Origin of the sequence: Nonomuraea sp. NPDC048881 (assembly GCF_040649795.1) — a bacterium.
Classification (GTDB): domain Bacteria; phylum Actinomycetota; class Actinomycetes; order Streptosporangiales; family Streptosporangiaceae; genus Nonomuraea.
The window spans coordinates 57,672-115,342 of the sequence record NZ_JBEZGC010000004.1; the positions used below are offsets into that span (position 1 = coordinate 57,672).

The 57,671-nt window shown below is 64.9% G+C and carries 43 protein-coding genes and 3 pseudogenes (2 of these 46 cut by a window edge); 28 read left to right on the forward strand and 18 right to left on the reverse strand.

The window, feature by feature from the left end; translation table 11 throughout:
- Both AB0C33_RS15370 and sbcD read right to left on the reverse strand, forming a co-directional pair.
- Nucleotides 1-2,850: the 5' portion of an SMC family ATPase gene (locus AB0C33_RS15370; RefSeq protein WP_358287707.1), read on the reverse strand. It extends 390 nt beyond the left edge of the window; the window shows 2,850 of its 3,240 coding nt (coding positions 1-2,850); its start codon is at nucleotides 2,848-2,850; its stop codon lies off the left edge, out of view.
- A gap of 11 nt (nucleotides 2,851-2,861) precedes the next feature.
- Complete coding sequence (gene sbcD, locus AB0C33_RS15375; RefSeq protein ID WP_358287710.1) at nucleotides 2,862-4,169, reverse strand: exonuclease subunit SbcD; 1,308 nt, start codon at nucleotides 4,167-4,169, stop codon at nucleotides 2,862-2,864.
- A gap of 101 nt (nucleotides 4,170-4,270) precedes the next feature.
- Between sbcD and AB0C33_RS15380 the strand changes: the two genes are divergently transcribed.
- The 5 genes from AB0C33_RS15380 to AB0C33_RS15400 all read left to right on the forward strand — a co-directional run bounded on the left by AB0C33_RS15380 (nucleotide 4,271) and on the right by AB0C33_RS15400 (nucleotide 10,275).
- Complete coding sequence (locus AB0C33_RS15380) at nucleotides 4,271-5,152, forward strand: hypothetical protein (RefSeq protein WP_358287713.1); 882 nt, start codon at nucleotides 4,271-4,273, stop codon at nucleotides 5,150-5,152.
- Between the two features lie 143 nt (nucleotides 5,153-5,295).
- Nucleotides 5,296-6,345 (forward strand): hypothetical protein, encoded by a 1,050-nt coding sequence (locus AB0C33_RS15385; RefSeq protein WP_358287715.1) that lies wholly within the window; start codon nucleotides 5,296-5,298, stop codon nucleotides 6,343-6,345.
- Nucleotides 6,342-7,862, forward strand: coding sequence for a hypothetical protein (locus tag AB0C33_RS15390; protein ID WP_358287718.1), 1,521 nt, complete (start codon nucleotides 6,342-6,344; stop codon nucleotides 7,860-7,862). The genes AB0C33_RS15385 and AB0C33_RS15390 overlap by 4 nt, the downstream gene beginning before the upstream one ends.
- Nucleotides 7,859-9,238 carry an AAA domain-containing protein gene (locus AB0C33_RS15395; protein WP_358287720.1) on the forward strand — a complete coding sequence of 460 codons (1,380 nt, stop codon included), beginning with the start codon at nucleotides 7,859-7,861 and terminating at the stop codon, nucleotides 9,236-9,238. The genes AB0C33_RS15390 and AB0C33_RS15395 overlap by 4 nt, the downstream gene beginning before the upstream one ends.
- 263 nt (nucleotides 9,239-9,501) lie before the next feature.
- Entirely contained in the window at nucleotides 9,502-10,275 is a 774-nt protein-coding gene (locus tag AB0C33_RS15400) for a transposase family protein (protein ID WP_358287723.1), read from the forward strand.
- Between the two features lie 207 nt (nucleotides 10,276-10,482).
- Here AB0C33_RS15400 and AB0C33_RS15405 read toward each other — a convergent pair whose 3' ends face one another.
- The 4 genes and pseudogenes from AB0C33_RS15405 to AB0C33_RS15420 form a co-directional block, all read right to left on the reverse strand.
- Complete coding sequence (locus AB0C33_RS15405; protein ID WP_358287726.1) at nucleotides 10,483-11,142, reverse strand: DUF2290 domain-containing protein; 660 nt, start codon at nucleotides 11,140-11,142, stop codon at nucleotides 10,483-10,485.
- Nucleotides 11,143-11,158: 16 nt separating this feature from the next.
- Nucleotides 11,159-13,303, reverse strand: coding sequence for an ATP-binding domain-containing protein (locus tag AB0C33_RS15410; RefSeq protein WP_358287729.1), 2,145 nt, complete (start codon nucleotides 13,301-13,303; stop codon nucleotides 11,159-11,161).
- A 187-nt stretch (nucleotides 13,304-13,490) separates the two neighbouring features.
- A pseudogene (locus AB0C33_RS15415) lies at nucleotides 13,491-13,685 on the reverse strand (ISL3 family transposase); the annotation flags it as partial.
- Nucleotides 13,686-14,763: 1,078 nt separating this feature from the next.
- The gene (locus AB0C33_RS15420) at nucleotides 14,764-16,140 is read right to left on the reverse strand and encodes a hypothetical protein (protein WP_358287732.1); all 1,377 of its coding nucleotides are present in this window, start codon (nucleotides 16,138-16,140) and stop codon (nucleotides 14,764-14,766) included.
- Between the two features lie 1,035 nt (nucleotides 16,141-17,175).
- On the opposite strand from AB0C33_RS15420, the gene AB0C33_RS15425 reads away from it, so the two are divergent.
- The 4 genes from AB0C33_RS15425 to AB0C33_RS15440 are packed head-to-tail and all read left to right on the forward strand — an operon-like array spanning nucleotide 17,176 to nucleotide 22,073.
- Entirely contained in the window at nucleotides 17,176-17,925 is a 750-nt protein-coding gene (locus tag AB0C33_RS15425; RefSeq protein ID WP_358287734.1) for a class I SAM-dependent methyltransferase, read from the forward strand.
- 7 nt (nucleotides 17,926-17,932) lie between these two features.
- Entirely contained in the window at nucleotides 17,933-20,575 is a 2,643-nt protein-coding gene (locus AB0C33_RS15430; protein ID WP_358287737.1) for an SUMF1/EgtB/PvdO family nonheme iron enzyme, read from the forward strand.
- Nucleotides 20,575-20,856 carry a hypothetical protein gene (locus AB0C33_RS15435; RefSeq protein ID WP_358287740.1) on the forward strand — a complete coding sequence of 94 codons (282 nt, stop codon included), beginning with the start codon at nucleotides 20,575-20,577 and terminating at the stop codon, nucleotides 20,854-20,856. Before AB0C33_RS15430 ends, AB0C33_RS15435 begins: the two co-directional genes overlap by 1 nt.
- On the forward strand, nucleotides 20,856-22,073 hold the full coding sequence (locus tag AB0C33_RS15440; protein ID WP_358287742.1) for a hypothetical protein: 1,218 nt from the start codon (nucleotides 20,856-20,858) through the stop codon (nucleotides 22,071-22,073). Before AB0C33_RS15435 ends, AB0C33_RS15440 begins: the two co-directional genes overlap by 1 nt.
- Before the next feature lie 925 nt (nucleotides 22,074-22,998).
- Here AB0C33_RS15440 and AB0C33_RS15445 read toward each other — a convergent pair.
- The 3 genes from AB0C33_RS15445 to AB0C33_RS15455 form a co-directional block, all read right to left on the reverse strand.
- A protein-coding gene (locus AB0C33_RS15445) for an IS3 family transposase (protein ID WP_358289052.1) occupies nucleotides 22,999-24,167 on the reverse strand; the annotation gives its coding sequence in 2 pieces (ribosomal slippage) (nucleotides 22,999-23,903 and nucleotides 23,903-24,167; 1,170 coding nt in all).
- A 53-nt stretch (nucleotides 24,168-24,220) separates the two neighbouring features.
- Entirely contained in the window at nucleotides 24,221-24,418 is a 198-nt protein-coding gene (locus AB0C33_RS15450; protein ID WP_358287744.1) for a hypothetical protein, read from the reverse strand.
- Between the two features lie 242 nt (nucleotides 24,419-24,660).
- Nucleotides 24,661-25,542, reverse strand: a complete 882-nt coding sequence (locus AB0C33_RS15455) for a phosphorothioated DNA-binding restriction endonuclease (RefSeq protein ID WP_358287747.1) — start codon at nucleotides 25,540-25,542, stop codon at nucleotides 24,661-24,663.
- 500 nt (nucleotides 25,543-26,042) lie between these two features.
- On the opposite strand from AB0C33_RS15455, the gene AB0C33_RS15460 reads away from it, so the two are divergent.
- The gene (locus AB0C33_RS15460; protein ID WP_358287750.1) at nucleotides 26,043-27,590 is read left to right on the forward strand and encodes a CBS domain-containing protein; all 1,548 of its coding nucleotides are present in this window, start codon (nucleotides 26,043-26,045) and stop codon (nucleotides 27,588-27,590) included.
- A gap of 115 nt (nucleotides 27,591-27,705) precedes the next feature.
- On the opposite strand, the gene AB0C33_RS15465 is transcribed toward AB0C33_RS15460, so the two are convergent.
- Entirely contained in the window at nucleotides 27,706-29,211 is a 1,506-nt protein-coding gene (locus AB0C33_RS15465) for an ISL3 family transposase (RefSeq protein WP_358289055.1), read from the reverse strand.
- 329 nt (nucleotides 29,212-29,540) lie between these two features.
- Here AB0C33_RS15465 and AB0C33_RS15470 point away from each other — a divergent pair, with 329 nt between their 5' ends.
- The 3 genes from AB0C33_RS15470 to AB0C33_RS15480 all read left to right on the forward strand — a co-directional run bounded on the left by AB0C33_RS15470 (nucleotide 29,541) and on the right by AB0C33_RS15480 (nucleotide 33,564).
- A complete protein-coding gene (locus AB0C33_RS15470; protein WP_358287753.1) occupies nucleotides 29,541-29,918 on the forward strand; it encodes a hypothetical protein in 378 nt (125 codons plus the stop codon).
- Between the two features lie 13 nt (nucleotides 29,919-29,931).
- The gene (fxsT, locus tag AB0C33_RS15475; protein WP_358287756.1) at nucleotides 29,932-32,163 is read left to right on the forward strand and encodes an FxSxx-COOH system tetratricopeptide repeat protein; all 2,232 of its coding nucleotides are present in this window, start codon (nucleotides 29,932-29,934) and stop codon (nucleotides 32,161-32,163) included.
- 141 nt (nucleotides 32,164-32,304) lie between these two features.
- Nucleotides 32,305-33,564 (forward strand): hypothetical protein, encoded by a 1,260-nt coding sequence (locus tag AB0C33_RS15480; protein ID WP_358287759.1) that lies wholly within the window; start codon nucleotides 32,305-32,307, stop codon nucleotides 33,562-33,564.
- Between the two features lie 139 nt (nucleotides 33,565-33,703).
- On the opposite strand, the pseudogene AB0C33_RS15485 reads toward AB0C33_RS15480, so the two are convergent.
- A pseudogene (locus AB0C33_RS15485) lies at nucleotides 33,704-33,909 on the reverse strand (IS5/IS1182 family transposase); the annotation flags it as partial.
- A gap of 152 nt (nucleotides 33,910-34,061) precedes the next feature.
- Between AB0C33_RS15485 and AB0C33_RS15490 the strand changes: the two are divergent.
- From AB0C33_RS15490 to AB0C33_RS15515, 6 genes and pseudogenes are all read left to right on the forward strand, one after another.
- The gene (locus tag AB0C33_RS15490; RefSeq protein ID WP_358287762.1) at nucleotides 34,062-34,667 is read left to right on the forward strand and encodes a hypothetical protein; all 606 of its coding nucleotides are present in this window, start codon (nucleotides 34,062-34,064) and stop codon (nucleotides 34,665-34,667) included.
- A 236-nt stretch (nucleotides 34,668-34,903) separates the two neighbouring features.
- A pseudogene (locus tag AB0C33_RS15495) lies at nucleotides 34,904-35,321 on the forward strand (transposase); the annotation flags it as partial.
- A 381-nt stretch (nucleotides 35,322-35,702) separates the two neighbouring features.
- The gene (locus tag AB0C33_RS15500; protein ID WP_358287764.1) at nucleotides 35,703-36,818 is read left to right on the forward strand and encodes a hypothetical protein; all 1,116 of its coding nucleotides are present in this window, start codon (nucleotides 35,703-35,705) and stop codon (nucleotides 36,816-36,818) included.
- A 218-nt stretch (nucleotides 36,819-37,036) separates the two neighbouring features.
- Nucleotides 37,037-37,270, forward strand: a complete 234-nt coding sequence (locus tag AB0C33_RS15505) for a hypothetical protein (protein WP_358287767.1) — start codon at nucleotides 37,037-37,039, stop codon at nucleotides 37,268-37,270.
- Nucleotides 37,267-39,291, forward strand: coding sequence for a DUF6571 family protein (locus tag AB0C33_RS15510; protein ID WP_358287770.1), 2,025 nt, complete (start codon nucleotides 37,267-37,269; stop codon nucleotides 39,289-39,291). Before AB0C33_RS15505 ends, AB0C33_RS15510 begins: the two co-directional genes overlap by 4 nt.
- A gap of 15 nt (nucleotides 39,292-39,306) precedes the next feature.
- On the forward strand, nucleotides 39,307-39,924 hold the full coding sequence (locus AB0C33_RS15515) for a hypothetical protein (RefSeq protein WP_358287773.1): 618 nt from the start codon (nucleotides 39,307-39,309) through the stop codon (nucleotides 39,922-39,924).
- A 295-nt stretch (nucleotides 39,925-40,219) separates the two neighbouring features.
- Here AB0C33_RS15515 and AB0C33_RS15520 read toward each other — a convergent pair whose 3' ends face one another.
- The 4 genes from AB0C33_RS15520 to AB0C33_RS15535 all read right to left on the reverse strand — a co-directional run bounded on the left by AB0C33_RS15520 (nucleotide 40,220) and on the right by AB0C33_RS15535 (nucleotide 43,561).
- A complete protein-coding gene (locus tag AB0C33_RS15520) occupies nucleotides 40,220-41,584 on the reverse strand; it encodes a tyrosine-type recombinase/integrase (RefSeq protein ID WP_358287776.1) in 1,365 nt (454 codons plus the stop codon).
- Complete coding sequence (locus tag AB0C33_RS15525) at nucleotides 41,581-41,772, reverse strand: helix-turn-helix domain-containing protein (RefSeq protein ID WP_358287778.1); 192 nt, start codon at nucleotides 41,770-41,772, stop codon at nucleotides 41,581-41,583. Before AB0C33_RS15525 ends, AB0C33_RS15520 begins: the two co-directional genes overlap by 4 nt.
- 758 nt (nucleotides 41,773-42,530) lie before the next feature.
- Nucleotides 42,531-42,743 (reverse strand): DUF397 domain-containing protein, encoded by a 213-nt coding sequence (locus tag AB0C33_RS15530; protein WP_358287781.1) that lies wholly within the window; start codon nucleotides 42,741-42,743, stop codon nucleotides 42,531-42,533.
- A complete protein-coding gene (locus tag AB0C33_RS15535; protein ID WP_358287784.1) occupies nucleotides 42,734-43,561 on the reverse strand; it encodes a helix-turn-helix transcriptional regulator in 828 nt (275 codons plus the stop codon). The genes AB0C33_RS15530 and AB0C33_RS15535 overlap by 10 nt, the downstream gene beginning before the upstream one ends.
- Before the next feature lie 249 nt (nucleotides 43,562-43,810).
- On the opposite strand from AB0C33_RS15535, the gene AB0C33_RS15540 reads away from it, so the two are divergent.
- Nucleotides 43,811-44,332 (forward strand): ATP-binding protein, encoded by a 522-nt coding sequence (locus AB0C33_RS15540; protein WP_358287787.1) that lies wholly within the window; start codon nucleotides 43,811-43,813, stop codon nucleotides 44,330-44,332.
- A gap of 74 nt (nucleotides 44,333-44,406) precedes the next feature.
- On the forward strand, nucleotides 44,407-44,739 hold the full coding sequence (locus tag AB0C33_RS15545; RefSeq protein WP_358287790.1) for a hypothetical protein: 333 nt from the start codon (nucleotides 44,407-44,409) through the stop codon (nucleotides 44,737-44,739).
- Between the two features lie 676 nt (nucleotides 44,740-45,415).
- Here AB0C33_RS15545 and AB0C33_RS15550 read toward each other — a convergent pair.
- The 3 genes from AB0C33_RS15550 to AB0C33_RS15560 all read right to left on the reverse strand — a co-directional run bounded on the left by AB0C33_RS15550 (nucleotide 45,416) and on the right by AB0C33_RS15560 (nucleotide 47,810).
- Nucleotides 45,416-45,673, reverse strand: a complete 258-nt coding sequence (locus AB0C33_RS15550) for a helix-turn-helix domain-containing protein (RefSeq protein WP_358287793.1) — start codon at nucleotides 45,671-45,673, stop codon at nucleotides 45,416-45,418.
- Between the two features lie 293 nt (nucleotides 45,674-45,966).
- On the reverse strand, nucleotides 45,967-46,908 hold the full coding sequence (locus AB0C33_RS15555; RefSeq protein ID WP_358287796.1) for a DNA methyltransferase: 942 nt from the start codon (nucleotides 46,906-46,908) through the stop codon (nucleotides 45,967-45,969).
- Nucleotides 46,908-47,810: a hypothetical protein gene (locus tag AB0C33_RS15560; protein WP_358287799.1), complete on the reverse strand. Its 903-nt coding sequence runs from the start codon at nucleotides 47,808-47,810 to the stop codon at nucleotides 46,908-46,910. The genes AB0C33_RS15555 and AB0C33_RS15560 overlap by 1 nt, the downstream gene beginning before the upstream one ends.
- A gap of 632 nt (nucleotides 47,811-48,442) precedes the next feature.
- On the opposite strand from AB0C33_RS15560, the gene AB0C33_RS15565 reads away from it, so the two are divergent.
- The 7 genes from AB0C33_RS15565 to AB0C33_RS15595 form a co-directional block, all read left to right on the forward strand.
- Nucleotides 48,443-48,856: a hypothetical protein gene (locus tag AB0C33_RS15565; protein WP_358287801.1), complete on the forward strand. Its 414-nt coding sequence runs from the start codon at nucleotides 48,443-48,445 to the stop codon at nucleotides 48,854-48,856.
- Nucleotides 48,857-49,208: 352 nt separating this feature from the next.
- Nucleotides 49,209-50,105, forward strand: coding sequence for a hypothetical protein (locus AB0C33_RS15570; protein ID WP_358287804.1), 897 nt, complete (start codon nucleotides 49,209-49,211; stop codon nucleotides 50,103-50,105).
- A 305-nt stretch (nucleotides 50,106-50,410) separates the two neighbouring features.
- Nucleotides 50,411-50,812, forward strand: coding sequence for a pilin (locus AB0C33_RS15575; protein ID WP_358287807.1), 402 nt, complete (start codon nucleotides 50,411-50,413; stop codon nucleotides 50,810-50,812).
- Between the two features lie 248 nt (nucleotides 50,813-51,060).
- Nucleotides 51,061-52,512, forward strand: a complete 1,452-nt coding sequence (locus AB0C33_RS15580; protein ID WP_358287810.1) for a hypothetical protein — start codon at nucleotides 51,061-51,063, stop codon at nucleotides 52,510-52,512.
- Nucleotides 52,512-53,483 (forward strand): PrgI family mobile element protein, encoded by a 972-nt coding sequence (locus AB0C33_RS15585; protein WP_358287813.1) that lies wholly within the window; start codon nucleotides 52,512-52,514, stop codon nucleotides 53,481-53,483. The genes AB0C33_RS15580 and AB0C33_RS15585 overlap by 1 nt, the downstream gene beginning before the upstream one ends.
- A gap of 67 nt (nucleotides 53,484-53,550) precedes the next feature.
- Nucleotides 53,551-55,335, forward strand: coding sequence for an ATP-binding protein (locus AB0C33_RS15590; protein WP_358287816.1), 1,785 nt, complete (start codon nucleotides 53,551-53,553; stop codon nucleotides 55,333-55,335).
- Nucleotides 55,332-57,671: the 5' portion of a hypothetical protein gene (locus tag AB0C33_RS15595; protein ID WP_358287819.1), read on the forward strand. It continues 225 nt past the right edge of the window; only the first 2,340 of its 2,565 coding nucleotides appear in the window; the start codon lies at nucleotides 55,332-55,334; its stop codon lies beyond the right edge, outside the window. The genes AB0C33_RS15590 and AB0C33_RS15595 overlap by 4 nt, the downstream gene beginning before the upstream one ends.

Here is a 57,671-nt window from a genome sequence, read left to right on the forward strand (position 1 = left end):
GGCTCCGGTGAGGCGGTTCACTATGCGGAAGTCGTCGGTGAACCCGAGTTCACCGCAGGTGAGCTGGTGGAACAGGTGGTTACCGACGCGCAGGAGGGCATGGGTTCGGCGATCGATGAGGTAGCGAACGAACTTGCCGTCGCTGAGCAGGCCGTACACACCGTTGAGGGCGGCCTGCCTTCGAGTTCCGGCGGCGATGGCGTTGTCGAGCTGGCGGGCGGTGTCGATCTGGGCTGTGGCGGCCTGCGCCATACTCTCGTGGTGGAGGGCCTGCTGGCGGAGCATCCCCTCGCAAGCCGCGACGTCAGCGAGGCCGGCGGGATCGAGAGGGCAAACGGTCTCCGGGAACTGGTGTTCGTGGCTGCCAACCGCATCGCGGGCCTGGGCGAGGAGACCGTCGAGTGCGGCCCCATATCGGGCGAGGTCATCCTTGGCCTGAGCGCGTCGCTGTTGAAGGGCGGCAGCGATGCGGTCGCCGGACGCGGTAACGGTTACGGCATATGCGGACACCGTGGTGCTGGACAGTTGGTCCGGTGAGGCGGGTTCCGGCAGGCCGGGGCCGTCGAGGAGCGCCTCGCACGTTCGGAGCGTTGCGGCACAGCCGACCAGTGTTTCGAGTATATGCCGCAGAGGGCCGATGACCTGGGCGTCGCGTCGTCGTGTGAGCTCGGTCCGCTGCCGCACGGCGCCGGTGAGCGCAGTGTTCGCCTCGGCGAGCGCGGCGACGTCCTGCTGGTGCTCGATAGACAGCTCTTTGACCACCTCGGCGGCGACGTAGATGTGGCCGTCGGTGATCTGCGTGACGTCGCTCGGTAGCTGGATGCGGACGTCGGGAGGCAGATCAGAGAGGAGCCGGGCGAGTTGCTTTTCGGTCATGTCGCAGGCGCGGACTTTTTCTGTGAGGGCACGTTCGTCGCGTGCCAGGGAGTCGGCTCGGTCCTGCAGGCGCGCGGCGGTTGCCTTGGCGTCGATTTCGGCCCGGTACTGCTCGTCGCGCGCCTGGTCGGCTTGGGCGGCTCGCTGCTCGGCAAGCGCGCTGAACGGGCGACAGAGTTCGTCAGTGAGCGCTGCATCGCGGTGGCGGTCAGCGGCGGACCGACGCAAGGGGGGCGCCTGCAGGCAGATCTGAGCGGTCGCCTGGGTCAGTGCGCCATGCAACGCATCGAGATCGACGGGCGAAGACTCGCCGTCGACGATGTGCTGGGCCGTGTAGTCTGCCAGGACGGCGGCGAGCGCGTCGACCAGCAACTGCTTCTCGGTGGCGGCCTTGTGCTGAGTGGTGGCGGCTTCCTGGTCAGCGCCGGCGAGGTTAGCCCGGGCGGTGGCCAAGGCCGTGTTGGCGGTGCCGAACTCCTCGTATGTAAGTCGTGCGGCGTCCTGGGCGGTGGCGATGTCTTCGGGCGCGGTGGATCGGGGGCGCTGGTAGTCCTCGGAGAGGGGCTGAGCACAGACCGTGCAGAGGTCTCCCACCGACAGGCCGTCAGCGGCAGTGTGTGCGGCATCGGCTCGTTGAAGCGCGCCAAGCGCTTCGGCTGCTTGTTCGAATGCGCGCTGCCGTTCAGCAGCCTGGTGTTCTAGGCCGGGAAGGCTGTCGCGGAGCTGGTCTGCTTCTTCTTGGGCCTTCGCGAGCGTGGCGTTGGCGGCGGATACTCGGTGGGCCGTGGAGATCGCTTCTCGGACGTCCCCCTTGACCCGATCCGTGACAGTGGCCGTCGTTTCAGCAAGTTCTTTGGCCGAGGCCGCCCGCGCGACAAGCCGGGCGATGTGTTCGGCTCGCGTATCGTGCTGGATTCTGGCGGTTTCGAGATCGGAAGACTCGATGTCGAGGCGCTCCCGTTCGGCGGTGTTGCGTTCTCGATCGTCTTTTAGCGTCTGAAGGTGGAGGGGGAGATCAGCGAGATAGGCATCGGCGACGGACAGGGATTCGGCGGTGACACCTCGTCGCGCGGCGGTGGCGAGGCGGCCCTCGGCGTTCTTGGCGCGGGACTCGGCGGCAGCTTCGTCGCGTCTGCACTGGGCCTCGGCCTCGGCCAAGTCCGTTTCGGCTTGTGAGATGGACGCCAGTCCGCTGAGATCGACGCTCGCTTGAGCTGTGATGAGGGAGTCGAGAGCTTGGTCGAACCGGACGTCCGCCGCATGGACGGTCTGTGCCCGCTGCTGGACCTCGGCCATCTGTTCATAGAAGGTGTGAACCTGGGCGGCGCGGGACGTGGCGGCCTGCGCGAGCTCGTTCTGTTCATGGCTGGCCGCGGCGGGGTCGGGAAGGAGTCCGGCGCGGCGGACCTCGGCCTGCCTCAGAAGATCCGTAATCGTCTGGCGGTGATGATCGGCACGAGCGCGGACAGTGTCGAGTTCTCTTGTACCGAAGATGCCTTCGAGGAGTTCGGTGCGTTGGGTGCCGGTAGCGTGCAGAAGCTGGTCGAACCTGCCCTGCGGTAGCAGGACCGTGGCCTGGAATTCCTTGAAGGTCAGTCGGAGCAGTTCCACGATCCTCTTGTCGACAGGCCTGCGATCGTCGATCTTCTCACCGGTGTCGAGGTTCTCCAACAGATGAGTGCTTGCGGTCTGGCCGCGGTGATACCGGCGCCTGACCCGCCAGGTCTGATCGTGGCACCGGAACGTCAGGGCCACGGTCATCACGTCGACGCCGTCGGCGATGAGGCCCTTGATCTCCTTCTGGTCCCAGGAGGCCGTCCCATAGAGGGCCAACGTGATCGCTTCGAGGAGAGTGCTTTTCCCTGCGCCGGTGTCACCGACGATGCCGACGCGAAACTTACCGGTGAAGTCAAGGGCGGGCATCGCACCGGGGTAGCTTCGCAGGCCGGAGAAGGAGAGGGAGACGGGGCGCATGGCAAGTTCCCTTACAGTGCGGTGGGAGCGGGATCGGGGGACGCGATGGCGGTGCGCAGGAGCGTCTCGACCGGGTCGGTGACGAGGTCTGCGTCGGGGCGGCTATGAGTAAGGAGCTCAGTAAAGGTCTCGCCGAGCAGTACGGCTTGCTCGGGGATGGTCTTTGTGTTCGCCAGATACTCGGCGAACAGATCGGGGAGGTCTGGTTCCGGCGCGGCAGCATGATCGAGTTCGGGCAGCTCGCGCTCCTCGTCCCAACCGGGCAGGCGCGGCTCGACTTCGACGAGCGTCGCGTCCGGGATGAGCTCGGCGACAGTCGCGGCCAGGCCCGGGCTAGATTCGGGGACGTCGATGTAGGCCTTGACGAACGCGTCACCGATCAACGGAGCCTGGCGGGCGAGGGTGTCGAGGTCGCCGCTAAAGGTCATGAGTTTGCGGCCCTCGCGGAGTGGCCGGACGTTTATCTTCGAGGGCCGGTCGGGGTTGGCGTCGATGATGACGACGCCCTTCTGCTCGGGCTGGCCGTCGGTGATTTCTCCAAAGTCCATCTGCAGGAGACTGCCGGCGTAGCGGGCTGTCAGGCCGGGCCTGTTGATCGCCTGAGGTTTATGGATGTGGCCGAGGGCGGCATAGGCGACGGCGGGCAGTGCCGCGGTGGCGCTGGCGTAGTCCGAGGTGATGTCCAGGCGTCGTTCGCTGTAGTCGGGGAGTGCGCTTTCGACGTACATGTGGGCTGCGAAGATCAAGACGTCCGCGGCCGGGTCGTAGCCGTCGCGGAGACCTGCGGCCAGATCGGCCTGGATACCGCGCAGGTAGTCGGCGAAGGCAAGGGGCGCGGACTCTGGCCGGTCGAAGCCTTCGACGGCGCGGTTGCGGTGGACGAACGGCAGAGCGGCCAGTCGGATCCGCTGGCCGCCACGCGCCGGGTAGTCGAGGATGCCGCCGTCGGCTGAGGGACGGGCCTGGGCGACGAACCGCAGAGCGGGGACACCATCCCTGGTGTTGAACGCCGCCATGTCGTCAAGGATCTGGAATAGCAGTGGCGAGTCGTGGTTACCGCGGATCACCACGGTGGGGGCGATCGCGGAGAGCTCGACCATGGATCTCACACCTAGTGCGAAGTCTTCAGGTGAGGGGACCTGGCGGTCGAACAGATCGCCGGTGTGGAGGATCAGGTCGGGCTGCACCTCCTGGGCGATGCCGACGACCTCGGCGAGGACGGCTACAAAATCTTGGTATCGGTTGTGGCCGCGACCCCGGCCTGTACCCGCGGTCACCGTGCCGCCGATGTGCGAGTCGGACATGTGCAATAGCTTCATGAACACCCTCCGATGTCGGCCGTGCGCAGCTTGCCGAGAACAAAGCTACACCCAACCTTGGGAAACATTGGAAGTGTTTGGAATTCTGGTAGCGTGAAGGCATGCATGGTATCGAGGAGACCCTGGACGAGCTAGAACGCCGGCTCACGCAGCTGCGTCGAGCGCTGCGCACGGCGATGCTTCAGCGTGATGCCGCGAAGATCGCTGAGATTCGCTCGGAACTGAAGATCGTCGAGTCTGCCTGGGAGGAAGCCGCTGCAGCGGAAGATGGTGAGGTTGGTGGTGTCCCACTGGCGATCGCTGTGCGGCCGTCGGGAGCGGAGAAGACGGCGCCCGCCGGGCTGTTGCCGGTTCGTGAGCAGGTGCATCAGGTGCTGACGCTGCTCGGGGTTCCGGCTGCTCCGAAGCTGATCAGCGCCGTGCAGGCGGCTTTCTTCGCCGACGAGTTGCAGCCGTCACGGCTGGCAAGCTTGCGGCGGGATGAGGAGCGGTCCTACCGGACGGCGCCCAACGCCCGCCCCTATTACCTGTGCCCGGCGCTCACCGCCGACCTGTTGGCCCCCGCTCGTGCGCTGTTGACGATCAGTACCTGGCCGATGGAACAACGCATTATCGGCGGCCACAGCCCGCGCGTCGATTTCCTCACCGCGGCCCGCAAGGTCGCTGAGGCCGTCGTCACGCGTCGACAGCTCGGCCACGCTTGGAGTCCCGAGGCGATGTTTCAGGCCGAGCAGCTGCTGCGTAACTTCGCCGCGAACATCCCAGGCGCCCTGCCACCGCCCTCACTGGGCCGCGGCGGCGGCGTGATCGATCCGGACCAGGTCGCCGCCGCGGCCGCGACTGAACTCGTCTTGCACGCCGATGTCGACGCCCAGGAGCGGGCGATAGCAGCCGAACGAGCTCGCCGCCAGCTGTCTGAGGCAGGACGTCTTTTCGGAACTCGCCTCTCGATCGTGGGCCGACCAGCGACCATGGAACGCTGAACCAGCTCACCACGCGCCGCTAACTTCCCGTCCGCCTGCGCACACCTTCAAGGTCAACAACTGTGCACTCAACAACCTCCCGTCTCAACGCGCTTCGCGGTCCCGGCAAGCCGGTGAACCACAACGCCCGCACCCTGGTCGGCATGGCCGCCAATCCCGGCTGCGCCCGCCGCACCCTGCTGGACGCGTGCGGTGCAAATAAGGACGCCATCGCCACCCAGGCAGGTTTCGCCTGGCCGTTCGGCCAGTCCCCGTTCGCTCTCGCCCGGGGGAAGAGCTTCGAATCCGGCATGACCGACCAGGGCGGCGCGCGGCTGCTGACCCTGCTGCGTGATTTGCTCGACCTTCCGCTCCCTGAGGTTGCCTATAAGCCGGTAGAGGACGTCGGCGGGAACACCCAGCGGGAGGTGCGCTACCAGCACACCTGCAAGATCCTGCTCGAAGCGGCACGCGGCGGCGACTGGCCGGGCACGTTGTTCGACCACCCGATGCTGCGACTAACGGTCGGTGGTGTCCCGGTATACCTGGAGCCCGACGTCATCGCCTTCAAGATCAATGACCTGTTCTACGTCGTGGAGATCAAGTCGTTCCCGGTCATCGACCGGCAAGCCGACCCTGACCAGGTCGCTTCCGCGATCCGCCAGGCATCGGTGTACGTGATTGCGCTCCGGGAGATGCTGGCGGCGCACGGCCTGGATCCCGCCATGGTGGCGTCCTCGGTGATCCTTGTGACACCGAAGGGTTTCTCCAATACCCCGGTCGCGACGTTGACCGACGCCCGCAAGCAAATCGCCATGCTCGTCCGGCAACTGCGCCGCGCCGACAACGTCGGCGACCTTCTAGAGTTCCTGCCCGAGGACACCACGTTCGACCTTCGCTACGACGGCCTCGGGGTCGCCACTCGGAACGCGGCCGACCTGGTCGATCACCTGCTCCGAGTCGAGGCCCGATACCGGCCCGCGTGCACTCAGTACTGCGAGATGGCGGCCCTGTGCCGCGATGAAGCCGTCCGTGCCGACTCCCTGGACCTGTACGGAACCGGAGTGTCGGACGTCTTCAACGGTGTCGACTCGGCCAGCACCGCGCGCGCTCTGGCCGCGGGCAACAGGCTGCCGTCGCTCGATCAGCGGGACGTCGCTTGGACGCTCCGGCATGCTCAGCGGCTGCTGGACGAGCTGGGCGGAGTGGCGTGAGCGCGCTGGCCGCCCTGGCTCGCCTGCACGCAGCCGCCAAGGGGACCGCTCAGCCACTACGGCGAGTCCGTCACCACACGCTGATCACCGAGCCCTTGCTCTTGGCGATCTACAACATGTCGGGTGAGGCGGCCGCGCCTGTCGGATGCGTCATCGGCACACCGCACGCCGAGCCAGTGACGCTGATCGTGCCATCGCCCCTCAACCGCGACCTGCGTCAGGAGTTCTTCCTGCGTCTCGCCGATGTGGTCCTTCCCTACATCGATCAGCACGCCCGGACGCTACAAGAAGTGCCCAACCGGGGTAACAAGCCCAACCGGCAACGCTGTGCGCGCGCTCCGCAAATTGTGGTGCCCAACACCTCGACCATCGACTTCCTGCGCCGTGTAGCACGATCGACGCGCTTCCAGCAGGCTCCAACGCTGGAGTTTCCACAGGGAGACCCGCAGGTCGGGTTGCTTGGCCGTTGGCTGACATTCTTCACCGACCGCGCCGGCTACCCGGGATCGTCGATGCTGCTGCCCATGACCGATCTGCTGGCAGCGCATTGGGCCACTGGGCAGAGCAGCCTGGAGGATGCGAGCCTGGCGCTCCTCCTTAGCTGGATCGACCCGCCCGCCGGTATGACCGGAGCACAGGCCGCCAAGATGGCGGCGAACCCGGTCGACTTTCCGTCGGCTGGTCCGGCGACCGACCCGACGTTCGACCAGGTCGTGCTCGGCCCGAAGATCAGCGCGTACCTGGATGCCGTGGGCAACGACGACGCCAAAGCCATAGCCCGAGTCACCGTCGCACTTGAGAAGGACATCGCCGATCAGCTGCGCCCTACATGGGAACAAATGCGCAGTGGCCTCGCTCTGCTAGCCGGCATTCCCGAAGCTGACCGGTGCACCGGACGGTGGGACGCTGATCGCGACGCCTTTACCGGCCAAGTTCAGCACATCGCCGCTGGCGGGTTCCCCCAGCCAGTCTTCGACAAGCCAGTCGACGCAGCCGCGCGACTCGCGCGTATGGAACGCGCTCAGCTGAGATTCGAGGACGAGCAGGCGCTGGACGACCCATTCGTGCTGGCCGAACGCCGCTCTTCCGGAGCTGCCTTCGCGGGCGTCATCGTCGAACGCGACCCCCGCCGCACCCAGCTTTCGGCCAAAGGCCGGCAGCTGCTCAGGCCTCGTTTCACGGTCCGGACCGAAGACCCGCCACCTCTCGCCCAAGGCAGGATGGCTTGTCCTACGGATCCTAAACGGCTGGTCGAGATCCGAGAGGTCATCCCAGGTGGCCCCGACCAGCACCTGGTCGTCCTTGAACTAGTCGTCGGCATGGGATCGGTGAACAAGCCCCAACAGGGCGCTGTCCCCGAACTGGGAGAGGTCAGAGCCTACACCGCCACGCCCGAGCAGTGGCAGCCGCCAGACTTCCCTTCCCGTGACCAGACGCCGTGGACTCACGGCGGCCCCCCAGAACCCGACCAGCCCGGCCCACAGGCAGACGACCTCACCGACGGCGGAAACCCATGACGACCTTCCCTCATCCAGTTTCCCCGCAAGGCGGCGATCCGGCAGCGGCGGCCGCCACCGCCGTCAACCTCATCCTTCACGAGCTGGACACGCTGACCGGAGACCGGTCGCGGCGGGGAGTCGTGGTGGACTCACCCCCCGGAGCTGGCAAATCCACCCTGGTCCGGCAAGCCGCCGGCGCCCTCGCCCAGGTGGGGGAGCCTGTGAGCATCATCGCGCAGACCAACAACCAGATCGATGACCTCATCCGCGGGCTCGCCGCCACGCAGCCCTCGCTGACCATCGGCCGTATCAGCAGCACCGACTACCTCGCCACCTCCTCACCGGTCGCAGTCCTGCCGAACGTGCGGCTCAGCAACGAAATCGGCGACTTGGCGGACTGCGCGATCGTGATCGGAACCGCCGCGAAGTGGGCGCGCGTCACCGGTCACCACCGGCCTTGGGCGATCGTGGACGAGGCCTATCAGATGCGGTCCGACGCCCTCCTCCTGGTCGCGTCGCAGTTTGACCAGGCACTCTTCGTCGGAGACCCCGGGCAACTCGACCCCTTCACTATCGTCGACACGGACCGGTGGACCGGCCTGTCCTACGACCCCCGCCAGAACGCCGTCGACACGCTCCTCAACCACAACCGTGACACCGTGATCGAATGTCGTCTCCCAGTCAGCTGGAGGCTCCCCGCGACCGCCGCCCCGCTGGTGTCAGCAGCGTTCTACCCCTACAACGGCTTCGCCGCGGGCACCACGCGACAGTCCCGTACGCTGGAGTTCAGGACGACCGGCTTCCGATCTTCCCTGGACGATACCCTCGACATGGCCCGCCGCACCGGCTGGGCCATCCACCAACTCCCTGCTCGCCACACCCAACGCACCGATGCCGAAACCGCCGACGCTACTGCGGCCCTCGTCGCGCGCCTCCTCACCCGCGGCACCATCGGCTACTGTGAAAACCACCCAGACGGACGCATCCTCACTTCCGCCGACTTGGCCATTGGCGTCGTCCACCGCGATCAAGCCGACCAAATCCGACGCGCCGTCGCCGCCACGAACGTGCCCGGTTGCCGCGGCGTCACGGTGGACACCGCCAACCGGCTCCAGGGCCGTGAGTTCGAGATCGTCATCGTCGTTCACCCGCTATCGGGCCGCCGCGACGCCACTGCCTTCCACCTGGAGGCCGGACGGCTCTGTGTCCTAATGTCCCGCCACCGGCAGGCCTGCATCATTGTCACTCGTGCCGGGATCACCGGCCTCCTCGATGCCCATCCCACCACCGACCCCGTCCACCTCAACGTCCCCGTCAAATTCCCCGACGGTTGGGAAGCCCACCACACCGTCCTGGAACACCTCACGCCCCACACCATCAATGCCAAGCCCTGAGCAAAGCCAACGAGAAGCCCGGGTTGGTCCAGCGCGCGCAGACAGCGGTCGAAGACCTGGCCAAGCCAATCAACGAGGGTCTGAACGAGTCCTAGTACCCGATCGTCCGTACTCTGGCTGAACAGTGAATCTTTTCCAACCTCCATGGCCCATCCCCTGATCACAGCGTGATCCCGAAGCCGCCGTTCGGCCGGTGACGTGAGAAAGCTCCTGGTAGACGGGTTGATCACCACAACCCACACCGTCGCAACCAGGAGCTTCCGGTGCTGTTCTACCGTGCCGCCGTCGATTTGTCGCATCGGACCCTGAACTACGTCGCCGGGATGATCCGGCGTCACCGGAAGGGGATCGGGTCGCTCTGGCGGAGGCTGAACCCCGGGCAGCAGGCCCTGCTGGTCCTGGTCTACCTGCGCAAGGGCGAGACCTTCGCCGAACTCGGGGCCGGCTTCGGCGTCTCCACGGCGACCGCGTGGAGGTATGTGGAGGAGACCGTGGCGCTGTTGTCGGCACGATCGCCCAAGCTCGACAGGGCGCTGCGGAAAGCCAAGCGGGACGGGCTGCACTATCTGGTGCTGGACGGCACGTTGATCCGTACCGACCGGATCAAGGCCGACCGGCCGTATTTCTCCGGCAAGCACCGGGTGCACGGCATGAACGTGCAGGTCATCGCATCACCGGACGGGACGATCCTGTGGACCTCGGGAGCGCTGCCAGGTAAGACACATGACCTGAGCGCCGCCCGGATCTGGGGCATCCTGCGAGAACTGGAGAAGGCCGGGATCATCGCCCTCGCCGACAAGGCGTACCAAGGCGCCGAAGGCCCAGTTGTCACCCCGTACAAGGGCAAGGACAAGCCCGAGTCCCAGAAGCAGGCCAACCGCGCCCACGCCAAGCTCCGCGGACCCGGCGAACGCGCGAACGCCCAGCTGAAGAGCTGGAAGATCCTCCGCAAGCTACGCTGCAGCCCTTCCAGTGCGGGCCACTTGTGCAAGGCCATCGCCGTCCTTCAGAACCACCGCGTCGCGCAGGCCGCGTGAGGTTGAAATTGGTTCAGTGGAAGGTCGTTCGGCCCCCTTGAACGTGTGCTGCAGGCCGCCCTCCTCATCGGAGAAGGACGGCGCCAGGCACTACCCTGTTTTCACCCTCCATCGCGACTTCATCGACGAGTGAACCCGGCTAATCGACGGCCGGCTTGTGCACTCGCCAGAAGACACAAACTTCCAATGTCCGATCATTTACTGCTTTCAGAATGACGCGAAATGGCTGGCTACAGCTCGGGTATTCCACGTGACGTGGGGAAGGTGACGATCCTCCTCGTCGATAATAGAATCTCCCAAGTGACGCCAAGCGGCCGCGGCAAAGAACGGCTGATGAGCCTTCCAGAGCGACTGATAGAAATGACGAAAGACAAAGTCTACAAATCTCTGAACATGTAGAGGTGCCACGCAGGCGATACGGCAGTCGGGCGAGTTTATAGTGAGATGCGCCGCCGGGTGGCCAGCCCGAGCCGTGGCGGGATCGTAATCAAAACGAACAGGAGAGCGCAGGGCTACGTCTGCCGCTCGGTCGTATAGTCCAATGATGTCATCTACGGGCTCACCCGACCGAAGTAAATCTTGATCGATATCGAACGGGCACGGCACATACGCAAGGCGGTGGCCAATCACCTTGCCGTCAGACACGGTGTAGGTGATTTGCAGAATACTTGCATCATACAGCAGCGCTGAGTACATACCGTTTCTCAGCCAATGGCGATACTGCTTGATTGTTGCATGCTGCCGCGAAGTCATGAACTCAGCAGCCGGATTGTAGGCGTGCCATGAAACACGGTCAGGCGTCAGGGCAACGGGGTTGACGTAGAGTGCTAAGTCAGCGCTGTCAAGGTAGTCGAGGACATTTTGCACCTCGTCACGTAGAGATCTAGTCGATATCACCAGGTTCGTCCGTTTGAATCCACGCCACAAGTCGAGTTCGCAACTCCGGTGGCAGATCGCGGAGATCCACCTCTCCATTCTCGATCGACTTGAGGAATTCTGCTAGTCCAGCAGTCGCTTTACGTACCGAGGCTTCCCCTTGCGGAGAACGCTCACGATGAAGATGGCGCAGAGTGCGCAACTCATCCTGAGTAGGGATACGGAATCGTAGAGTGAAGTCAGCATCGATGACCGCCCGCACCTCGCGAGCAATAACGTTCATTCCCTCCCCCCATCCAGCCACCCGCACCCAGGCACGACTGCGAGTAATAGCGGTGAATAGGGTATTGCGCCGTGTGACAAGATTAACGGTGCTATCGGCATATTGGGAATCTACAACGTAGACCATCGGGGCTTCATTACCTTTGGCGCGGAAAATGTGCGCGATGGTCACCGAGTCTGACCGATAAAACTCATCCGTGCTGGTATTTACACCTACGAGATGAGAAGAGATACCTCGCCTACTGAGCTCACGCATCAACCTAGGAGCTCTGGACCTTGCACGATACGTGTCCGGCAAGACGATGACGATGTCGTCCGGCTCCAGTTCGTCGACGGTGAGGTTGATTGCAACCTGATCTGCCACCCAAGCGTCCTGCTCCAACTCGGTGTTGAAAGAGTGGATGCTTAGCGCGTCACTAGGGTTGAGAAGTGTGTTGAAGTAGAAAGGAACACTGTCTGCACGGCGTTTCAAGGTGACAGACTCACCTGGCAGCAACTGTCCGTGGACCACTTCGTATCCGATGTCCTGCCACAGAGTGGGAGCGTCCGGGTGCTGCAACAACCCACCGTTACGATACACACCGAGACCTAGCGCATGCGCAGTCGCCAAGGACCAGGGCGTGTTTCGGTAGCAGATTGGCAAAACGATATCTCTCTGCGGACCGTCCGGAGGTGACTCCAGGCTCACGAGACTGTCACCGTCTGGACCTCTACCAAACAGTTCGTCAGTGTCAGGCATCGCGGACTCTGAAAGCTTCTGGAGCTCATCGTAGCCCCAGACGATACGCTTGGGGTTCTTTACGAATAGATAGACAAGCTGAAAGAATTCAGGGGGGAGGTCTTGAGCCTCATCGATTAAAACTGCATCAAAGATGGGTGTCACGGGTCGTGAACGAGCAATCTCAAGAAGCTCACGACAGATTCCCTGGAACGCGTCATCCCTGCCGAAGCGCCCCTGAGCGTATGCCCAGTCCCTTGGCGTCTCACCGAGGGCTCCCGCGATAACGCTGTAGATGCCGGGACGGCCGAATCCACCCCACGAATGCATGACCTGCAAGTACTCAGGATCAGGCTGGTCATTGCTGTGTTCGAAGGTGAAGCGGGTTATAAGGTCTGCGAACTGCTGGTAGAGCGCACGACTGTGAAAGGTCACACCGATACGCCAGTCGGGGTGCTGGGCATGCCAATACGCCGCCTTGAGTGCCAGCACAACGGTCTTACCCGATCCGGCGAGGCCACGGATGCGCTGAGGGCCTTCTGGACTCTCGATGGCTGCCATCTTCTGCCAATGATCGAGGTTCGCGATGTTGCGCTCTAGCTCCTTCATGGTGGCGCCACGCGAGGATGCCTTCTCGACCTTTGCCCGCCGTTTGGGCGGCTTGATCGTCGTAACGCGCTGCAAGGCGGCCTGCAGCGCACGCTCCCGAGCCGGCTCGAGGGGCGTCAGAGTCGCCAGAAACGTGGGCAGATCATCCATCTGTCCATAGAAACCGTCGACACTTGGCGGTAGACCGCGAACAGGACGAGGAAAGATCGTGGCGGTGCTCGGGATTACCGCCAGACGCCGACCGGCACGCAATCCTTCATGGCGCCCGAGGTGTGTCTCAAGCGCTGCGTAGAGCCGGTCTTGCTGCGCTATGACCTCAGGCCAGGTCTCCGCGGTCGGTACCTCGTCGGCTAGGAGGAAGGCCACAAGGCCGTACTCTTGGCTGACTAGGAGCGCGTCAACGTCAACACGTTCGTCGGCAGTCGCGAGAACGGGATAGGCTAGATAAACGGTGCCGTCTTGCACCACCGAGCGAAGCTTGTTGGCAAGCCCCTGCGCGGCTGTCCGGTTGCGGCTCTGCCCGTAGACAACCTCCAATGACATGTCCGCGCCACTCCGTCCTAGCCCGTGCTCCAACACAATGCCGGTCCCCCGCAATCAGGACGACCGTACCGTAGATGAAGACAGTAGTAGGCGTGGCCGACAGTAAGCCACGGCGACCGCCGGGAGTGTAGGAACAAAGCTCTGTCTCAGGTTCGGCTCTGGCTCTCTCGGTGGTGACGGAGTGGTAGGCCAGGAGGATGCGATGGCGGAGCAGCGTACAGCCGGCCCGGCCATGTATCTGCCGCATGACGCGTTTGGTCTTGGTGTTCACGCCTTCGGTCCCGCCATTGTGAAGAGGCAGGGTGACGGCCGCATTGACAGCATCGCGGTCCTGGTCGAGGCCGCAGATGAGGGTGTGCAGATGAGGCAGATCGGCGGCGCGGGCGGTGGTGATCCACGCGTCGAGGCGGTCGGCGTGGCCGGAGCAGGGCTGCCCCAACGCCAGCGATGCGAATTGCGTGGCGTGCTTGCGCAACCGCGCCTCGCGAGCTGGTGCTGCCTTGGTACTCGCCCGAGCCTTACCGGCCGAGGGCAACGATTGCCATAGCGAGCACCGACACGGCCCCGAAGGTGGGTCCAGCCCAGGCGGCAGCAGCCAGGAATTGTGCCCGGCTGTCGATTGTCTTCACAAGCGCCGCCATGAGTCCAATGATCGCCGCGATGCATAACGCGAGGGTAACCTGACCGGCTGTGCTCATCTTTCCTCGATCTCGATCGAGCCTGGATCGAGATCGGAGGAGGCGCAGCCGCAACCGACCCCAACCCAGTCTGGTCAATCTGGGTGGGTCCCGCTCGTGACAGCGGGGTCTGGTAGCCGTGCGCCCTTGGGCTACCTGGTCTTATGCGTACTTTGCCGAAAGAATTTGTGTCGTTGTAACCATATACATCGGTTTGGGCACACACCCATCAAGAGGCTTCGCAGCGCCTCTTCCTAGCGGGTCGGGCCAATCATAGCCCAGACTGGCGTTGCCGTTGTATTGCAAAACTGTGCAAATCCGTCATCAACGCTCAGGTGCGCCGAAAAGGATCTGCGAATCTCTACTTCTACGGCATTTGCTGCGGTGTGTTGGGTACGGATTTTCGATCGCCGAAGTGGTTGACCTGTAGCGACGCGGCTCAAACACAGCACGCTGTAAGGCATCCTGTGGTGGCGTGGCGGCGTTCGCTCCCCGTGAGCTTCGGACGCGTCCTGCAACTGCTGGTCCGGCTCGGCCGCGCCGACCGCAGCAAGGACATTGAGTTCGTGGTGCTGCGGCATCAGGTCGCCGCGCTGTCACGGACTCCCGAAAGCATCGTGGCCGGCCTCCGCCGTCGACGGTGCTGCGCTGGCGTCACCGACTGCTGTCGCGCCGCTAGACCCATCCGCCGAAGCGTCCTGGCCGCCCCCGGACACGAGCAGTAGTTCAGGAAACTGCGCCCTGGAAGACCCCGTGCGCAACCAATCTGATGGCTGAGTACATCTAGGCGCGCGCCGGAGGCAGGCTATAGCGGCTAACAGCCAGGTACGTCTCCGGCGTCGCCGCTTCGAGGAGTCCCTCGTTGCTTTCCAGATCGAGTTCCGGCTCCTGAGGACGGCGCAGCAGATCACTCCACTCGCTTGTCGCTCCCCGCTCGTAGGCACCTCGAAGCAGGGGGCGCAGCCGAGGGCGCGCTTCTTCCTGCCGCTCGCGAAAGATCCGTCGCTGGCTGAGCCGCTGCTCTTCCTGATCGTCGTCGCTGAGTTCCTGGTCATCGGCCGGCTGGTCCTCGGCACGGAGCCCCGGGGTCCGCTGGGCGATGGCGAGGTCTTCCTCGTGGAGGCGCTCGCAGGCGGCGAACAGCTTCCGGGACATACCAAGATGCACCTCAGTTCCGGGAATCCGGCAAGTGAGGAAGTCGTCGTGGCCCATGGAACGAAGCCTGGCGCGCAGGGCGTGCCCATCGGTGTAGTAGGTCGCTGCTCTGCGGACGTCAGCCCGCATGGCGTGGGTGAGGTCATCACCTTCCAGGGGCATGGTCAACCCGGAGCGCCGACGACGGGACGCGCGCTCGGCAGGAAGGGGGACGGTGCGCAGTTGCGAGACGGGAGCGGAGCGCAGTGCCAGATAGGTAAGCATTTGGGCGCGGGCCGCACCAATGAGCGCATCGTCGCTGTCGTCGAGACGGTCTTCAAGATTACCTACTTCGATCGCCGACTCACCGTTGAGGCCGGATCCGGCTGGCGTGAGCGGCGGCCGTCCGAGGTGCAGGTCGTGGTCGATGGTGAGGAAGAGGTCGTCTCCGGGCCGCACGGACGCTCCGACCAGGACGATGCGGTGGGTGTACGAGCTGAAGATCTTGCTGCCGGCGGCCAGTTGCTCCCACCCCTTGCGGAGCATACTGAGGCCCACATCGCCTCCCTTGGCCTCGATCAGCCAGTACAGGCCCTCTGCATCGTGCTGCCCCCACAGGTCGGGCAGCTTGTTCTTCGGGTTCTTGAACGTGTTGCTCAGGGCGGGGATCGGGCCACCAAGTTCGAGATGCCCGGTCTGACCGAGGCCCAGCAGCGAGCGGCAGGCCCACTCGGTCATCGTCATCCCCAGCCGGTAGGCGGCTGCGTTCTTCGCGCTGCGCTCGGTGCCGTACGCGTACACCGGGTTAAGGGTCAGACGCCGGTTCATGGTGCCTCGCACGGGGTGCTGTGGCTTGACGGAATGCGTACCGAGATAGGCGTACAGAGGGGCAACCCGTGCAACGAGTTCCCCGTGCGCATATCGCGGCTGATTCTGCAGGTGTGGGGCGACGTCGCGACCGACCTCAACAGCGGCCTTGATGATCTCCCGCCAAGTGGTGGTCGAGACGTACCATCCGTCGGCCACTGGGAACCCGCCCGACCCCACCCACAGCTCATGCTTGGCCGTCCGCAACTGCCTCGTGGGCTTCCTCGCAGGTCCCTTACGGAATAGGACCGGTATGTCGAAGCTGTCGGCGTAGGTGAGCGGTGGTTCGTCAGGGACGCGTGCGGGAATCATGCGCATCACTCTGGCACGATTAGATCGCTTCCGGCACCGGATATGGAACTGCCGACCGTCCCCAAGAGGAGCCATGTAAGTGGCCCGGGAGGAGGTGGGGCATTGCAAGCATAGAGCCCTACATCCGGCGAGAAGGGGCTTTGGGGCAGCGAATGGCTGACCTGAGTGCACTGACCACGGATCACGTTTTGTGATCTCGTTTACGGTGTACCCCTCATCCAACGCATGTTGTCCGAGATGCGTGTCTCCAGCTCATGTTGGACGTTGGTAGCGCCGCACTCGCCGGCATCAAACCGGTCTTTCCAAGGCCATCCGAAGCGTGTCCGCCGTTGGTCGCCACGTCAAACCTCGATGTGGGGATGGCCGCCCTTTCCATCCGGCTGACCGTCCACCGCCTCCCACCACTCAAGACCTGACGCGATGAGCCGTACCCCATCTTGCCTATGCGACCCGCCTGCACGCGGCGACCTCGTGTGGCGAGCTGACCCGACTCAACTTGTATCTCCCGGACTCCGAACACTTGCCCTGAGATCATCCTGATCGACTGTGGGCTCTAGCTGGCGCGTTTGTCGTGGCGCAGCGTCTGTCGTCGCGCAGTGTGAAGGGTGGAGGTGGGACAAGTGGCAAGGACTCGTGCGCAGCTGAATAGGCCATGCGATTGCATAGATGCGCAGACAGGGCGCCAGCGAGGGTGAAGTGTCCGCTTCTGCTGGTAGATGACACTTACGGCGATCTTGAACTGAGGAGATAGCTGGAATGACAGGGAAGATTTCCGACATCAATGGCTGAACCTCGTTTGGGAATCAGCCGTTCCTTGACTGACGCTGCCGGCCGTCGGATGCTGAGTCTTGCCCTGGTGCCTCGGCTTGGAGGGAACGTCTCGTGCGGCAAGATGTCACGCGGGCTCATTACGATCGCCTGGCGGACAGGTACGACGAGAATTGGGCCTACAGTCCGGAGTTCATCCGGTGGATGACTGATGGCATTCTCGGCCGATTGAGTCTCAGCTCTAGGGATCTGATGTTGGATCTTGGGTGTGGGACTGGCCTCTACTCTCGCGGTCTGGGCGAGCACACCGGCACGGTGGTTTGCGCCGATCCCTCCCCAGCGATGCTGGAGCAACTCCCCGCCGACGAGGGTTTGATCCCGCTGTGCGCGGGAGCCGAGGACCTCGCCGAAGGCCGGATCACGCCGCCTCATGACGGCTACGACGCGATCCTTCTCAAGGAGGTCCTTCACCACGTTGCAGATCCGCCGCATGTTCTCGCTGGCCTGGCTCGCCTTCTGAGGCCGGGCGGGCGGATCCTCGTCGTCATGCTTCCGACGACCATCGACTACCCGTTGTTCGAGGCAGCGCTGACGCTCTTCCAAGAACGGCAACCCGACCCGGAAGACGTGGCCGCCGCGATGGACCGCAGCGGTCTTCAGGCCGAGCTGACCTACGATGCGTTCCCACTCACGTTCACCGTCGAGCGTTACACGCGGATGGTCCGCGACCGGTACATGTCACTGCTGTCCAGCTTCAGCGACGCCGAGATCGAGGCCGGGATCTCCGAGATCCTCCGCGAGCATCCCGGTTCCGAGGTGCATTTCCTGGATCGGTTCGCCTTCGTTCTCGGGACGAAGAGGTGACGGCAGCGTGAGCGTTGAGTTCGACACTCGCTTGTTCCAGTTGAAGAACGAGCTGGATGATCATTCCAGGGTCGCCCGGCATCTCGGTCTGGACTTCGAGCGCCCAATCAAGTCCCTCGGCGACGGATATCCCGAGAACGCCATCGCCCTGGTCGGAAAGATCACCGAACGGATCCTCAAGCAGCTCTGGCGGCACCACAACGTACCCGGTGACCCCGGCGGAAAGGCGCTGAGCGAGCTGATCAAGGGGGCACAGCCGTACATCCGTAGCAGTACGGTCCTGGATTCCCTCCGCGACATCCAGCGGCTGCGGAACAGGTCCGCCCATGACGGGTATGAGATAGCCGAGGAGGACGGGCTCACTGCTGTCCGTCGGCTGCTGAGCGTGCTGGCGTGGTTCAGCAGCACCGGCAGCGGCGTCCTGAGTGGGGACGTGCCCAAGCTTGCCCCCGAGGTGGCCGCCAAGGCTGAGTTTCTCGCGGGGCTGTATCTCACGCTGGGTTTCCAGCCGGTCAAGCGGTTCGAGCTCTCCCGCAACACGGTTTATCAGCTGTTTTTTCGTGAGCGAGGACTGCGCAGCGAGTATGTCGAGTTGCTGCTGAGCAGGAACGTCGATGATGTGGTCCAGGTCCTGGAGACCACCGATGGCGAACTGTTGCAGACTCGGCTGCCCAAGCTCACTCGCTTCCTGATCCTGGAGGAGAACGGCATTAGCCAGGTGCCGAGCCCGCTGGGTGGTGACTACCGGATGCTCGCCTATGACCGGTTCATGGATGCGTTCGTCGACCTGGACCGGCATCTGGCAGATATCGTCGGCGCCTACCCGCAACTGCTGGATGCGGGGCGACTGAGTCTCTCCGGTGATCTGCTTACCACCGACGAGCGAACGGGCGAGCAGCGGATCTCCCGGGTAGGTGCGGCCGACCAGTTGCTGGACGAGGTGGCGGCTTCGGGCGGGAACCTGCTCATCGTCGGCCGATCGGGCAGCGGCAAGACGACGCTGCTCAAGCAGTTGGTTGCCCGCTCGGTCGCGGCGAGCCGACGGCGGTACCGCTTCTACTTCGACATGAGCCTCAAGCGGCCGGACGAGGCCTTCCGCGAGTTCGTCACGCGCGTCCTCACGCCGTACATGGCCGTGGAGAGTGCGTACGTTTTCGAGGTGTTCCACTACTTCGCCCGTTCCGGCTCGGTGCTCTGCGCGCTGGACGGCATTGATGAGGCGGTGCCGTCGACGACCCAGGCAGGATTCCTGGAGCTGTTCAGCGAGATCGCCCAGGTCCTGTCGGCGGAGTCGGCGGTCATCACCACCTCCCGGGTCTCCTTCCTGGAGGACTCTCCCCAGGTGCGGCGGCTGCTGGACGGCACTTCACTGGTGTCGGAGAAACTGGTTCAGCAGCTTCACGCGCAAGGTGTGAATCCGTTGCTCGTGCCGCGCTTTTCGGCGTTGCGCCTGCATGACGCCACCGATGCCGCCTCGCCCCTGGAAGTACGGCTGGCTGAGGATCTGGATCTCGACCGTGACCGGCGTCTCCCGCACCTGGCCGAGCTGGCCTGGCGGCACATCACCCGGGTCGGTGACTCGGCGGGGCTGAGGTCCGCTCTGCCGTCGATCACAGCGTACTTCGGGCTGGCCTTCCTACACGGCCGTACGGTCTTCACCTTCGTCGACCTCGTCAATGATCTGGGTATCGAGTTGTTCGACGGCGGGCGGCTCACCTACGACGCCTTCCGGCTGCGGGCCTTGTTCCGGCTCGCGGGTCCCTCTGCGGTCTCCTTCGCCCACAGTGCTTACCAGGAGCTGCTGGCTGCAGAGTTCCTCCGCGATGCGGCCAATCGAGAAGCGTCCCTCGGGGTGGCCTCGCGTCTGACTGAGCAGGTTCGCGAGTTTCTCCATCGCAGGGGCCACCAGGAAGCCCCGGCGGAGGACTGTGTCCTGCCGGCCGGGGTCTACCTGGTCGGACCGAGCCATCACTTGATGCTCAAGCGCGTCAGGCAAAGCGTCCGCTTCGATCGTTTTCCCGTTACGGTCGGCCGCTACAACCGCTTCCTGGAGGCGGTCCGCCGGTACGGTTCACGGCAGTGGGACCACCCGGACAAACCCGAAGAGTTCTCCCACGAGCCTTGGCAGGAACGCCTCAAGGTTCAGGAGTACTTCACCGACCCGGCGTACGAGGATCATCCGGCGGTCTGCATCAACTACTGGAGCGCCTATGCCTTTGCCCGCTTCGAAGGCAAGCGCCTGCCCACCTCCCTGGAGTGGGAAGCTGCCGCCCGCGGGACCGACGGCCGGCTGTTCCCCTGGGGGGACGAGATCGATCTTGGCATTGTTAGCAGCGCGGACTCCTGGAGCGGGCGTGCACTGATCACCTACGAGGCGTGGCGGGAGGAACTCGATCTCGGGAGGCTGAGCCAGGCCATGCCCAGTCCGGTCGACGCACATCCTGGCAATGTCTCCCCGTTCGGCATCCGGGAGATGGCCGGAAACGTCTGGGAGATCACCGGCACCGTACTGGAAGATTTGAACGAGGTGGTCATCTGCGGCGGCTCCTATGACAACCCCTATCGGGCGCTGCAAACTTCCTCCAAGGGCCTGGCGCGGCGGCGGGGATGTAGCAATGCGGTCGGTTTTCGTTGCGTCGAGGAGCTGTGATGAGCGGGGAAGGGCTCGCCGAGAGCGGTGGGCAGCGGTTCGGCTACATCGTTGATCGCATGCCGCACGGCAGCGGGCAGGGCGGGCGCCAGGGCACCTACATCGTCCGTGACGCCGACACGGGCACACACCACTCCTTCATGTACGCCGACATCGTGACTGAGGGGTTTCGGACCATTCGGACCGGCGAACGGGTGCGGTTCCTGGAGGCCCCGGAGGACTCAGAGCATGCCTGCTACGTCATCCGCTTGGACCTCCCGGACATCGAGGACTACTACTAGTGACCCGGCTGGTACGCCAGACTCTGATCGTCGTCTATGAGGCCCGCTTCCCTGCCGCACCTGCGTGGGAGCCGGGGCCGCTGGTCCTCCAGCATGGCCAGGTCCGCTCCACCGCCGAAGCCCGCAGTGAGTACTACAGTGCCAAGGCGGCCCGCGTGCTGTACGGTGACGCGGCACACGCCAGACGCTGGCACGACGCCTCTCGCCGCCTCACCGCCCACGGCGAGATCGCCGGCATTGAAGCACTTCGCGTGACCGACAAGCCGGACGCCTGCGGGCTGGTGGCGATCCACCTGCGGCTCAGGCAGGGAACTCCCATTGCTCTGTTGCGCGCACTGGCACGGCGCAGAGACGCCCTACCCGCCGATTTCGACCCGCAGGAGCTCGTCGGCGGACAAATCACGATCGAGCCAGGTATCCGCCCCTTCACCATCGCCTTCGTCACCTCAGCACGGAACGGCCTGCCGCGCCTGTACCGGCAACCTCGCTACTGGCGCTGGCCACCTGCCTGCCAGTGGCTGTGGGCTCTCGCCTCTCGGACTAACCTGGCCGACTACCCTCCTGACCCGAAGAACCTCGAACCTGCAGACAACGAGATCATCCGGCTCTCCAGCGACTGGCAGGCCATCGTCCTGCGAGATGGGATGGGCGTAGTCGGCGTCCGTTCCGACCGCGGGCAGGACGACCCGTTCTACTGCTACGCGGAGCTTTACCTGCGCTCGATCTACCTGGACGCTGTCCTGCTCGGCATGCTTCAGAAGCAGGGGCTCACCCATCTGGAGAAGCGCATGGCCGCCGCACTCGACTCCGCGCTGTCTGCGACGATGGCCGGGCTCGAACGCGAAGTCAGCCTCTTCCGCCACCAGCTGTGGGCGCAACACCTCACCCCACATGGTGCACCTAACCGCCTGCTAACCGCCTATCAGCGCCAGCACGCGCTTCGGGATCGGTTCGAGCAGATGCTCACCGAGATCAGCGACTTCAACCGGCTCACCCGCGACGACGAGAACCGGCACGTCAACAGCGCCGTAGTCGTATTCACCCTCGTTACTGTCCCCGCTGGCATCGCCCTTGCGCTCCTGCAGGTCCTGGGGACCGATCAACCATGGCTCCTAGCCACCGTAGTAGGAGTCTGTCTAGTGCTCATCGCGCTTCTCCTACGCACACGGTCCGCGCGGATGGCCTTCAGAGCTCTCCGCCGCCGCTTCACGGCATGACATAGCACTGCGCCTGCTGATAGGCACGTCCGTCCAGGTCATGACTCTGCGACGGCTTCGCGTGGCGTGCGCGAGCCCCGGTCGCCCGTAAGACGGAAGCGGGTACGGCAGGATGATCCGCTGCGCTCTATCACGTGGTCTACCTGACCAGCTGTCCTTGTACGCCACCTCGGCGCCGACACCATAGTGAGATTCGCACCCTAGGGCCGGGCCCTTCTCGCCGCGCTTCCGGCCATGTTCCGCCCGGAAGTACGGTTTCGTATTGTGATCTGTTAGGTCCTCTGCGCGATCAGGGCGATGACTGTGACCATCGCCAGGTGCTGTTGTCGCTTGTCTATCGGTTGGTGAGAGGCTCGTTCGGCTTGTTGGCGGTGCTGCTCTCCTCTGATCTGCCCAAGATTGTTGAGCTGCTGGTGCTCCGTCACGAGAATCGGGCATCCCGCCCCCCTGATGAGGCAAGATCAGTCGGTGGGCGTTGTCCCCTGAACAAATGCCGTTGGAAGCAAGATCAGGCGATGGAACGGTCAATCATCCTCGTCGGATTGCCGTCTCATAGCATGCTGCGCGCCGAATAGCCGCATACGAGGCGTCATGCCAGGGCCCACGGGATCTCATCCCCCGGCGGGTCCCTCAGAGGTGAGAGCTGAGACGCTTGGCGATCTGGTCGGTCTCTTCGAGGTCGAGACAAGGGACATCGCCCGCCTGCGTGCCGCCTTCGGGCAGAGTGCCGGCGACATGAAAGTGAACATGAGGAACGGTCTGGTGCGCGCGGGCACTCCGTTGTTCTGCCAGACGGCGATGCCTTTGGCATCATAGGCGGTTGTGATGGCCCGGGCCGCCCGCCGCACAGCGTTCATCAATGGCTGCTCCTCTGCTGGGGCCAGGTGAGCTTGTTCCGCTTTGACGGACACCATCGTTGTGGTGTTCAGGCTGCTGCGGCAGCCTCGTAGTCGGCGGGGCTACGGTAGCCCAGGCTGCTGTGCAAGCGGTGCAGGTTGTACCAGCCCTCGATGAACTCGAAGATCGCGCTGCGGGCGGCCGCGCGGGTGGGCCAGGGCTGGGCGTCGAGAAGCTCGCCCTTGATGGTGGCGAAGAACGACTCGGCAAGCGCGTTGTCCCAGCATTGGCCCGTGCGTCCGACCGACAGCCGCACCCCAAGCCGTTCAGCCAGGGCGGCGTAGGCGGCGCTGGTGTACTGACAGCCCCTGTCCGAATGAAAGATCACCGGCTTGGTGGGGCGGCGGCGTGCACAAGCCTGGCGCAGGGCCTCGGCGACCAGGTCGGTGCGCAGGTGATCGGCCGTCGCCCAGCCCACCACCCGGCGCGAGGCGATGTCGATGACGGTGGCCAGATACAACCAGCCCTCCTCCGTCGGGATATACGTGATGTCGCCGCACCAGCGGGTATCGATGGCTGCCGCATCGGGTGTGAAGTCTCGGACGATCAGGTCCGGCCGGGTGTCGGCGCTCGGGTCGGGGATGGTGGTCTGCCGCCGGCGGCGCCGATACCGTCCCGCCAGGCCGAGCGCACGCATCAGCCGGGCCACTCGCCGCCTCCCGCACCGCCGCCCGTCCTGCTGCAGTTGCGCATGGACGCGCGGCGCGCCGTAGCTGCCTCGTGAGCGCGCGTGCACCTCGGCGATGCGCTCGGCCAGCTCCGCATCGCGCATCGCGCGGGGCCCTGGCACGCCACAGCGGCGGGCGTAGAAGGCGGCACGGGAGACTCCCAGCAGCTCACACGCCCGCTTGACGCTGTGACCGCCCTGCTTCTCCGCCTCGATGAACGGGTGCACGTTCACCGGGTCTCCTTGGCGAAGAAAGCTGTCGCTCGCTTGAGGACGTCGACGTCCTCGCGCAGCCGCCGGTTCTCCCGGCGCAACGCCTCCAGTTCCTGGCGTTCGCTACTGGTCAGCCCGTCCCGCTGACCGGCGTCGACCTCGGCCTGGCGGATCCATTGGCGCACTGCGGTCTCGGTCAGGTCGAAGTCCTTGGCCACCTGCCCGACCGAGCGGTCACCGCGCCGGCACAGCTCGACGATCTCGGCTTTGAACTCCGGCGTGAACGAGCGGCGAGGACGCGGCTTCTTCTTCCCCATGCTCTCCATCATGGACATCCTTCCGGGGACGAGCCCCTGATCTCAGATGTCCGTCAAACCGGATCAAGCCCAAGGTCCATGACTGTCGGACGGTGAGCGATCGGGATCACCAGCACATGCCCTTGTCCACGCTGCCAACGGGTGACCAGAATGGCAACCTGCTCCCCCTGTTCCAAGATGGTGACGGGGTGCAGCCCGGCGAGGTAGTCGCAGAAGGGGCACCGGTCCATGGACGGCATGAATATCGGCATGTTCCCGATCTTCCTCTATCGCGTCAGGTGCCGTGCCCCTGCACGGGCTCCCACGAGGTGATCCCCATCTGGTGATGCACCATGCCTATCGCAATAAGATTCTGACCTCTGGCCTGGCGGACATCTGAGCTCACGCCAAGGAGCCTGGCTTGGCGGAATCCTCCACAAATACTCGTATGCCGCTTGACCTGCACGCTAAGGGTTTCGGCAGGCACAAGTTACGGACCGCACTGGCGACGGCCTCAGAGGCGGGCGGGCGAGCGGAAAACCTGACTATTGTGCCAGCCAATGTGTCCCTGTTCGACTGCGTCCAGGCCAGGCTGAGGATTCCTAGCAGGGCGGCCGGCCAGGGAGAGCACCATGGCGCGGGATGCGTCCGACCGGCCCACGTACTTGGCCGAAACGGCAATGGTACGCTCCTTGGTCAATCCAAGGACGCCCTTGTCAAACAGCTTGTGGTGGATGGCGCACAGGCAAAGCCCATTCGACATGTCGTCGGGCCCGTCGAAAGCCCACCAGCGCACGTGCGCCGCATCCAAACCCACCACCGTGCCATCCAGCCAGCCATCGTAAGAGCAGAACGCGCAGCAGTATTCGTACGCCATGAGGACCCGGTCGCGGAAGCCCGGATCACGGCGCACAGCCTTTCGGATCTCTCTGACGGTGTCGAGCGCCTCCAGGTCCAGGCCGGCCAGCAGGCACAGGTCGGCGTGCAGAGACGGGGCGAAGTTGGCGTCCAGGAGAAAGCGGGCGATTCGCCCCAGCAGGCTGGGCTCCTCCGACAGGGCGCGTGCCAGATCGGGGTGCAGGCGGCCGGTGGCCTGGCTGTCTCGAAGGCGGCCCAGTTCTGGACCGGGGCTGCCCGCGCCATGGCGGGTGTTGACAAGCCAGAGGCCGTCGTTCGTCAGATGGTGAAATGGGTAACCGGGACTGGTGTCGCGGGGTGGACCGTACTCCTTGAGCAGCTTCTTCAGCTCGGCCTCAGCGGCGCTGAAGTGGATGGGTTGGTTGCCGTGCTGCTGAAAACGCCCCAGCGCGTACAAGAGAAGGAGCGGCTTATGCGGGGCGCGCTCGCCGCCTCTGGTCCAGCGCCGCATCTCGGCGACCCGTTCGATCCAGTCCACGATCGGCAAGTGTAGAGCGATCTAGCATCCCCAGTCAGGGGAAAGTCGACCGACCGCTAGACACCATCGCGCGCCTTGATCCAGGCATCTGAGCTTCGTCATGCGGACGGCGCAGTGTCCGTGCATCAACTTCCCCGACTCCTGGTCGACGAGGTGATCCATATGACCTACGACCTCAAATCCAGGCGATGCAGAATTGTTAGGCGGGAAAGCCTACGCTGGAACACCGAAGGCCGTTATGGACTCCAATCCGCTCGTTCCAGCTCTACCTGATAATGACGGAGTTTGTCGCCGTCTTCGCCTCATGGGATCGTCAACATCGCAAGACGTTTAGCATCAACCTCGGCTGGCTCGCGAACTGAGCCTAGTTCTATCGGCGCCGATGCCGCCCGTCCATACAGTGACTAAAGCCCACAATTCAGGACAATCCGATTTCCCTCTTGTTTCATCGTCATACATCTGGCAGGTTCTGGATACTCAGTCCAGAGAGGGGCCGATGGATGCACGAAGACGTCCGGCCGGTTGCCGAGCCACGAGCATGGATGATCCGCGGTGGCCGGGAAGGGCAACGCGAGACGCGGGCGCTGCAAGAGGGGCTGGTCATCGTTGGATGGCATGAGGCCGGAGACCTCAGCCGCTATCCGAATAGAGAACAGCTGTCCCAGGCACTACGCCTGGCATTCCCAGCAGCGGCCCCGAACGTCATCCCCAACTGGACCGGGCAACTCTGGCGATTCACCACCGAGATCCGCATCGGCGACCTAGTAACCATGCCCCTGAAGTCGCCCGCCGGCCACCTCGCCATCGGCAGAGTCACCGGCCCCTACGAGTATCGTCCACACGAGTCTGAAGACTTCCAACAGGTGCGGAAGGTCGACTGGCTCCGCAGCGACGTGCCCTTAACAGCCATCCGACCCGACCTGCGCGCCAGCCTGAGTTCGCTGCTAACCGTCTGCGGACTGACGCGCAACAACGCCGCAGGCCGCATCGCCGCCATCGCCGACACCGGCGTTGATCCCGGCTTGGCGGGCGAGGAAGAAGTTACCAGCGCGGATGAACTCCTCGAAGACGCGGCTTCTCGAGACCCCGCCAGTCCACGCCGGCTGACCATCCGCAGTCTGCTGGAGCACTGGGGCCAACGGCGGCGTACTGGCCCCGTCATCGCCACTATCAGAGCCGACCTGGCCAACAAAGGACTGACGACCCGTCCGCCCTTCACTGAAGGCTCAGTAGGCGACGAGATCGCCCTCATTCCCCTCGGCACCGAACCCGGCTCCGGCGCCACCACTATCGACGACACCGCCAACACCGAGGACGTCTCAGAACCCGAGCACATGAGCCTGCGCCTAGGCAGCCTGCCCACGCCGCTCGTCTCCGTGCCCAGCACAGTCACCCTGACCTACGCCAAGACCTTAATGCTGCAACGCCGGTTCTCTCAGATCGCTGTAATCGACACCGACGGCACCTACCGCGGAGCTCTCAGCTGGGAGTCCATCGGCCGCGCTCACATCGCCACGAGTCAGCCCTCCCTTCAAAGCGCCATTACGTCGGCCCGGGTCGTGGACCATGACGCGCTTCTCCTCGATCAAATCGAGGCCATCTACGCCGACGGCTTCATCTTCGTGCGCGACGCCGATCGTGTGCACGTCACTGGCATCCTCACCGCCGCCGACCTCACCGGCCAGTTCGGAAGCCTCGCACGCCCCTTCGTCCTTATCGAAGAAGCCGAAAACAGACTCCGACGCGTCACCGACGAAGTATTCACCGTGGACGACCTCAGAGACGCCGTACAACCACACCGCAAATCGAAGGTGCACCGAGCTGCGGATCTTACCTTCGGTGACTATCTCTTCCTTCTGAAAGATCCACAACGTTGGTCACTTCTAGGGTGGCAGCTCGATCACCAGCTTGTCCTCAACCATCTAAACGAGGTTCGCGAGATTCGCAACGACCTGATGCACTTCACCCCGGACCCGCTCTCTCGAGATCAGTACCGGGCCATCGACGGGCTACTCAATCTGCTACGCACGGTTGATCCCAGACCGTGAACGAACAAGCAGAAGAGATCAATGGCCCAGCAGGCGGCCCAGCTCCGACATCCGGCGCTGGAACTCGGGACTGTCTAGATAACGGCTCTGTCTCTCTTTCGGTGGTGACGGAGCGTTAGGCCAACAGGATGCGGTGGCGGAGCAGCGTGAAGCCGGCGCGGCCGTGCATCTGGCGCATGATGCGCTTGGTCATGGTGTTCACGCCTTCGGTGCCGCCGTTGTGGAACGGCAGAGCGACGGCCGCGTGGACGGCGTCGCGGTCCTGGTCGAGGCCGCGGATAAAGGCGTGCACGTGAGGGAGGTCGGCGGTGCGGGCAGTGGTGATCCACGTGCTGAGGCGGTCGGCGTTGCCCTTGCTCGGCCGGAGCAGGTCGGCAAAGTCGCGGACGAGCCCGGCCAGGTCGATCATCTCGGGGCAGGCCGTGGTGAGCTCGTTGAGCAGCCGGCGACGCTCGTCTTTGAGGTTGTCGGGCCGCGTGAGCAGGAGCCGGGCGAGGCGGCGTGGGGAGATGGGTAGGCGGTCGGCTTCAACCCGGCCCTGGGTGATGTAGCGGTAGAGGAGATTGAAGCTGCCCGGGTAGCCGAGGGCTTTGATCTCGTTGAACAGGTGCAGGACGGGGACGGCGGGGTCGTCGGTTCGGCGGCGTTTGAGGTGGTCGCGGTAGGGGTCGACGAGGGTCGGCCGGTACTGCGGGGCGCGTTGCAGGCGTTCGGGTTCAGACACGCGCGCGTAGCGTTTGACGGTGTTGAGGCCCAGATTGAGGCGGCGGGCGCACTCCAGCAGGCCGACTCCCTTGCCCAGCAGGTCGTGGACCTGCTGCCAGCGCTCGCGGGTGGTCTGGGCGCGTTTGCCGTCTTTGATCGGGGGCCCAGCCTTGGCCCAGCAGGCACTATGTGTGGCGACTTCCTTGGTGACGGCCTCACCGAGGTTGTGCCATAGATGCCAGCGATCAGTCACCTGGACGGCGTCAGGCAGGGCGCGGCGGATCGCTTCGGCGTAGGCGCCCGAGCCGTCTCGGCACACGATCTGCACTCCGGGATGGGTGCGCAGCCACGCCTCCAGCACATCGGCGGTGCGGCCGGGTAGAACGTCGATGCGCTCTCGGGTCTCGGCGTCGATCAGCACGGTGGCGTAGCGGTGGCGCCGACGCAGGGCGAAGTCGTCCACTCCCAGCACCCGGGGTACGCGCGGCGGTGGCAGGGGCAGGCGTAACAGGATCCGCAGGGCGGTATGCCGGGATAGGTGCACGGCCATCGCGGACAAGAGGCGCACGCCGGCACGGCCGGCCAGTTCGCGGACCACCGCTCCGATCTGTGAGGCCAGGCGGGGCGTGCGGCGTTGGTAGCGCTCCAGCACGCCGGGCAGCTGCTCCCGGAAGGTCTGGCGGCAGCCGCGGGTCGGGCAGACCATGCGGCGGATCCGCACCATCACCAGCACGCGACGTGTGTCCACCGCGACATCGGCCAGAGTGCGCTCGTGATAGCCATGCACGCGAGTTGTCCCGGCTCCACAGGTCGGGCAGGCGGCAGAAGAGCCGTTCGGGGTTCGCGCCCGTACCCGAATCTGCTCACCCTGGTCCGCTATGTCCTCCACCACCAGCGGCGATAGCCCTGAGAACACCGTCTGCACCAACTCGTCGACGTCTATCACAACTCAGCGTGACCTGATATCATTGTCCGTCACCACCGAATCTGCGACAGAACCGATATCTAGACAGTCCCTTCACAACGGAAGAGCGACATCGATGAGATGTTTGCCGCATGGCGTGACGTGATCTTCCATTCGCGCGATGATGAGGTGGTGTCAGGACGTGTGCTGAACCGGACCAAGGGCGCCTGTTCACCACCATGAGGGGGGCCGACCGCCGGTCGAGTTGGTAAGGGCATCGGCGTGGCGGTGGGCTCTCAGAAACAGGCCATCAGTCGTGTCGCGGCAGAAGGAGCACAGCGGTGACAGGCGTTGAGCTGATCGCAGCGGCACTGGCAGCCGGCGCCGGCGCCGGAGTGAGCGGTGCAGCCAGCGCCGCAGTGGAGGACGCCTACGCCGGTCTCCGCGACATGCTGCGTCGCCGCCTCTTTGGCCGACAACAAGCCGAGCACGCCCTCGACGCGGAGGAGACCGAGCCAGGGGTCTGGGAGGCGCGTCTCGGTCGCGACCTCACCGAGACCGGTGCGGATCAGGATGAGGAGCTTCTCGCCACCGCCTTCGCCTTGCTGAGCCTGGTTGACCGGGCCGGGGGGGCGTCGGGCAGATACCACGTCGACGCCCGGCAGGCCCAGGGCGTCCAGATCGGGGACCAGAACACCCAGCACAACACCTTCTCCTGACCAGTCGGCATCCATGGACAACGCCAGGCACGAGACAGGCGCCCGCCTGGTCCAGGGATGGCAGGTGGGTGATCACAATACCCAGCACAACCACTTCCACAGCCGGGTTGCGATCTCGTGGCCACACCGCGTCGGCGGACTGCCACCTCTGGCAGACCGCCGCCTGGACCGTCGAGCAGACCACGATCTCTCTGTTGCAGCGGCGGGGACCGCCTTGGTATGCCAGGTGTTGTCTGGTCTCGGCGGGGTCGGCAAGACACAACTCGCTGCCAGGCTGGCCCACCGGCTGTGGAATCAGAAGGGCGTGGACCTGCTGATATGGGCGACGGCAACGTCCCGCAGCGGTGTCGTGGCCCGCTACGCCCAGGCAGCCGCCGACGTCACCGGCGTCGAAGATCCTGACCCGGCCCAAGCGGCGGAACGGCTCCTCGCATGGCTGGCCAGCACCGACCGCCGATGGCTGGTCGTGCTCGATGATCTCACCGACCCGGCCGATCTGACGGGACTATGGCCACCCACTACTCCGACGGGCCGGACAGTGGTCACCACGCGCCGTCGTGACGCTGCCCTGCTTGCCGGGCGACACCTACTCGACGTCGACGTGTTCACACCAGCCGAGGCCGTACGATATCTGCGCGACAAGCTCGGTGATCAACCGCAACGATTGGCCGACGCCGATGCCCTCGCAGCCGATCTCGGCCATCTGCCGCTCGCACTGGCTCAAGCCGCCACATACATCGTCGACCGCGGCCTCGACTGCGCAGACTACCGCCGCCGCTTGGCTGATCAAAGACGACAGTTGCCTGATCTAGCACCGGAGGTGCTACCGGACGAGCACCGGTCCTCGCTTGCGGCGACCTGGGCGATATCGATCAACATGGCCGACCGACTCCCGCCGAAAGGAGCAGCCAAGCCCCTGCTGCAACTGGCCGCGATGCTGGACCCGAACTCGGTACCCATCAACTTGTTCAGCACCGGAGCGGCCATCGAGTATTGCACCCGCCGTACCAGAGCGTCCCTGGACGCCGACGACATCCTTGATGCGGTGCGCCTGCTGCACCGGTTCAACCTGGCTACCATCCATGAGACCACCAGTACCGTGCGGGTGCACGCACTGATACAACGTGCGGTCCGAGAAGACATCGATGCATCCCAGCAGCGCGTGGTGGCAACTGCCGCCGCAGATGCTCTGCTCCAAGTGCGCGCCGCGGACGAGCGTGAGAGCACCCGTGCCCAAATGCTCTGGTCCAATACCGCGGCGCTGCGCGCGGCCGCTGGCAACGTGCTCATAGACCCATACACAGGTGTTCACCCCGTCCTTGTCCACGCCGGCCATACCCTCGGGAACACCGGTCAAGACAGCGCCGCGCTCCATTACCTGCGTGAACTCCACGCCGCTGCCACACCGGCGCTCGGCAAGGACCACCTCGACGTTCTCGTCCTTCGCAAGTGGATCGCGTACTGGACGGGACACTCGGGGCACTGGGCCGAGGCTAGAGACGCCTACAAGGAGCTACTCTCGGACATGATCACAGTTCTGGGAACCTGGCACCCGGAGACCCTCGCAGTCCGCGGCGATGCGGCATGGTCGCAAGGCATGGCCGGCGACGCCCACGGCGCGGTGGAAGCTTTGACCGCACTCCTCGCCGATCGAGTACGAATCCTGGGTCCCGAACACATCGACACTCTTCGGGCCAGGACTGACCTCGCTCGATGTCGTGGGCAGGCCGGCGACCCGACCGGCGCCATCGCTGAACTCACTGAACTCCTCGCCATCCAGACCAGGACCCTGGGCTCTGACAATGTCCACACACTGGTGACCAGGAACAACATCGCCCGATACCACGGTGAGGCCGGCCAGATCGCACATGCTCTCTCCGAAACCGAGGAGATCGTCGAAGCTCGATCGAAGACACTTGGTCCCGACCATCCACACACCCTGGCCAGCCGCGAAGGTGCCGCAATCTGGCAATGGAAGTCCGGCGCTCGGGACAGTGCCCTTGCAGCACTCCAATCGCTCCTGACCGACCGGGTCCGGATCCTAGGCCCCCATCACCATCACACCCTGGCCACTCGCCACCAGCTCGCCCGCTGGCGAGGCGAGACCGGACACTATCGCGGCGCCGTCATCGCCTTCCAAGAGCTACTCGCCGACCAGGTGAGGACACTTGGCACCGACCACCCCGCTACCTTGGCTACTCAAGCCGAAATCGTCTTCTGGCAGGGACAGACCACGGAACCATGAGAAGGCGCGGCACGCGAATCAGCTGGTGGACCCGGTCGGGGTTCTCAGCTTAGGTGATCGGCTCGGCCGAGAAGGTAACGATGTTCGATCCGGCTGACGCAGAGGTTCAAACTGTCGGCGGTTCTCCCTATGCTCATCCCTATGACGTTGGCTGAGGTCACTCGCGAGCATGTTCTCAAGGCGATCGAGCTCGCTAAGGACATGGGACGACAGAAATTTCTCGACGCGCACAAGTCCGGGCAAGCACGATACTTCTTCCTAATTCACGATGGTGCGTTCTATGACTCAAAAGCAATCTTGAAGGCTGCGCACCTGAGCGCTACAGGCAAGACGCATGGTTTCTCAGGCGGCGAAGCCGCCGCTGCACCACGACTTCGCAGGTTAGGTTTCCGGGTAGTGGATGTCCGTGAAGTGGCAGACAGTGAAGTCGTACAGTCTTCGCTCGACATGGAACTCCTACCGGGCGAGATCAAGACCAGAGCAGAGCTAGCAGCAATCTTCGGCGGCGGGTCACAGGGCGGCGTCCTTCCCTCCGGAACCACCCCCACGGTGCTGATCTACTCCGACCCAAAGGTTGGCGAAGAGCTTGGGTACATCGACGGGTGGGCCCCAGAGGATGAGAACGGACCGTTGTTCGAGTACACAGGACACGGACTGAACGACCAGACGTTCGACGGTGTTGGCAACAGGTCAATCCGGGACCATGCCCTCCAGGGACGGGCACTACGCCTATTCAAAGCCGCTGGGACAGTGCCGGGTTCAGATACTGTCTTACATCGCTATGTGGGTCGATTCAACCTTGACGAGCAACAGCCGTTCGACGCGCGCTGGAGAGCCAATAAGGCCGGCGTCATGCGCAAGGTGATCGTATTCCGACTGCGTCCTACAGGTCCGTTCGAGCAGCTAGTTTCAGACAACATTCCTCCAGCTAGCGAGACCACGGCCGTACTTGTTCCTGTCGACGTCACGACGAGCTCCCTCATCGACCCGGAGAAGAACTCCAAGAGGCGGGGATCCCGCTCTGCTATTCCTGAACTCGAGTTTCAGCGTCGTGAAGCAGAACTCGATGCAGAGTTCCGCAAATTCATGCAGGCTCACGGCCGGGAACTCAAGCGATTCGAGCTCAAAATAAAGGGCCTCGCAGCGCCGATGCTAACGGACTTGTACGATACGACAGCTCATGTCTTGTACGAGCTCAAGGGCAACATGGGGCGCAACGCGGTGCGCATGGCAATTGGTCAACTCTTCGACTACAGCCGTCACGTAGTTCCGGCCAAACCTGCTCTCGCTGTGCTGCTACCAGAGGAGCCACACGATGACATCAAGGACCTGCTAGATCACGCAAAGATTGCCCTCGTTTATAGGGTTGGTGATACTTTCGTGGGCGTCCCAGGCCTTTGAATCTCCGGCAGTGCCGACAGCTCTGCGCATATCGATGACCTCATCCACCCAGTCATGGGCTTGCGGAGATTTTCCCAGGCTGTGCGAGCCCCGCCATCAGGGAAGAACGCGTTCTGCAATGATAATTAGTGAGAACCTTTCATCCTGCGTGGCGGCCTTCATCTGTGAATTGCGGGATGAAGACGGCCTGCACGATCGTGGTGGCGCGCTGCGGGCAGCAGCGCAGCCGGCCCATGACCTTTGAGCCTTCAAGGTGGCAACGGAGCGTTACCCGCAACGTGCAGACGCACGGCTGACTGAGCGCTGATGGCGCAACAGCGGCGGCCGCAGCAGATGGCCTTTGAACGACATGCGGAAGCGCCGCCGTACGGCTCCGCTGCACCTCGGAGATGACCCCCTGCTTAACCCGGAAGTGAGCCTGACCGAGAGGTTGGTCTTATCTGACTACGCCTCGAAGGAACCACGCGGTAGCCCGGGTCCGGCGTACCGTCGCGCTCATGACGGCCCCCCACGCTTACGACACTCCTTCGCCGGTTAACCCCGTAGACATCGCCGCCGACGCCTGTGTCCTGCTGGCCAACCATCTGGAATTGCTGGCCCATCAGATGCGTGAGCTCGTTCTGGACGAGCACGACAGGGCTCGCCTGGCCGCCGCCGTAACCCAGGTGGAGAAGGCTCTGTCCACCGTCACAATCGCAGCGGCGTCCCCCTCCCGCGCCACTACGCCGCCGCCATATGGAGAGGAGCCGGCCAGTCCCGTGACGATGACGATCGTTACCTGGACCCGCCCCGCCTACCACCAGGAGGATGGCCGCTGGGTCGCAACTGGCACCCAGAGTCAGCGCCGAATCCACGTTAGCCTGGATGGCGAGCACACGGTGTGCGGCAGCCAGATCCCCGACCACGCCACCACGGTGGCTACCACCACTGACTGGCATCTGCACACCGACTGCTACAACTGCGCATACCGACTCTGGCCCAAGCATGCCCCCGCCGGTTACGAGCGGCCCACCAGTAGCCGCGACTTCCCCCTACGCCGTACGGGCACAAGCTGGGAACAAATGGACGCAGCATCACAAGGCAGGGATCCGGGGATTCTCTGACTGCGACATGGCGGCCGCACATCGTCCGAACGTGGGGCGACTCAAGCCAATTGACGTGACAACTTCTTTGAAGAGCTCCGTAATTTGGTGTCGCGGGCGCGGAGGAGGAACCTGGCTCCTTCGGCCCGCTTCCCAGGTCCCATGACGCGGTCGCCACTTAGAGCGCCTAACAGAATGATCTCTGTTGTGCATTGATCTCTTGCTGGAGCCGAGCGAGAGGGGCGCGGGTGGCCAAGCTGAAGCCGTGGGAGGTCAGCGACGAGCCGTGGGCGGTGATCGAACCGCTTCTGCCGCAGGGTCAGCGGCGATTCCGGCATCCAGGGCGTAAGCGGCTGGATGACAGGCTGGCACCGCAGGGCGTCTTGTTCGTGTTGCACACCGGGATCGCCTGGGAGCACTGCCCCAAGAGCTTGGCTTTGGCTCGGGCATGACGTGCTGGCGACGCCTGGCAAGCATCACCTGATCACCGAGGCCACCGGCATCCCCCTCGCGATCATTGTGACCGGCGCCAGCCGGCATGATGCCCCCCAGTTGCGCCCGCTGCTGGACGCCATCCCGAAGGTCCGCGGCAAGCGTGGCCGGCCGCGTCAGCGTCCCGACGCGGTGCTCGCCGACCGCGGCTACGACCACGACAAGTACCGCCGCCTGGTCCGCGAGCTGCAGATCCGCCCGCGGCGGACGATGAACCCGAATCCGTAGGCGGCAGCGTGCTCGCGGGCCAGGTCCTCCACGCTGAGTCCACCGGACTGGCTCGTCGGAGCGGGCGCGGCCCAGATTGTTGTGCAGGACGACGATGCGGCCGCTGAACGCTGCTCGCGGATCAGCCGAGCCACCTATGTCAGGAGCGCGATGCTGTCCTTGCCTGCGGGGCTGTAGATGACGTTATGGCCGGCCTTCCAGTTTGTTTATTGACCAACTACAGAGTGTGGCGGTGGGCTATGTTTGCGGTTCTTAGCGACGGTCGGCACTCATCTGGGTGAGGATCTTGTGGATTGCCAGAACCCGCGTCACCAAGACTGGCCCGCCGTTCTGATCGTGCTCGAGGACGACGGCGGCGAGGATCTGTCGCGGGATCTGCTTCCCTGGCTGGAGAATGCCCCCGCGTGGCGGAGGCACCTCCGGCCCATGCAAGCGGCCGCGACGGCGCCCAAGGACGCTTGGCAGATCGCTGACTTAATGCTGGAACGTCGCGAGCTCGGGGGGTTTGTCCTCGAGCTTGGGGAGTGGCTTCGGCAGCGCATGTTCACTGTGGCCTTTGCCAGTGCAGGTGTGGCAGTCGTCGAGTCGTTGTCCGACATCGACGTGCTCGCGCTCCGGATCAAGGCAGTTCTTCTTCTTGCGACCGTTGCTGACGGCCGCTCCTTGCGCGTCCGTTTACTCCGGGGCAACCCCCGAAGCGCCGTGTTGGATCGGGGGTGCTCCTGTGGGCCGCCGACTGTTCTGAAAATCTCCAGGGCCATCGAGAACCATGAACTTGACGAGTTGCCAGTGGTTTCGGTGAGTCATGACGTTATGGAGCATGCACTCCGCAGTGCTATTGGGTCACAGGCTGCAGCTCTAGGCTCGGCAAACAGCGACAATCCCGAGAGACAGATCGCTGCCGTGTATTTGAGCAACACCGAGGCGGCTCCTGCCGTGCAGAGGGCGCTGTTCAAGTTGACGGAGTCATTCGGCTGGTCCGCGACCCCGGACTCCGACCCGATGCACGGGTCATTCTTTCGCCGGTTCAAGTTAGCTGCGATCAACTTCCTCACCTCGGAGCCGGCCAAAGAGATTGCCTTGGAGGTCCGGCGTGGGGTTGAACTGGCGACCATCCATAGCCGGCAGGCTGACAATGACAGCAAGCAGGCCGAGGCTGTCACTAACCTGCTGCAGGCGCTCGAAGGAACCGAGCAGGCAGTCCTGCTGGTCGGTTCCGTCTTGATCTTGAAAGGTGACGGAAAGGTATCCGCACGGACGCTGACACAGCGCCAGCTCGCCTTCCTGGAACGCCACCCGATCAGCGTAACTGACCCCGCAGCTGTTCTCTTCGCCCTGGATGAGTGCGCGCGCTCCATTCCGGAAGAAACCCTTCCCCCGGCGAGAAGCTTTTCAGCTATAACGGTGTTCCCCTCGGCAGAGCTGACCGACGGAGACTCCTTCACGGCCTAGGGGGCGTCCTTCGTCAACACGGGCATGGTGCTTCCACTGCACGGCAGAGTTTCGGCAGGTCTACTGTCTTTGGCCTGCACGTCCGCAGCCACTTCCACCTTGTACGTACGGCCAGGGCTACCAGGTTCGAGTGATATCCACTTGGTCGGACTCATCCCTATTGCGCCACCCGGGGTTAGCATTCAAGCGTCCAGTCGTCTCTCCTGGGTCAGGCCGTCATGCCGACGAAAGATGAGGTGGAGACCGCTCGCCGGCAGATCGAGCGTCTTTCCGATCAGTGCGAGGCGGATTTACGTGAGCTCATCCGTCTTGCCGAGGGTGGCGCACTGAAAGGACCGGAGGGAGACAAGCTCTCCGCTGACATGCGTCAGTGGGAGCGCGACACCAAGAACTACTTCCGTGCGGCTCTGGACACCCTTCACGGCCTCGCCGCGTCCGAGGTGTCTCGATGAGTCCTCAGGTGGGCATCAACCCCGAACTCATGACCAAGCTCATCGCCATGCTCAAGCGCACGGGCCCTGAGTTCCGGGAGTCCAGCCGCCAGGTCGAAAACGCGCTCGGTCGTCTCGGAGTCGAGCTCTGGGCCTCCCCCGCGCTACGCATGGTTGCCGACCAGATGAGTGCGAGGCCACCGGACCTTCAAGGTCGCCTGGACCTGATTCTCGCCACCCCTGACGTGGGGCTCGACCGTGATGGCATGATGTGGGCGGACGGCGCGGACTGGCAGTCCAGCACCACGGATGGCGCCACCGCCGCCCAGGCCGTGGCAGCGAAAATCCGGGCGCAGGTCAAATCCGGGACCTTGAACGCTAAGACGATCGCCGAACTTGAGAAGCACAAGAACGACCCACTCTTCGCGGCCGCGTTCGCCAAGGAACTCCCTCCTGCTGAGCTCAAGCGACTGATCTCCCGCATGTTCAGAACAGATCTTCCTCCCACCGGCCGCCCGGACGACAAGGACCTGGGCACCGAGAAGAAGGTCGCCGACCTGTTCAGCACCATCCTGGGTACCGCCTCCCGGGCCCGGAAGCTGCCCGACAAGTACGCCGATGAACTGCTGAAGGATCTGGGCGACCCGCAAAGCGCGTTCGCCCTCGGCAAGCTCCTCGGCAAGGGGACGTTCGACCACGCGTTCCTGCTCAACGTGGTGAAGCGGGTCTACGACTACGACGTTGCCCATCCCCAGGCACGGGCCGTCGAGCTGGAGTTGCCGCTTTCCGGCACGAACAAGGTGCGGCCCGGCCCTGACCAGAGTCCCATGAGCGCAGTGCTGAATGCTCTGATCCATCACCCGAAGGTTGGCCAGGACTTCTTCGCCGATCCCCAGCGCAGGCCGCTGGCCTACCTGATGCGTGACCGACGGTGGGCAGCGGGGAGCGACAAGTTGCTCGGCGAGGCCCTTTTCGAGGCTTCGACGAAGTTCCGGGACCATGGCATGCCCCGGGAGCAGTCGAGCGGATACAAGTCCGCGCTCATCGCGTCATGGGCCAGCCATTACTGGGCCGAGGAGAAGGTGCAGCAGAACCTGCCGAACACCCGGACCTGGGCCGCTTCCCTCTATGCGAACTACATCAGTGACGTTCACCGGGCCAATCAGGCGCCGGCGACCAAGGAATACGGCGTGGACGCCGCCTACGACCCGGACAAGTCCCTCTCCGGCATACAGCCCTATGGCGCCGTCCTCAACAAGGACGAGCTCAAGAAGGCCATGACGTGGGCGTTCAATGACAACGAAGCGTTCAAGACCGTGGCGGCGGCCCACGCGCAGTACTCAGTGCAGGTCCTGGACGAGACAGCGTCCGAACTGGCCGCGGAGGTAAGAAGCAAGTTCGCGGCATGGCACAAGTCGCACCCTGGCGCAACCAAGGAACAGATCAACGACAAGCGACAGGAGATCCTCGAGAACACGATGAGCAGCGGCGGCGGATCTTTTCAGTTCCAGGGCATGGTGAACGACCTCAGCGAGACAACGTACGCGATCACTGATGCCGGGAACATCGCCAAGATCGAGGAAGCCAGGAAGAACGACGAGCGATACGCGATGTACAAGAACATGGTCACGAAGATCATCGATCTGGCTCCAGGACCGCAGGGCAAGTTCGTCGGGCTGCTAGTGGGCCAGGCAAAGGAACACATCTATGGACAGTTCACGTCCAAATCGGAAGACAAGGCGAAAGTAGCGGCCGGCGATGCGATCGAAGATGCCAAGGAAATGTTTCGCGACGCCACTGCGGCGGCCATGATGCGTCACGGACTCTTCGGCGACGGATCGGTACCGGCCCCGACTCATCCTTACGCTTCCAAGCAGTACCCGAAAGGCTCTGACGGTGACTTCATGGCGAACGGGAGGATCAAACCAAAGGGCGAGATGACTGCGACAGAATTGAAGGCTTACAGGGAGTGGCTCTACATGAACAAGGCGACGGACCGCGTATTTTACGGAGCAGATTCCGCAATAAACCGGAACTCTTAGTCGACAGCAAAGGCCATGAACGAAACGTTCTTCAGTCTCAGAATCCTGACACCAACCACGACGTTATTTCTTGCGGCAGGCCTACTGACCGCCTGCTCCGCCTCTCCACCACCAACCCCGCCACCCGCACCAGACACCCGGCCGCTCGGCGATGTCACCGTTGCGCCGAAGGTGTGCGACTTGATCTCAAGGCAATCCATCGAACGCGCCACCGGCCTCAGCGACTTCACCGTCAAGAAGTACATGTCCAAAGATGGCAAGCATCTCGAGTCCTGTTCCGTCTACACCAATCCCCCCACCAGCAGCGCCTATCGCCTGAAAATTGAGATCGACGATCCGTCTGAGCTACCACTGAGCAGGCTGGAGGGAGCCAAAGCAGCCAGAGATGGAGTCGACCTGCCTGCCGACGCCGGGCCCGGATTCACCTTCACCATCGTGGAGTCCGGGGTGAAATACCAGACCGCCGGCTGGGCATGGGCCCGAGACGGCAGCCGTGGACTCAGCGTGTCGCTCGACGATACGCCTTCGAACAGGGATCCCCAGAAGGACGCCGCCGAGTTCATTCGGCAGCTCAGGCCCATCGTTCTCGACACGGACGCAGCATCGACGCAGACTTCCGGCCGACCCAAGTGATCGACTCGCACGAATCTGGCCGATTGAAGACCGAGACCTCATCAACGTGGCGACGACGCCACTTCCACCGACTCCCGGATGGTATCCGCCTGCACCTCATGGCACTCATGCGCATGTACGGCTCACCGAGCGGCGGTATCGCATTTCCTGTCAGTCTTGCCATGACCGAGCAAGGGGCCGACAGACCGAGTCACCCAGGTAGAGCGTTGCGTACCGTGGTGGAACGCCACGAAAGGCGCAAGACTGGGAGTGAACGGCCCCGGCCAGGCCGGGGCCGGAAGCAGATCCGTGCAGGCTACTCGGTCAGAGCATCATTGATCTTGCCGTTGAATTGCTCTTGCTGACCATCCACGCATTTCGCGTAAACCCGCAGCAGGACATCCACGCCATGGCCGGCGCGCTTGGCCACCTCGACGGCCGGGACGCCCGCGTTCAACCATAGCGAAACTGCAGCGTGCCGCAGGTCGTACGGTCGAGCAGCCAAGGATGAGGCGAACTGTGCCGGGGTGAGCGCGAGTTTGCGAGCTTCCTGCCAGACGTAGGAGTACGCCGAACTGGAGTAGGTGCCACCGGTACCTGTGTGGAAGACTCTGCCGTCCTCGGCTGTGGCGTACTCGGCGATGTGCTCGCGAAGCATGGCAACCAGGATGGGCGGGATGGGGATCTCTCGTGTTTCCTTGTCCGCGCGGTGCTTCAGGTTGCGTGACTCGTGGGTCTCGCCGGAGTTGGTCCAGCGCTTCGTTCCCTGGGGCCGCGCCCTTTCCAAGACGATCAGGCCCCAGCCCGCGTCCGGCAACGTGCAGTTGGTCAGCCGCAGGTCCGCCGCTTCCTCCGGCCGGAGTGCGGCGTAGTAGACGCATGCGAAAAGGGCCTTGAGCCGAGGACCGCGCCTGCGGCCTACTTTCGGCACTGCATCGAGGAGTTGCCGTGCTTGGGTGGGGTTGACCACCGTCCGGGGGTCAACGAGCGTTACGGACTTGGGCGGCCTCCTCTTGATCTTGTCCAGCGGGTTTCTGTTGAACAGTTGCTCCTCGACTGCATGCTCCAGGAGGTGATGCAGGATGGCGCGCTTGCGGCGTACCGTGTTCGCCGCCGCCGGTGCGCCGGAGAAGGTGATGGATACGGCTTCGAGGGCCTTGTGTAGAACCTGCGCTTCTTCGAAGGCCGTCAGCGGCAATGAGGCCCTCTCCAACCAACTCAGAGCCACGGCCTGTGCCGTCGTCAGGTCGGCCCGCCGCTTCTCCGGGAGCAGCGCGTGGATCCGTAGAACCTCTCTGAGTTCCCCATCGGCAGGACGGTGCGGCGCGTCGGTGACCAGCACGGGGATGAGAGACAGCAGTGCGTACGCGTCTGTCTCTCGGGTTCGAGGTGCCGTCGAGTTCCAGCGTCGCAGGACATACGCCTGAGCGAACTGGAGGAACGATGGCCCGGAGGATCGCCGCGCGCACTTCGACACAGGCAGGCCGGTGCCGAGGTCGAACTCCTCCCCTACTTTGGTCGCCTGCCGTAGGTCGGACATGAAGGCGTAGGCCAGCCCCTTGGTCCGGAAGCTCTTCGACCTTTCCTTGCCGGCTACTCGCCAGCGAGCGATGTAGGCGGGCGTACTTTTGTTGAAGCGCCGCTGGATCTGGCCTAGCTTCACGTCGTAAGTGGTGTTCACCTCGACTCCCGTCGTGAGTCGAGCCAGGCCATGAGATCGCTCCGCCAGACGCGGAGTTCGAGGTTCGGCAGCTGGACGCAGACCGGTGCACGGCCAATCTGACGCCAGCGGTAGAAGGTGCGACGGGATACGCCGCCCAGCTCTTTGAGGACCTGAGGAACGGTCAGCAGCTCATCATGCCTGGTCATCGGCCAATAACCCCTATTTGAAACACAGGTACTTGGGCGACTGCTCCCTGTGGGGCAAGCTGGCGTACGGCACGCCGGACCTTGGGGTCTACCGGGCGGACACTGTCCGGCTCATGGGTGGTGTTGGCGTGGCGGAGGAGCCCACATGGAGTGCCGTTTGGGCGGTTCACACTGCCATGTAGGAGTCGGCGTCGACGGAGCTCGCCGCTTCTACAGATCCGACTCGCCCCGCGGTTGTCAGTCCGGGCGTTCAACCAGTCGATCGACCCAGGGGTGGTGCGGGAATGGGCGAGCTTACCCAAGACGTACATCTTTCCTCCAGCGATCTGATCTGACCTCGGCCCGTCAGGTGTCCTGGTGGACGTACGGTCCCGCGATCAACCGCATGGCGTTGATCCCCGGACCGGCTGAGGCACGGGCTATAGACGCTCACCTCTAGCCGCGCTGTCAAGTCCAGCGGGACGGCGTACTCACGTATCGCGGCAGCTCAGCATGGACCGAACCGCCGAGCGGATAGGCGAGCAGGAGCAGGTCTCGGCGGCTTGCGGAAGGTCAGCTGGTCGCCGTACACGGTGACACGGATCGGCAATTCAACTGGGGAGCGCTTCCAGTTCGTCGCCAACCTCGCGAGCGCCTTCGGCGTCAAGCGGTAGGCGCTGACATACTGCTCTTGTTGGAAGGGGTCGATCGCCCTACCCGGCAGCAGGGACAGGGGCTCGCCGCCAGCGAGCCCCAGTCGATTCCAACGTCCGTAATCGTCAGAAGTCGAATTCGCCCTTCTTGGCGCCATCGATGAACGCAGCCCAAACCGATGCTGAAACGACGTAGGGAGCCTGGTCGGGGGCTTCAGTGTCGCGGATGCCGACACGGCCTCCGGGTAGCGGTGCAACCTCTAGGCAATTGCCGTTGTCGCCAGAGCGTGCGGCCTTGCGCCAAGCAGCGCGGTCCAGATCCTCGTTGGTCACTTCCATCGCTTGGCTTTCTCCTCGATCAATCGGAGTGACGCCCTGCGGGGAAGGGCATCACCATGCAACATCTCATACCTCGACTTGACGTCCAGGACACGATCGGAGTCGGCGGTGATCTGGCTCAGGGTGATCGACTCAATATAGGCCGTATCGGGCATCTCTGGTCCGCTGGCGAGCATGAAGGCACCTTGCAGGCCGGTCGTCAGCCACGCATTGTGGGGAAGGACATGAATGTGAACGCGCGGATGATCATCCATCGCGGCCAGGTGCGTGAGTTGCTCGTTCATAACCGCCTCACTACCGATAGGCCGGACGAGGACCCCCTCATCCAGCACTGCCCATAGCGTAGGCCCGTTTTCCCGCTCCAGGATGCGCTGGCGATCCATCCGGGCGGCGACGCTTTGCTCGACGAGGTCGGGAGTGGTTCTCGGCCTGCCCCGGAAAATGGCTCGGGCGTACTGCTCGGTCTGAAGTATGCCAGGGACGATCAGCGGCTCCCAGGCGCGAAGCATGTCCGCCCGCTGTTCGATCTCGACGAGTTGAGCCAGCCAGATCGGCCACCGGCCGGCATGCTCGACGGTCTCCCGCCAGCGGGCCAGCAGTCCGCCGTCGGCTTCCAGCGCAGTGTCGGCGGCGCGGGCGAATTCCTCGTCGGCCGGACGTTCCCCGCGCTCAACCATGCTGATCTTCGAGACAGACCAGCCGAGCATTGCGGCAAGTTCCTTTTGCCGCCTCCCAGCCACTATGCGGTATTCACGAAGATGAACACCGAATTCCGCTCTTGGGGCTTTCAATGCGGGTTCCGGATCGATGTCTCGCAATGCTGGATGCTTCCTTCCTCGGGGCACACGAGAAACGCACGCCGCATGTGTAGTAGCACACCTGGTTCGTGCCTGGAAAGTGCTTTGCAATCCACCCCTCAGGCTGGGGATTTCTGGGAAGGTCTCTTCAGGCCAGCTCGGCGTATCACAGCCAGCCACACACGGAAGATGATCGTGCGTGCACTTGGCCGATCCCATTATTCACATAAGCGGCATGGCTGTTGATCGAGGATTAGCGAGGCGGATTCGTTGATCTACTACATTTCACTCCCCCAGCTCCAGGTAATCGGCACAGCCCATCTGGCGCACAGCGATCGGGCCCCTCATCTGGCCCGGAAAGCTGTCAGCGTCTGGCTGGCGCCCGAGCATCCAGCGCAGGAGATCACGGTTCTGGCGGCCTCGGAACTGGTCACCAATGCGGTGAAGTACGCTGACGCCTCCAGCGACAGCGGCGATGACGGTCGTGACTGCCGCGGTGATGCCGAAGGCCGTCAGGACGCAATCGCGCTCAGGCTGTGTCAGGGGCGGGACTACCTGCGACTGACGGTGACCGATCCCGGATCGTCCTGCTCAGAGCCGTCGAGGATTCCGCTGCAGACACCGAGCCTGGATGCCGAGCGTGGGCGGGGGCTGGCAATCGTGGAAGCCCTATCGCGCAACCGGTGGGGCAGCTACCTGATGCCCCTGACCGGATTGCGCCTGGTGTGGTGCCATCTCGACCTCAACCCGACCCCAGCGCAAGTCGAAGAGCTGTTCCGCGCCCCGATCTAGCTGGGCGCATCCAGCCACATGTCAGAAGCAATCTCCGCTGAACCCATTGCCGTCGATCAGCCTCGGAGACCGTCATGCCCGAACCCGTCCCGCCCGGCGTAGCCGACCAAGCCGCCGCCTACCTCAGCGACCTGCAGAAGTTGCTGCAGGACCAGGGCCTGCACGCGCGCCTGCTCACCCATAACGAGCGACTGCCGCGTCTACGGGTCATCAACCCCGACGCCCCCTCGCTCAGCGAGGTCATCTCTGCGGCGCCTCTGGGAAACGAGTGGAGCTTGTGGTGGTCATGGGCCGAACCGATCACCCCGGTCAGTGAGATTGCCACCGCCGCCGAGCGCATCCGCTACGTGCTAACCCCCGTCGCGAACCAAGACACCTGCCTCGGACCACAACACGAACCAACCTGACAGCGTCCGGCCGCTCCATGACGCGGCAGGAAGGGCCGGGATCCGCACCCATCGAACGACACCGGGCACGCCGGTGCGCAAACCCTGCTAACCCGCGACCGCCCCGGAGGCGGACTTGTGTGGATGCAGCGCCCTCATCTGGCCACATCCGAGAGCGCCGGATTAGGGCAAATCCCCTGCCTCTCTGGAGCGCGGGAGTCGTGTGCAGCTCGACACGAAGCGCTTCTGAGAGGGCGGTGACCGCGAGCGCCTCGAGTGGAGGCATGGACGCGGTCACGCCCGGCCGGCTGGCCGATAAGCGGAGCCCGGTCAGCCGCCCCTGCGACGATCACGGCGGTGCCCCCCGTCCGCCTGATCGTCGCCGGGCGGCCCCTCGCAAGGAAGTGGCGTCGCAGAGGCAAGGGCCCTGTGACTGAGGGGCCGCCCATCTCCGTAGACGTCCGGCAGCAGCGCGCTCCCTTCCCAGCGTGTGCTGCTGCCGGACCCAGGGGCTCCAAAAAGCACCTGTTACGGGGTCACACCTGCCAGGCGCCTCATCCCTTTCTGATAAGGCCTCCTTCCGTTGAAGAGCAGGGAGAGGGTGAAGACCGGCCAGTCGTGCGGCTCTTGAATGTGGTGCCCTTGGCGACTCTCGGTACCTTCGCCACCATCTGTTCCGGATCTTTGACCATCGTGGTCATCCGTCCCAGCCTGCCGGGCGGCTGTCGTTGCCGCCCCGGGTAGTGGGTTCAAGAAGCGCCCGCAGCCCGCGCACTGGCACCGCGTACCGGCCGCCGATGCGCAGCACCCGGCACGGGAGCTCGCCTGCTTTGGCCAGGCGATATGCCTTGGTGCGGCCCATCCCGAGTAGCCGTCCGGCCGTCAGCAGGCTGACTACCTCCGGCCGTTCAAGGGCCTCGGTCGCCTGGGGCTGGGCTGGGATCGTGCTAGTCATGCATGACCTCCGTGACATTGATGAACAGGAGCCGTGGTGGGCCACGCGGGATGCGCAGCCGCTGTGACCGTGGCGGGCTGCGGTGAGCGCTACGCCACCGGCCCGGCCCCGACCGGCCCCTGCTGGAGGGACCGCCGTTCATGGACGGGCGGCCACATCCCTAGGCATATGGGTCTGGCGCGGGACGGGCTGATGGTGGTGCTATCGACGCTTACCTTCATGGCACGCACAAGCGATATCCCCAGGTCTACGCCCATGGCCAGGATCAGGACCGGGACGCGGGATGATCCGGGCTACTTCAGCTCGCGGCCGTCTCGAAGACTGGAATCCGACTGAGCTGATGCCGGAGCCGATTCCTGCTGAAGACTCTGCAGCTTCTGCGAACTCATGGGCTTCGCGACTCTCCGGAACACCAGCAGGTCCTCGTGCGCGACGGCGTGGATGGGCAGGCCGCGCGCCCATGCCTTGCGTGCTTCATAGAGCTGGAAGAACGACGCCCGGTTCAGCAGGTGGCCATTGCCGAGGCCACACAGCAGGCACACGATCCGATCGGCGAACACCAGACCGGCGCCCTCGGCCACCTGGTGGACGTGACCGGGCAGGTCGATCAGCTCGCCACGCACCCGGTATGGCCGCACGGTGATCGCCGCGATTCCGCCCGGACGCAGTAGTTCCACGCAGCCGGCCAGGATGTGGCCGAACCCGTCCAGCAATGCCGGGAGCTGCTGGTGGGCGAGGTTGCCGCGGTCGGTCGAGTAGTGGTGGTTCCACTTGCGCACGCCTGGCTCTCCAGTGTCGCGGGTAGAGCGGATGTGCCCATGCGTCACCCCTCCGTACGGCGGGGAGGTCAGCACCAGCGCCGCCTGCCCGGCCAGATCCGGTAGCAACCGGGCGATGTTGCGAGAGTCCCCGACCACCACTCGCCCGAAACCGGACGCCCCCTGCTTCTTGGCAAAGCCGAGGTTCGCGACAGCCAGGCGCGCCCATTGCTCCTCGTACTCCACGCCCGCGCCGTGCCTGTCGAGATGGACGGCTTCGACCAGAGTGGTGCCGATCCCGCACATCGGGTCGACGACCAGTTCGCCCGGCCGGGTGTAGGTGGAGATCACGCGGGCGGCGATGGAGGGCAGCATCTTTCCCGGATGCCGCATCGACTCCGGCACGTACCGGCCCCGCCGCTGCACCCGCGAGGGCTGCTGCCCGGTCGCCCAGACCGACGTTGTCACCTCGGCCATCAGCGCTCACTCCCAGCCTGCGCGATGGAACCGGTGGCGGCCTGCGAGCCGGCGCTGCCCGCGGGCGGCGCCTGCCGTCCGTGCGGCTCGGGTAGCCCTCTTGGCCGCGTGAACAGCAGCACGTCCGAGTGCACCCGGGCGCTGGCCGGCAATCCGGCGCACTGCGGCAGGTCCGGCAACGCGGCCAGGCCACTGTGCGAGAGGTCAGGTTCGATGCACTCACCACGAGCAGAGTCCCGCAGGGCGACGATGTGCTGCAGATACACCAGCCCCACGCTCCGGGCTTGGGTGATGATCTTCGGCATCGGGTCGGCCACATCGCCTTGGCGATGCAGGCCGGTCACCACAGCCAGATGCCCGTCCGGCTTCACCAGTCTCGCCGCCGCCGCGATGCCGTGCGGCCTGGCCTCATCGTGCGAGCTTGCCTGGCCCAGGCGCCGACCCGGCTGGCCGCAGATCTGCTCCGTCACCACCAGCCCTGCGCTCCTGATGAGATCGGCCAGCGGCGCCTCGTCGTCCTTGTGTTCGGTGATGCGTAGATCGGTGACCTCCAGGTCGTGGGCGGTGTGGGTGCGTGCGAGACGAGTCCAGGTCACGTCCGCACGAGCCGCGTCGGTGAAGACGGCCACCGGCAGGCAGCCCGCCGTCAACGCGGCCGAGACCAGCTGGTGATCGCCAGCGCCGAGATGGACCACCGTCTCGCCCAATCGAGCGCAGGTGGCTATGAGGTGACGGGCCAGCGGGCCGCTGACCGGATGGCAGCAGCCCGCCGCGCAGGCGGCGATGGATTCGGTGTCGGCTGCCGCCAGCCAAACGGTCAGCGGCAAATGCCCCCGTGAAGGGTCCTGGGCCTCGCGGCTCATACAGAGTTCGCGGAAGGGATTGATGGTCGTTGCGGACATGGACGAAGAGTTGGCGGTGGTGGAGGTGGTGGTGATGGCCGGTTCAGTCATCTGGGTGTGGCCCAAGTACCGGGTCAGCGGTCCCTGTCACTGAACCAAATACCGGACTGATGGCCGGAGTTAGGACGGGCCGTCAAGCAAAGGTCCGGCAATGTCGGCCGCTACCGTCCAGCACTCGCGACCTCCTCGGCTCGGTCTCCCCTGCGGATCCGTCCACAGCTTGCGGGCGATGTTTCCTCATCGGAGGCACTTGCCAGCCATCGAGGCAGTCACGGACCCGAAGGCGCACGTTCCGCACGCCAATGAGGCAGTTCCCCTTCTGCGTTCATTCGATCATGCAGATAATGATGCGGCATATGGGTCGGACACTGATGTAGCTCTGGCCCGCTCGGTGGTGTGCCGGCCTGGCCCCTTTCCTTGCCGGGCCAGCATCTTTATGTCCTGCCGTGGCCGACAAGCACACCGCTACTCAGATACGTTTTCGCAGGTCACAGCGTTTCCGTCCAGGCCCTGTACATATCTCGGACACTGCCTGTCCTCAGCTTTCACCTGGGTTGACCATCGTTGCTGGGCAGCGTCGGCCTACGCTGAGAAGACACGGGCCCAGGCCGTGTCAGCGGGAGGTGGTTCGCGTGTCGAGCCGGAAGGACGAACTGGCCCAGCGCCGCTTCGTGAAGCTCGTCGACCGGATCAAGGCGATGATGGCTGCCGGTCTCAAGCCGGAGTACCGCGGCTTCTATGGCCAGCTCATACTCGACCAAGAGGCGGTCGCCGAACTGGGAGAGCTTGCCGACATTCGGCGAGCAGCGCGAGCGGCCGGACGTCAGCTCGGTTGGCATGTGCGCACCCATGCCGCCCACAACGGAACCCTCTTCGTCATCGATGACCGCGACCCTCCCCGGGAGATCCAGGAGCTGGCGGGACGCCGCGCCGCTGACGCCGTCTCTGCCGTCATCTCCAGCGGCATGGCCGAGGCTCGCATGCTCCGCACCGGCGCGCCCATCGCCCTCCCCAACCGTCCAGACAGCGCAGGCGTGGATCTCTGAGCAGCCGACGGCCTGCCATGTCCTCAACGGCGCTTACCGCCGAGCTACGGGACCAGGCTCGGGACCGCCCGCTTGGCTCAAGCTTGACCTAGGAGTTTCGCCCCCATCCCGTTACCGCAGGTCACGCCGCTTTTCGGACGGAAGAGGTGCGGAGTGCGACCTCGTGCCGGCCAGCGCGCAAATGCGCCACTTCCTTACGTCTTCGCAGGTCATCCGTAGTTCGGCGACATGATCCAAAACAGACTTGATCTTTGCTGTGCCCGAAGTCTGATCATTTCCTGCCCGGTTCTTGCCCAGGGCCCTTGGCGGGATAGCGACGTCCGAACCGATCTCGTCTTCCGGGAGCGTCGCCATGTCTCAGCCTTCTTCGATCCGCCTGTCTTCGGACATCGCCAGCTCGACCGCCAACAAGACGGACCTCCAGCTGTTCCCCTCCGATGTCGGCGACCTGTCCGGCACCTCCTGCCGGTCCGTTACAGACCTTCCCGTCTCCGGCCTGGCCAGCTCGCTGGCGCTGGACGTGGCCGAGCACGCCTTCAACCTGCTCATGCGCGGCCCGTCCCCGCTGTCAGTCGACGGCGCCGCGCTCGGGCAGGGGCTCCCCGCCCGGCCGATCCCGATGAACGAACTGCGGGCGATCCTGCTGCACCCGTCCTGCTCGCGTACCACCCGCGACCACGTCTGGCGGCACCTCATCGACCAGGCCCGCACCCACCGAGGAGCATGGATGGTCGCCGCCGTCGCACTCGCCATCCCAATGCTGCGCCGCCTCGCCACCACGCTCACCGACAAGATCTATCCCGGGCAGTCTGGCCGCCTTGCCCGCGCCGATCGGGAGGACCTGGAAGCCGAAGTGCTGGCCGCCTACATCGAGGCCCTGACTCGGGTGAAGCTGGCCTGGTCGCACCCGGTACTGCGGCTGTCGCGGCTCGCCCAGTTCACAGTTCTGCGCGCCTACGCTTCGGAACGGCCCGGCCTGCTGGCCGATCCCGATCTCATCGACCGCCCCGACGAGCGGCAGCATCCGCTCGCCTATCCGGCCGGTCACCCCGACCTGCTCCTGGCTCAGGTGGTCGCCGACGGGGTCATCACTGAACTGGAGGCGGAACTCATCGGGTTCACGCGGCTGGAGGACGTCTCGCTCAGCTCCTACTGCCGGCGCCGCGGCCTGCTCTACTGCACCGCGCTCAAGCGCCGTCAGCGCGCCGAAAACGCCCTCTACCAGGCCCTTCTCAAGCACAACCGGTAGCAACGGCATCGGTGTCGACGTGAGACGAGCAGCAAAGCGTGCGCAAAATCCGCTGGCTCCGATGTCCTAACTCGACTCTTCGGCCTGGTCTTTAGCCAGTTGAGAAGGCAGCGCGGAGGGCGTCGGTCCTCGGCAGCGGGCCACCTGGTCACCGGTCCCTGTCACCCGGCCCAGCCCAACGCTTCCGCTCTTGAAGGAGGACGCCCATCCGGCCCCGCAGCCGACCGGCACCTCCGCACTGCCCTCGCCCTGCACAACCACCCGCAACCGCAGCTCGACCGCACCACCGCACTGGGAGGTAGTACATGATCCGCCCGCGACGCACCACCTCATCCCAGACCCACAGCCTCAAGATCTTCCTTGTCGTCCTGGTCGTTCTCGGCGGCCTTGTCGTAGGCACCCTGCTCGAATACGCCATCGCCCATGCCGCCGCCTACGCCACCAGCCTGACTCTGGCCAGCACGGCAGCGGCCCCGTCCTCGCTGAACGCGGTGATCGACAATCTGCGCAACGTCATCGTCGGCCTGCTCGTGGCTCTGGCCACCCTCTTCCTCACCGTCGGCGGAGTCCGCTACATCCTGGCCGGCGGCGACCCCGGCGAGGTCGAGGCCGCCAAGAAGACCCTGCGCTACGCCGCCCTCGGCTACGGCATCGCCGTCCTGGCACCCCTTCTGGTGACCATCCTCAAGGGCATCGTCGGAGCCTGACGATGCCGCAGCTCCCACGCCTCCGGCCGCTCCGGAGGCTGCCCTGGCCGGCCATGGCCCTGGTTCTGGTCACTCTCCTGACCGGGCTCGCCGCCACCGCGCCAGCACACGCAGACCCGGCACCCACACCAAAGCCAGCGCCGTCGCCTTCCGCCGGCCCGCCCCTCTCACCGCAGGTGACCTGGATCCCACCAGCCCAGCAGTCGCCGCCGTCCTCGCCGCCCACCGGTGTGCAGGAGTGCGGGTGGATGGACATCGGATGCAAGATCAATCAGGCGATGAACGGCTGGTTCACCCGCCTGGTGACCGACGCGATCAACCCGGCCTTCGTCCTGGTAGGCAGCGTCCTGCTCGCCGCCCCGCCGCCCAAGCTGCTGGAACGGGTTCAGGAGCTGTCCGGCCACGTACGGCTGGTCGCCAACGCGCTCCTGGGGCTTATGGTGCTGGCAAGCGGTGTGATCGTGATGGCTTACGGCAGCGCCCAGACCTCCACCACACCCGGCGAGGTCATCCCGCGTCTGGTGGTCGCGGTAATCGCGTTGAACACCTCGCTGACCATCTGCCAGTACGCGATCGAACTGGCCAACGCCGTGGTCACCGCGCTGCTCGGCGACGGGGTCGACGGGCAGCGGGCCGGGAACCTGATCGCCGCCAAGGTCGACGGCCTCATCAAAGACCCCAGAGGCACCCTGCTCTTTCTCGTGCTGCTGGTCGGCGTGGCGGCATTGATGGGTTTCCTGCTCGCCTTCATCGGCATCATCCGGGTCACGCTGCTGCTGTTTCTGATCATCGCCGCACCACTCGCTCTGCTGTGTCACGCGCTCCCGCAGACCGAGGGAATCGCGAAGCTGTGGTGGCGGTCCTTGTCCGGTCTGCTGGCCATCCAGATCCTGCAGGCCCTCGGCCTGATCCTGGCGTTCAAGTTGTTCCTCACCGACTCCGCCGCCGCTTACCCGCTCAGACCCGCAGCCCCAGGCACAGGCGATGCGGTAGAGGCGCTGGTGAAGCCCACCGCGAACCGGGCTCTGGACGCGCTCATCGTGATCGGCGTCCTGTTCGTGCTGATCAAGATTCCTGGCTGGGTGGCCAGGACGATCTGGCAGCAGGGGCAACCCAACATGCTGAAGCGGCTGATCAAGGCCGTAATCGTCTACAAGACGCTCGGCGCCGCCCGTGCCCTGGGCAAAGCCGGGCGCACAGCCACCTCCAAGGGTGCTGCGCGAGCCGCGCACCGGCGCGGCAGGCCATCAGGTCGAGGCCGCCCCAGCGGCCCCCAAGGTCCACGAGCGCGCGGGCCCCGCCGCCCCGGCCCACGCACTCCACCCAGCTCATCATCGGGAGCCGCCATGCCCGGCAGCACGCCCACCTGGCAGCAGCTTGCACTGCCGCTCAATCTGCCGCCCCATGCAGCAGCGACGCCGACACCTGGAGCCGCATCTACCCCCAGCAGGCGAAGCAGGCAGGGCAAACAGCTCACATTGCCCTTCCCTGTCACCCGCGTACCACCCCCACCCACACCACCCTCCGCGGCCACCGCGACGACAGCGCGGCCCTGGATACGGCCCCACCTGCCCTGGGTTCAGGACCGGCTTCCTGGCATGCCCACCCGTGCCCCCCGCCCGGGCCAACTCCGCCTGCGACTCGATCCGCCACCTCGCCGCATCCCGCGCACTGGTTGTCAGCAACGATGGGAGGGCTGATGAGGCACGAGGCCGAACCGCCGCCGCTGTTGGCCCGTATCCCCTCCGACATCAACCAGCCGGACAAGATCGCGTACGGGCTCACCTTCCGCCAGATCCTCGTCGTCACCCTCACTGGCGGCATCGCTGCCGCCATCTACTACCTGTTCCACCAGCTACTGCCCGTCGTCATCCTGGCTTCCATCCTGCTCCCTCTCATCGCCCTCGGCATTACGGTCGCCCTCGGACGACGCGATGGGCTGAGCCTGGACCGGTTCGCCTGGACCGCGCTGTCGTTCGCCTGGGCTCCGAAAAGGCTAGTAGCCGCTCCTGAGGGGATAACCGAGCCGCCCCGGTGGTGCCGCCTGCGGGGCAAGCTGCCCGCACCGCTGCGGTTGCCGGTACGGGCGATCCGCACCGACGGTGCACTCGAACTCGCAGACGGAGGCGTCGCCGTGCTGGTGGAGACCAGCACCCTGTCCTTCCACCTGCGCACCACCAGCGAGCAGGGCGCGCTGGTAGGCGCGTTCGGCCGATGGCTGAACTCACTTGAGTCTCCCGTGCAACTTCTGGCCCGCGCCCGGCCTGCGGATCTGTCCGACCTGATCCAGAGCATCGAGCATCAGGCAGACGAGCTGCCGCATCCGGCGCTGGCTCAGGCTGCCCGCGAGCACGCCGGCTACCTGGCCGAGCTGAACACCTCGCGTGAGCTACTGACCCGGCAAGTGCTCGTCGTGTTCCGCGAGCATTCCGCCACCAATCGGGGACGGCGCCCGGTACGACGCGACGCCTCGGCCGCGGTCGTGTTGCGCAGGGCCGCAGAAGCCGAACGCAGCCTGGCCGCACTCGGCATCGCCACCCGCGTCCTGGACGCCGAACAAGCCGCCCAGGCACTCACTGAGTGTCTCGACCCCGGCAGCTGGCATCCGCTCGGTCAGGCCCTCCTCGATGAGCCGATCTCCGCGACGGCGCAGACCCACACCACCTCGTGAGGAACACGTGAGATTTCACCGCCATCTCCACGGTCAAGACTCTGGGACGCTGCTCCACCCGACTGCTGTGCAGGTCGGTGTGCGGTCCGTCGCCTTGCCCAACGCCGTCTGCGCGTCGTTCGCCGTCGCCGGATACCCGCGCGAGGTCGGCGCGAGCTGGCTCGAACCCCTGCTCACCTACCCCAGCCACCTGGACGTGTCCCTGCACGTTGAACCCATCCCGCAGCAGGTCGCCGCGATGCGGCTGCGCCGCCAGCTCGCCCGCCTGGAAGCAGCCAGCCGCGCCAACGCCCAACACGGCAGACTTGCCGACTTCACGGCCGAGGCCGCCGCCGACGATGCCACCGACCTGGCCGACAGCCTCGCCCGAGGGCACGGCCGCCTGTTCAAAGTCGGTCTCTACCTCACCATCCACGCACCCTCGGAGCCGGAACTGGCCGCCGAGGTCGAACGCGTCCGGGCACTCGCGTCCTCGCTGCTGCTCGATGCTCAACCGGCGACGTTTCGTGCCCTGCAGGGCTGGACCACGACCCTCCCGCTGGGTGTTGACTCGCTCAACGCGACGCGCACGTTCGACACGACCGCGCTGGCCGCCGCCTTCCCGTTCACTTCCCCTGACCTGACGACTGAAGCCGGAGGGACAGGGGTCCTGTATGGCCTGAGCGCCACCAGCTCCGGCATCGTCCTGTGGGACCGCTACGCCCAGGACAACCACAACTCCGTCGTCCTGGCCCGCTCCGGCGCGGGCAAGAGCTTCTTCACCAAACTCGAAACCCTGCGCCTGCTCTACCAAGGGGTCGAGGTCGCCGTCGTTGACCCCGAAGACGAATACGCCCGCCTGGCACGAGCGGTCGGCGGCACCTATGTGCACCTCGGCGCGGCCGGAGTGCGATGGAACCCCTTCGACCTGCCCGTCAATCAGGGCCCTCGTGACAACGTGCTGTCGCGTCGAGCAATGTTCCTGCAGACTCTCATCGCCACAATGCTCGGCGGGCAGCTCACCGCGCAGATGCGGGCTGTACTCGACTCGGCGATCATCGCGACCTACCAGGCGGCCGGGATCACCCGCGACCCGGCCACTTGGACTCGGCCTGCGCCGCTGCTCACCGATCTGGCTACAACCCTTACCAAAAACACCAAAGCAGCCGGTTCCGTGGAGACGAAACTGGCGGCGCAGCTCGCCCCCTTTGTCTCCGGCTCCTACCGCGAACTGTTCGACGGCCCGACCACCACCCAGCCAGCCGGACACCTGACCGTCTTCTCCTTGCGTGACCTGCCTGAGGAGATGAAGGCGGTCGGCACGCTACTGGCGCTGGACGCCATCTGGCGGCGAGTGGCCAACCCGCGCAACCGCAAGAAGCGCCTCGTCGTCGTGGACGAAGCCTGGCTGCTGATGAAGGAGCCCGAGGGGGCCCGGTTCCTGTTCCGAATGGCCAAGGCTGCGCGCAAGCACTGGGCCGGGCTCGCCGTCGTCACCCAAGATGCAGCCGACCTGCTCGGCTCCGAGCTTGGGCAGGCGATCGTGGCCAACGCCGCCAACCAGATCCTCCTGCGCCAGGCACCGCAGGCCATCGGCACGGTCGGAGACGCCTTCGACCTGACCGACGGAGAACGCCAGTTCCTGCTCACCGCCGAGCGCGGCGAGGCGCTCCTGGTCGCCGGCCCCGCCAGCCGAGCCGCCTTCCACGTCATCGCCTCTGCCCGTGAGGTCGAGCTGATCACTACCGATCCCGCCGCCCTGGCCGAACTCGACCAACACAACCCACCTCCAGCCCGTGCCGGTCACTCACCGGCCCAGACCGCTTCCAGCTTCCCGGGCGAAGACCACGACGAGGAGAGCGACCCGCTGTGATCACCGCTCCGTCACCTCACCTGGACGGGTCGTGCCTCCTGTGCGGGATCGACGACCGCGATGTCCAGACCACGCTCGACTTCCTGGCCGAACTCCCCGCCCACCTGCCCCAACTCGCCCTCGCCTACGGGCCCCGTCTCGCTGCGGCCCTCGCCGTCATTTGGTCCATGGCCGCCGCCGCACGCTACGTGCTGGGCTGGCTCCACCACATCGATATGGCGCCCGAGGCCCAGCTCATCGAGATCGCCAGCCCGCCCCGCAGCGACCGCGAAGGGGCCGTAGTGCTGTGGCGGCAACTCGTCGGCCTGCTCCGGCCGGCATGGAAACGCGCCTTCACCGGTCAGCCGCACCTGGTGTGGGAGTACCACGGCAGCGACGCCGGAATCCGCGTCCGCCTGTGGGTGCCAGGCTCGATCCCTCCCGGCATCGTGGAGAAGGCCATTCACGCCGCATGGCCAGGCGCGACCACCACCACCAGACCCGCCACCCCACCCTTCTCTGAGGGCACCAAGGCCACGGGCGGGCGGCTCGTGCCAGCCGCACCTGAACACTTCCCGCTCAAGACCGACCACAGCCACGACCCGGTTCGTTCGTTGCTGGAAGCCATGAGCGGACTGCGCGAAGGCGAACACGCTGTCGTACAGATCCTGGCCCGGCCCACCACCGGCAAACGCCTGCGCCACGCCTACCGGGCAGCCGCCCGCCTGCGTGGAGGAGGCAGCCGCAACAGCCTCGGCCGCGTCTTCGACGAGATCCTTCCCCTACCGTCAGATACGCGAGGCCACCACCGCGCGAGCGAGCTGGCCCGCGAATTCCCCGAACGCGCCGAACAAGTCCGCGCCATCCTCGCCAAAGCCGGTCAACCGCGCTACACGGTCGCCATCCGCTACGCCGTCGCCACCAGCCGCGAACCAGCCTCCACCGGCCTTCCGGCAAACAGTCCGATGAGCACCCGCCACGACGGCATGGGCTCCTCTGATCTGGTTCGCGGATGGCTACGAGGTCAAGCACACACCCTGGCCGGCGTCTTCGCCCTCTTCAGCGGCGGCCACCAGTACCTCCGCCGAGCCCGCCTCTGGCTCCCCCGTCGCGCGGTCAGCTCGCGCCGCCTCGACAGCGGCTACCTGCTGTCCGTCGACGAGCTGGCAGCACTGGCGCACCTGCCATGGGACATCGACGCTCCCGGCGTCACCCGCGCCGGAGCCCGCCCCATCGCCCCGTCCCCGGCCATACCCCGCGCCACGGCCGGAGGGACGGCCCGCGTCCTGGGCGACGCCGACAGCGGCCCCCAGCGGCCCGTTGCGTTGCCCGTGGCCGACGCACGCCATCACACCCACGTGCTCGGCGGCACCGGCGTCGGCAAATCGACTCTCCTGGCCAACGTCGTGCTCGCCGACGCCCACGCTGGGCGAGGCGCCCTGGTCATCGACCCGAAAGGCGACCTGGTCACCGACATCCTCAACCGGCTCCCGAAGCGAGCAGTCGGCAAGACTGTGGTGTTCGACCCGCAAGACCCCGCGCCGCCGCCCTCGATCAATATCCTCGCCGGACACGACCCCGCCTTTGCCGTCGACTCCGTCGTCACCATCTTCCACCGTTGCTTCTCCACAGCCTGGGGACCGCGGGTGGATGACCTGCTCCGCTCCACCTGTCTCACCCTCACCCGTGTCCTGGGCCGCAAGGCGACCCTGGCCGATGTGCCCCGGCTGCTGACCGACTCGGCCTTCCGGGCCCGGACCATATCCAAGCTCGGCGATGAGCTGCTGGAAGGGTTCTGGGACTCCTACGAAGCCCTCACCCCCGCAGGCCAGGCCACCGTCATCGGCCCGGTGATGAACAAGCTCCGAGCCGTCCTGCTACGTCCGTTCGTCCGGCAGGCGCTGGCCAGCCCGGACACCACAGTCCCCATCGGCAGGCTCCTTGACCGAGGCGGACTGATCCTGGCCCGGCTCCCCAAGGGCATCCTCGGCGACGATGCCGCCCGGCTGTTCGGCTCCATTTTGCTCGCCCACACCTGGCAAGCCGCCACCCGCCGCTCCGAGCTCCCCGAAACGGACCGACCCGACGCCTCGCTCGTCATCGACGAGTGCCACAACTTCTTGAACCTGCCCGGCCACATCAACGACGTCCTCGCCGAGGCGCGGGGCTACCGCCTCTCCCTCGTCCTGGCCCATCAGCACCTCGACCAGCTCCCCGCCGACCTGCGCGAGGCCCTGTCCGCCGACGCCCGCAACAAGATCTACTTCAACGTATCGCCCAAAGACGCGGGCGACCTCAAGCACCACACCGCACCGTTGATCAGCCCGCACGACCTCACCCACCTCGGCGCTTACCAA

What these genes read in the sequence shown, in the direction of transcription:
- sbcD (WP_358287710.1), bottom strand. Translation starts at nt 4,169, where the DNA reads ATGAAGCTATTGCACATGTCCGACTCGCACATCGGCGGCACGGTGACC.
- AB0C33_RS15585 (WP_358287813.1), top strand. Translation starts at nt 52,512, where the DNA reads ATGAGGCACGAGGCCGAACCGCCGCCGCTGTTGGCCCGTATCCCCTCC.
- AB0C33_RS15515 (WP_358287773.1), top strand. Translation starts at nt 39,307, where the DNA reads ATGAACGAAACGTTCTTCAGTCTCAGAATCCTGACACCAACCACGACG.
- AB0C33_RS15570 (WP_358287804.1), top strand. Translation starts at nt 49,209, where the DNA reads ATGTCTCAGCCTTCTTCGATCCGCCTGTCTTCGGACATCGCCAGCTCG.
- AB0C33_RS15410 (WP_358287729.1), bottom strand. Translation starts at nt 13,303, where the DNA reads ATGTCATTGGAGGTTGTCTACGGGCAGAGCCGCAACCGGACAGCCGCG.
- AB0C33_RS15555 (WP_358287796.1), bottom strand. Translation starts at nt 46,908, where the DNA reads ATGGCCGAGGTGACAACGTCGGTCTGGGCGACCGGGCAGCAGCCCTCG.
- AB0C33_RS15395 (WP_358287720.1), top strand. Translation starts at nt 7,859, where the DNA reads ATGACGACCTTCCCTCATCCAGTTTCCCCGCAAGGCGGCGATCCGGCA.
- AB0C33_RS15385 (WP_358287715.1), top strand. Translation starts at nt 5,296, where the DNA reads ATGGCCGCCAATCCCGGCTGCGCCCGCCGCACCCTGCTGGACGCGTGC.
- AB0C33_RS15575 (WP_358287807.1), top strand. Translation starts at nt 50,411, where the DNA reads ATGATCCGCCCGCGACGCACCACCTCATCCCAGACCCACAGCCTCAAG.
- fxsT (WP_358287756.1), top strand. Translation starts at nt 29,932, where the DNA reads ATGGACAACGCCAGGCACGAGACAGGCGCCCGCCTGGTCCAGGGATGG.
- AB0C33_RS15380 (WP_358287713.1), top strand. Translation starts at nt 4,271, where the DNA reads ATGCATGGTATCGAGGAGACCCTGGACGAGCTAGAACGCCGGCTCACG.
- AB0C33_RS15545 (WP_358287790.1), top strand. Translation starts at nt 44,407, where the DNA reads ATGCCCGAACCCGTCCCGCCCGGCGTAGCCGACCAAGCCGCCGCCTAC.
- AB0C33_RS15550 (WP_358287793.1), bottom strand. Translation starts at nt 45,673, where the DNA reads ATGACTAGCACGATCCCAGCCCAGCCCCAGGCGACCGAGGCCCTTGAA.
- AB0C33_RS15580 (WP_358287810.1), top strand. Translation starts at nt 51,061, where the DNA reads ATGGACATCGGATGCAAGATCAATCAGGCGATGAACGGCTGGTTCACC.
- AB0C33_RS15450 (WP_358287744.1), bottom strand. Translation starts at nt 24,418, where the DNA reads ATGCCGATATTCATGCCGTCCATGGACCGGTGCCCCTTCTGCGACTAC.
- AB0C33_RS15480 (WP_358287759.1), top strand. Translation starts at nt 32,305, where the DNA reads ATGACGTTGGCTGAGGTCACTCGCGAGCATGTTCTCAAGGCGATCGAG.
- AB0C33_RS15510 (WP_358287770.1), top strand. Translation starts at nt 37,267, where the DNA reads ATGAGTCCTCAGGTGGGCATCAACCCCGAACTCATGACCAAGCTCATC.
- AB0C33_RS15460 (WP_358287750.1), top strand. Translation starts at nt 26,043, where the DNA reads ATGCACGAAGACGTCCGGCCGGTTGCCGAGCCACGAGCATGGATGATC.
- AB0C33_RS15530 (WP_358287781.1), bottom strand. Translation starts at nt 42,743, where the DNA reads ATGGAAGTGACCAACGAGGATCTGGACCGCGCTGCTTGGCGCAAGGCC.
- AB0C33_RS15435 (WP_358287740.1), top strand. Translation starts at nt 20,575, where the DNA reads ATGAGCGGGGAAGGGCTCGCCGAGAGCGGTGGGCAGCGGTTCGGCTAC.
- AB0C33_RS15525 (WP_358287778.1), bottom strand. Translation starts at nt 41,772, where the DNA reads ATGACCAGGCATGATGAGCTGCTGACCGTTCCTCAGGTCCTCAAAGAG.
- AB0C33_RS15560 (WP_358287799.1), bottom strand. Translation starts at nt 47,810, where the DNA reads ATGTCCGCAACGACCATCAATCCCTTCCGCGAACTCTGTATGAGCCGC.
- AB0C33_RS15505 (WP_358287767.1), top strand. Translation starts at nt 37,037, where the DNA reads ATGCCGACGAAAGATGAGGTGGAGACCGCTCGCCGGCAGATCGAGCGT.
- AB0C33_RS15490 (WP_358287762.1), top strand. Translation starts at nt 34,062, where the DNA reads ATGACGGCCCCCCACGCTTACGACACTCCTTCGCCGGTTAACCCCGTA.